48 protein-coding genes and 2 pseudogenes are annotated in these 47,210 nt (G+C 64.2%); 34 read left to right on the forward strand and 16 right to left on the reverse strand.

Annotated features, from left to right (window positions below):
* Positions 1-891 (reverse strand): mannose-1-phosphate guanylyltransferase (locus tag GSQ79_RS29610; protein ID WP_246725351.1); only part of this gene is annotated, 891 nt, incomplete at its 3' end.
* A 187-nt stretch (positions 892-1,078) separates the two neighbouring features.
* Positions 1,079-2,659: a peptide chain release factor 3 gene (locus tag GSQ79_RS15050; RefSeq protein ID WP_158809512.1), complete on the reverse strand. Its 1,581-nt coding sequence runs from the start codon at positions 2,657-2,659 to the stop codon at positions 1,079-1,081.
* Between the two features lie 136 nt (positions 2,660-2,795).
* Here GSQ79_RS15050 and GSQ79_RS15055 point away from each other — a divergent pair, with 136 nt between their 5' ends.
* Entirely contained in the window at positions 2,796-3,371 is a 576-nt protein-coding gene (locus tag GSQ79_RS15055; protein WP_158809513.1) for a hypothetical protein, read from the forward strand.
* Here the strand turns inward: GSQ79_RS15055 and GSQ79_RS15060 are convergent.
* Entirely contained in the window at positions 3,368-4,285 is a 918-nt protein-coding gene (locus GSQ79_RS15060) for a LysR family transcriptional regulator (RefSeq protein WP_158809514.1), read from the reverse strand. The genes GSQ79_RS15055 and GSQ79_RS15060 overlap by 4 nt on opposite strands.
* A 168-nt stretch (positions 4,286-4,453) precedes the next feature.
* Between GSQ79_RS15060 and GSQ79_RS15065 the strand changes: the two genes are divergently transcribed.
* The gene (locus GSQ79_RS15065; protein ID WP_158809515.1) at positions 4,454-5,194 is read left to right on the forward strand and encodes an SDR family NAD(P)-dependent oxidoreductase; all 741 of its coding nucleotides are present in this window, start codon (positions 4,454-4,456) and stop codon (positions 5,192-5,194) included.
* Positions 5,195-5,516: 322 nt separating this feature from the next.
* Positions 5,517-6,146, forward strand: coding sequence for a transglutaminase-like cysteine peptidase (locus tag GSQ79_RS15070; RefSeq protein WP_246725352.1), 630 nt, complete (start codon positions 5,517-5,519; stop codon positions 6,144-6,146).
* 155 nt (positions 6,147-6,301) lie between these two features.
* Here the strand turns inward: GSQ79_RS15070 and GSQ79_RS15075 are convergent, their stop codons facing one another.
* The gene (locus GSQ79_RS15075; RefSeq protein ID WP_158809516.1) at positions 6,302-7,246 is read right to left on the reverse strand and encodes a zinc-binding alcohol dehydrogenase family protein; all 945 of its coding nucleotides are present in this window, start codon (positions 7,244-7,246) and stop codon (positions 6,302-6,304) included.
* 62 nt (positions 7,247-7,308) lie between these two features.
* Between GSQ79_RS15075 and GSQ79_RS15080 the strand changes: the two genes are divergently transcribed.
* Together GSQ79_RS15080 and GSQ79_RS15085 are read left to right on the forward strand one after the other, a co-directional pair.
* Positions 7,309-7,797 carry a MarR family winged helix-turn-helix transcriptional regulator gene (locus tag GSQ79_RS15080; RefSeq protein WP_158809517.1) on the forward strand — a complete coding sequence of 163 codons (489 nt, stop codon included), beginning with the start codon at positions 7,309-7,311 and terminating at the stop codon, positions 7,795-7,797.
* Between the two features lie 7 nt (positions 7,798-7,804).
* Positions 7,805-8,578: an alpha/beta fold hydrolase gene (locus tag GSQ79_RS15085; RefSeq protein ID WP_158809518.1), complete on the forward strand. Its 774-nt coding sequence runs from the start codon at positions 7,805-7,807 to the stop codon at positions 8,576-8,578.
* Between the two features lie 39 nt (positions 8,579-8,617).
* Here GSQ79_RS15085 and GSQ79_RS15090 read toward each other — a convergent pair whose 3' ends face one another.
* From GSQ79_RS15090 to GSQ79_RS15100, 3 genes are all read right to left on the reverse strand, one after another.
* On the reverse strand, positions 8,618-11,725 hold the full coding sequence (locus GSQ79_RS15090) for an efflux RND transporter permease subunit (RefSeq protein WP_158809519.1): 3,108 nt from the start codon (positions 11,723-11,725) through the stop codon (positions 8,618-8,620).
* 8 nt (positions 11,726-11,733) lie between these two features.
* Positions 11,734-12,891 carry an efflux RND transporter periplasmic adaptor subunit gene (locus GSQ79_RS15095; protein WP_158809520.1) on the reverse strand — a complete coding sequence of 386 codons (1,158 nt, stop codon included), beginning with the start codon at positions 12,889-12,891 and terminating at the stop codon, positions 11,734-11,736.
* A gap of 178 nt (positions 12,892-13,069) precedes the next feature.
* Entirely contained in the window at positions 13,070-13,261 is a 192-nt protein-coding gene (locus GSQ79_RS15100) for a CsbD family protein (RefSeq protein WP_158809521.1), read from the reverse strand.
* 192 nt (positions 13,262-13,453) lie between these two features.
* Here GSQ79_RS15100 and GSQ79_RS15105 point away from each other — a divergent pair, with 192 nt between their 5' ends.
* Positions 13,454-14,257, forward strand: coding sequence for an ABC transporter permease (locus tag GSQ79_RS15105; protein WP_158809522.1), 804 nt, complete (start codon positions 13,454-13,456; stop codon positions 14,255-14,257).
* A complete protein-coding gene (locus tag GSQ79_RS15110; protein ID WP_158809523.1) occupies positions 14,247-14,999 on the forward strand; it encodes an ABC transporter ATP-binding protein in 753 nt (250 codons plus the stop codon). Before GSQ79_RS15105 ends, GSQ79_RS15110 begins: the two co-directional genes overlap by 11 nt.
* Here GSQ79_RS15110 and GSQ79_RS15115 read toward each other — a convergent pair.
* Together GSQ79_RS15115 and GSQ79_RS15120 are read right to left on the reverse strand one after the other, a co-directional pair.
* The gene (locus GSQ79_RS15115) at positions 14,996-16,159 is read right to left on the reverse strand and encodes an LptF/LptG family permease (RefSeq protein WP_158809524.1); all 1,164 of its coding nucleotides are present in this window, start codon (positions 16,157-16,159) and stop codon (positions 14,996-14,998) included. The genes GSQ79_RS15110 and GSQ79_RS15115 overlap by 4 nt on opposite strands.
* Before the next feature lie 71 nt (positions 16,160-16,230).
* Positions 16,231-17,130 carry a hypothetical protein gene (locus tag GSQ79_RS15120; protein ID WP_246725353.1) on the reverse strand — a complete coding sequence of 300 codons (900 nt, stop codon included), beginning with the start codon at positions 17,128-17,130 and terminating at the stop codon, positions 16,231-16,233.
* 343 nt (positions 17,131-17,473) lie between these two features.
* Here GSQ79_RS15120 and GSQ79_RS15125 point away from each other — a divergent pair, with 343 nt between their 5' ends.
* From GSQ79_RS15125 to ahcY, 3 genes are all read left to right on the forward strand, one after another.
* Positions 17,474-18,688: a glycosyltransferase family 2 protein gene (locus tag GSQ79_RS15125; protein WP_158809525.1), complete on the forward strand. Its 1,215-nt coding sequence runs from the start codon at positions 17,474-17,476 to the stop codon at positions 18,686-18,688.
* Between the two features lie 114 nt (positions 18,689-18,802).
* Positions 18,803-19,894 carry a glycosyltransferase family 2 protein gene (locus GSQ79_RS15130; protein ID WP_158809526.1) on the forward strand — a complete coding sequence of 364 codons (1,092 nt, stop codon included), beginning with the start codon at positions 18,803-18,805 and terminating at the stop codon, positions 19,892-19,894.
* A 77-nt stretch (positions 19,895-19,971) separates the two neighbouring features.
* Complete coding sequence (gene ahcY, locus GSQ79_RS15135; RefSeq protein WP_158809527.1) at positions 19,972-21,378, forward strand: adenosylhomocysteinase; 1,407 nt, start codon at positions 19,972-19,974, stop codon at positions 21,376-21,378.
* A gap of 58 nt (positions 21,379-21,436) precedes the next feature.
* Here the strand turns inward: ahcY and GSQ79_RS15140 are convergent, their stop codons facing one another.
* Positions 21,437-21,880 (reverse strand): hypothetical protein, encoded by a 444-nt coding sequence (locus GSQ79_RS15140; protein ID WP_210253096.1) that lies wholly within the window; start codon positions 21,878-21,880, stop codon positions 21,437-21,439.
* 124 nt (positions 21,881-22,004) lie between these two features.
* On the opposite strand from GSQ79_RS15140, the pseudogene GSQ79_RS29615 reads away from it, so the two are divergent.
* Positions 22,005-22,203 (forward strand): annotated as a pseudogene (locus tag GSQ79_RS29615) (LysR family transcriptional regulator); the annotation flags it as partial.
* A 16-nt stretch (positions 22,204-22,219) separates the two neighbouring features.
* On the opposite strand, the gene GSQ79_RS15150 reads toward GSQ79_RS29615, so the two are convergent.
* Positions 22,220-23,200, reverse strand: a complete 981-nt coding sequence (locus tag GSQ79_RS15150; protein ID WP_158809528.1) for a GlxA family transcriptional regulator — start codon at positions 23,198-23,200, stop codon at positions 22,220-22,222.
* A gap of 113 nt (positions 23,201-23,313) precedes the next feature.
* On the opposite strand from GSQ79_RS15150, the gene GSQ79_RS15155 reads away from it, so the two are divergent.
* From GSQ79_RS15155 to GSQ79_RS15180, 6 genes are all read left to right on the forward strand, one after another.
* Positions 23,314-24,111: an SDR family oxidoreductase gene (locus GSQ79_RS15155; RefSeq protein WP_158809529.1), complete on the forward strand. Its 798-nt coding sequence runs from the start codon at positions 23,314-23,316 to the stop codon at positions 24,109-24,111.
* Between the two features lie 203 nt (positions 24,112-24,314).
* A complete protein-coding gene (locus tag GSQ79_RS15160; RefSeq protein WP_158809530.1) occupies positions 24,315-24,476 on the forward strand; it encodes a hypothetical protein in 162 nt (53 codons plus the stop codon).
* A 298-nt stretch (positions 24,477-24,774) separates the two neighbouring features.
* The gene (locus GSQ79_RS15165) at positions 24,775-25,233 is read left to right on the forward strand and encodes a tautomerase family protein (RefSeq protein ID WP_158809531.1); all 459 of its coding nucleotides are present in this window, start codon (positions 24,775-24,777) and stop codon (positions 25,231-25,233) included.
* 495 nt (positions 25,234-25,728) lie between these two features.
* Positions 25,729-28,158, forward strand: a complete 2,430-nt coding sequence (locus GSQ79_RS15170) for a PAS domain-containing sensor histidine kinase (protein WP_246725354.1) — start codon at positions 25,729-25,731, stop codon at positions 28,156-28,158.
* Positions 28,159-28,242: 84 nt separating this feature from the next.
* Complete coding sequence (tsaE, locus tag GSQ79_RS15175) at positions 28,243-29,814, forward strand: tRNA (adenosine(37)-N6)-threonylcarbamoyltransferase complex ATPase subunit type 1 TsaE (protein WP_158809533.1); 1,572 nt, start codon at positions 28,243-28,245, stop codon at positions 29,812-29,814.
* A 56-nt stretch (positions 29,815-29,870) separates the two neighbouring features.
* Positions 29,871-30,584, forward strand: a complete 714-nt coding sequence (locus GSQ79_RS15180) for a nucleotidyltransferase family protein (protein WP_246725365.1) — start codon at positions 29,871-29,873, stop codon at positions 30,582-30,584.
* 115 nt (positions 30,585-30,699) lie between these two features.
* Here the strand turns inward: GSQ79_RS15180 and GSQ79_RS15185 are convergent, their stop codons facing one another.
* Positions 30,700-31,236 (reverse strand): DUF3280 domain-containing protein, encoded by a 537-nt coding sequence (locus tag GSQ79_RS15185; protein ID WP_246725355.1) that lies wholly within the window; start codon positions 31,234-31,236, stop codon positions 30,700-30,702.
* A 300-nt stretch (positions 31,237-31,536) separates the two neighbouring features.
* On the opposite strand from GSQ79_RS15185, the gene GSQ79_RS15190 reads away from it, so the two are divergent.
* The 6 genes from GSQ79_RS15190 to GSQ79_RS15215 are packed head-to-tail and all read left to right on the forward strand — an operon-like array spanning position 31,537 to position 36,480.
* On the forward strand, positions 31,537-32,796 hold the full coding sequence (locus GSQ79_RS15190; protein ID WP_246725356.1) for an ABC transporter substrate-binding protein: 1,260 nt from the start codon (positions 31,537-31,539) through the stop codon (positions 32,794-32,796).
* Positions 32,797-32,828: 32 nt separating this feature from the next.
* Positions 32,829-33,806, forward strand: a complete 978-nt coding sequence (locus GSQ79_RS15195; protein ID WP_158809535.1) for a PQQ-dependent catabolism-associated beta-propeller protein — start codon at positions 32,829-32,831, stop codon at positions 33,804-33,806.
* A 7-nt stretch (positions 33,807-33,813) separates the two neighbouring features.
* Entirely contained in the window at positions 33,814-34,581 is a 768-nt protein-coding gene (locus GSQ79_RS15200; protein ID WP_158809536.1) for an ABC transporter ATP-binding protein, read from the forward strand.
* Positions 34,578-35,414, forward strand: a complete 837-nt coding sequence (locus GSQ79_RS15205) for an ABC transporter permease (RefSeq protein WP_158809537.1) — start codon at positions 34,578-34,580, stop codon at positions 35,412-35,414. The genes GSQ79_RS15200 and GSQ79_RS15205 overlap by 4 nt, the downstream gene beginning before the upstream one ends.
* A 17-nt stretch (positions 35,415-35,431) precedes the next feature.
* Complete coding sequence (locus GSQ79_RS15210; RefSeq protein ID WP_158809538.1) at positions 35,432-36,127, forward strand: hypothetical protein; 696 nt, start codon at positions 35,432-35,434, stop codon at positions 36,125-36,127.
* Positions 36,128-36,141: 14 nt separating this feature from the next.
* On the forward strand, positions 36,142-36,480 hold the full coding sequence (locus GSQ79_RS15215) for a hypothetical protein (protein ID WP_246725357.1): 339 nt from the start codon (positions 36,142-36,144) through the stop codon (positions 36,478-36,480).
* 173 nt (positions 36,481-36,653) lie between these two features.
* Here GSQ79_RS15215 and GSQ79_RS15220 read toward each other — a convergent pair whose 3' ends face one another.
* On the reverse strand, positions 36,654-37,055 hold the full coding sequence (locus tag GSQ79_RS15220; RefSeq protein ID WP_158809539.1) for an EF-hand domain-containing protein: 402 nt from the start codon (positions 37,053-37,055) through the stop codon (positions 36,654-36,656).
* 198 nt (positions 37,056-37,253) lie between these two features.
* Here GSQ79_RS15220 and GSQ79_RS15225 point away from each other — a divergent pair, with 198 nt between their 5' ends.
* From GSQ79_RS15225 to GSQ79_RS15280, 11 genes and pseudogenes are all read left to right on the forward strand, one after another.
* Positions 37,254-37,493: a hypothetical protein gene (locus GSQ79_RS15225; RefSeq protein ID WP_158809540.1), complete on the forward strand. Its 240-nt coding sequence runs from the start codon at positions 37,254-37,256 to the stop codon at positions 37,491-37,493.
* A 144-nt stretch (positions 37,494-37,637) separates the two neighbouring features.
* Entirely contained in the window at positions 37,638-37,844 is a 207-nt protein-coding gene (locus GSQ79_RS15230; RefSeq protein WP_158809541.1) for a hypothetical protein, read from the forward strand.
* A 30-nt stretch (positions 37,845-37,874) separates the two neighbouring features.
* The gene (locus GSQ79_RS15235; RefSeq protein WP_158809542.1) at positions 37,875-39,470 is read left to right on the forward strand and encodes a HAMP domain-containing sensor histidine kinase; all 1,596 of its coding nucleotides are present in this window, start codon (positions 37,875-37,877) and stop codon (positions 39,468-39,470) included.
* On the forward strand, positions 39,470-40,165 hold the full coding sequence (locus GSQ79_RS15240) for a response regulator transcription factor (RefSeq protein ID WP_158809543.1): 696 nt from the start codon (positions 39,470-39,472) through the stop codon (positions 40,163-40,165). Before GSQ79_RS15235 ends, GSQ79_RS15240 begins: the two co-directional genes overlap by 1 nt.
* 159 nt (positions 40,166-40,324) lie before the next feature.
* A complete protein-coding gene (gene pqqA / locus GSQ79_RS15245) occupies positions 40,325-40,414 on the forward strand; it encodes a pyrroloquinoline quinone precursor peptide PqqA (RefSeq protein ID WP_158809544.1) in 90 nt (29 codons plus the stop codon).
* Positions 40,415-40,789: 375 nt separating this feature from the next.
* On the forward strand, positions 40,790-40,879 hold the full coding sequence (pqqA, locus tag GSQ79_RS15250) for a pyrroloquinoline quinone precursor peptide PqqA (RefSeq protein ID WP_158809544.1): 90 nt from the start codon (positions 40,790-40,792) through the stop codon (positions 40,877-40,879).
* Positions 40,880-40,912: 33 nt separating this feature from the next.
* On the forward strand, positions 40,913-41,812 hold the full coding sequence (gene pqqB, locus GSQ79_RS15255) for a pyrroloquinoline quinone biosynthesis protein PqqB (RefSeq protein WP_158809545.1): 900 nt from the start codon (positions 40,913-40,915) through the stop codon (positions 41,810-41,812).
* Positions 41,773-42,833, forward strand: a pseudogene (pqqC, locus tag GSQ79_RS15260) (pyrroloquinoline-quinone synthase PqqC). The gene pqqB and the pseudogene pqqC overlap by 40 nt, the downstream one beginning before the upstream one ends.
* Positions 42,830-43,966, forward strand: a complete 1,137-nt coding sequence (pqqE, locus tag GSQ79_RS15270) for a pyrroloquinoline quinone biosynthesis protein PqqE (protein ID WP_158809548.1) — start codon at positions 42,830-42,832, stop codon at positions 43,964-43,966. The pseudogene pqqC and the gene pqqE overlap by 4 nt, the downstream one beginning before the upstream one ends.
* On the forward strand, positions 43,963-44,637 hold the full coding sequence (locus GSQ79_RS15275; protein WP_158809549.1) for a hypothetical protein: 675 nt from the start codon (positions 43,963-43,965) through the stop codon (positions 44,635-44,637). Before pqqE ends, GSQ79_RS15275 begins: the two co-directional genes overlap by 4 nt.
* A complete protein-coding gene (locus GSQ79_RS15280; RefSeq protein WP_158809550.1) occupies positions 44,634-44,990 on the forward strand; it encodes a hypothetical protein in 357 nt (118 codons plus the stop codon). Before GSQ79_RS15275 ends, GSQ79_RS15280 begins: the two co-directional genes overlap by 4 nt.
* A 303-nt stretch (positions 44,991-45,293) precedes the next feature.
* On the opposite strand, the gene GSQ79_RS15285 is transcribed toward GSQ79_RS15280, so the two are convergent.
* The 3 genes from GSQ79_RS15285 to GSQ79_RS15295 all read right to left on the reverse strand — a co-directional run.
* Positions 45,294-46,118, reverse strand: a complete 825-nt coding sequence (locus GSQ79_RS15285) for a substrate-binding domain-containing protein (RefSeq protein ID WP_246725358.1) — start codon at positions 46,116-46,118, stop codon at positions 45,294-45,296.
* Position 46,119: 1 nt separating this feature from the next.
* The gene (locus tag GSQ79_RS15290) at positions 46,120-46,542 is read right to left on the reverse strand and encodes a c-type cytochrome, methanol metabolism-related (RefSeq protein ID WP_246725366.1); all 423 of its coding nucleotides are present in this window, start codon (positions 46,540-46,542) and stop codon (positions 46,120-46,122) included.
* Positions 46,543-46,848: 306 nt separating this feature from the next.
* Positions 46,849-47,210 (reverse strand): PQQ-binding-like beta-propeller repeat protein (locus tag GSQ79_RS15295; protein WP_158809602.1); only part of this gene is annotated, 362 nt, incomplete at its 5' end.

Below are 47,210 nucleotides of genomic sequence, written 5' to 3' on the forward strand. Positions count from 1 at the left end.
CACGACGCCGTGGCCGCGTACCGCGTTGCCCTGCGGGTCGCGATCGGAGAGCTCCCAGACCGCCGCCCAGTTGCCGACGTCCGACCAGCCGATGTCGGCCGGCACGACGGCGGCGCGTGTGGTCTTCTCCATCACGGCATAGTCGATCGATTTTTTTGTGGCGCGCGCAAAGCTTTCGGGGTCGAGGAGCGTGAAATCGAGGTCGATGCGCGAGGCGGCGACGGCGCCGGCCGCGGCCTCGATCATCTCGGGCTCGAATTGCCGCAGCTCCTCCTGCATGACGTCGGCGCGGAAGAAGAAGTTGCCGCCGTTCCACAGATAGCCCTCGGCGACATAGCGCTCGGCCGTCGCCGCATCCGGTTTTTCGACGAAGCGGTCGACGGCGAACACCGCGTGGTCGCCGGAAAGGGCGCGGCCCGGCTTGATGTAGCCGTAGCCGGTCGCGGCATGATTGGGCTTGATGCCGAGCGTCACGATGTGCCCTTCGGCCGCCGCAAGGGCCGCCTCGCGGCAGCGCGCGACGAAGCCGGCTGGATCCTGGATGACGTGGTCGGCGGCGAGCACGGCGACGATCGTGTCCGGCGCGATCCGCGCCGCGATCTCGGCGGCGACGGCAATCGCCGGGCCGGAGTCGCGCCCCTGCGGCTCCAGCACGATCTTCGCGCTGCGACCCATTTCGAGCAGCTGCTCGCCGATGAGAAAGCGGTAGGCGTGGTTGGAGATGACCACCGGGGTCTCGAAAAGCGGATCGCCCAGAACGTCGATCGCCATCTGGAAGGTGGATTTGGTGCCGACCAGCGGGATGAACTGTTTTGGCAGGCTCTCGCGGGACTCCGGCCACACCCGGGTTCCGGAACCACCGCACATGATCACGGGGAGAATTTTCATCAACGGTCTCTCGCTAGGCGCGGCATCGATATCGATCGAGCCGCCTCTTGGTCATTCAGACAGCGCTACGTCCGCAAGGGTTGCCAAGTCGCAAACGCGGTCCGACTTTGCAACCGCATGATGAACAGGCTGCGAGCGAAGACGCCTACCATTCTTCTAAAGCCGCTTCGACTAGACGCTTAACATCCGCTCACACCGTGTCCTTCTGATAGTCCTTGATGTCGGCGAAAGCGATGTCCGGCCACTTGTCCGCTTCGTACTTTAGATCCCAGGCGGAGGGCGCCATGAACACCGGGGCGCCGTCGTGGTCTTCCGCCATGGACGAGCCGTGGGCGCGGGCAAACTTGTCGAGATCCGCCGGCGACTTCGCCGTCATCCAGCGGCACAGCGTGAAACGGCTCGTCTCGAACGAGGCGTCCAGCCCGTATTCCGCCTCGAGCCGGTCGGCGAGCACGTCGAGTTGCAGCGCTCCGACGACGCCGACCATCGCGCCCGACCCGTCCGCCGGCACGAAGAGCTGGACGACGCCCTCCTCCGCCATCTGGCTCAGCGCCTCGCGCAGCTTCTTCTGCTTCATCGAATCGCCGATCTTCACACGGCGCAAAATTTCAGGCGCAAAGCTCGGCACGCCGCGAAAAATCAGGTCCTCGCCTTCGGTGAGCGTGTCGCCGATGCGCAGCGTGCCGTGGTTGGGGATGCCCACCACGTCGCCGGCATAGGCCTCTTCCGCGAGCTGGCGGTCCTGGGCGAAAAAGAACTGCGGCGAATTCAGCGCGATGTTTTTCCCCGTACGCACCAGTTTGGCCTTCATGCCGCGCGTCAGCTTGCCGGAACAGATCCGCATGAAGGCGATGCGATCGCGGTGGTTGCGATCCATGTTCGCCTGAATCTTGAAGACGAAGCCGGTCATCTTGGCCTCGTGCGCGTCGACGTTGCGAGACGCGGCCTGTAGGCCCTTCGGCGGGGGGGCGAAGTCCGCCAGCGCGTCGATGAGGTCGCGAATGCCGAAATTGCGCAGCGCCGAGCCGAAGAACACTGGCGTGAGGTGGCCTTCGAGAAAAGCCTCGCGGTCGAATTTCTTCAACCCGTCCCGTGCGAGTTCGAGCGACTCGACGGTGTCGGGATAGTCGATCGGGTTCATCAGCCCCTTGATGTAGGGGTCGTGCGGCCCGGAAACCTTGACCGGCTCGGCGTCGGCATCGAGGCGGCGGACGAGATCGCGCTGCAGGTCGTAGGTGCCGACGAAGCTGCGGCCGCGGCCGAGCGGCCAGGTCACCGGGGCGACGTCGAGCGCCAGCGTCTTTTCGATCTCGTCCAGAAGATCGAAAGGATCGCGGGTCTCGCGGTCGAGCTTGTTGATGAAGGTGACGATCGGAATGTCGCGCAGACGGCACACCTCGAACAGCTTGCGCGTCCGCGCCTCGATGCCGCGGGCGGCGTCGAGCACCATGATCGCCGAGTCGACGGCGGTCAGCGTCCGATAGGTGTCCTCGGAAAAGTCCTCGTGGCCCGGCGTGTCGAGCAGGTTGTAGACGCAGCGGCCGTATTCGAAGGTCATCACCGAGGTGACGACGGAGATGCCGCGCTCCTTCTCGATGCTCATCCAGTCGGAGCGGGTCTGCCGGCGGTTGGCCTTGGCGCGCACCTCGCCGGCGAGCTGGATGGCGCCGCCGAACAGCAGCAGCTTTTCGGTCAGCGTCGTCTTGCCCGCGTCGGGATGGGAGATGATGGCGAAGGTGCGCCTGCGCGCGACCGGATCTTGTACGTCCATGATGGGCGTGTGGTGGCGTGGTGGGGGCACGAAGTCAATGTAATAGGCTTTCGCCCCAGCGCCCAGCGGTCTAACAACCGCCATGCTTGGCGGCGCAAACAGCGCGAGGCCATCCCGGCACGGCAAGGAAGCCACCATGACATCGAACCTGAAACTGGCGGCGGCCCTGTGCCTGCTCTTCCTGGTGGTTGCCGGCAGCGCTCTTGTCTATCGCAACACCCGGCCGCCGTCGGCGACATCAGCCGATCCCGCGACGGTGCTCAGCGCCACCAAGGCCGAAGACGAAGGGACCGAGCCGGTCGCCCTGCCGGCCACGCCGGTGCTGAAGAACGCCGCGGCCGATCCCGGGCTGCTGGACGTCGCCTTCGGCTACAAGGTCGGCAGCACCGCCTACGCCTACCACCTGGCGCTCGCCTTCGCGCCGGACGCCGACAAAGGCTCGATGACCCTTGCGACGCCGCAAAGCCAGCCCGTGGACGCGGTCACGTTTCCCGTCGAGCGCCACTTCAGCGAGAGCCGCAAGGCCTACTTGATCGCGGTCTCCCGCGACCTCGGCACGATGACGCCGGCCGTCCCGAGCCTCTGCGTCCGCGCCGTCGTTGGGCCGAGCAAGACGGGCTTCGACCTCACCGACGCCTCGCTCTGCGTCATGCAGCGCGATCAGGATGGAAGGTGTCATCCGACAACCTTGGCCTGCGGGCTGATCCGCTAAAGCGCGTAAAGCGCGCTTTTCTGCGCGACCCGCGCCGCGAGGTCGTCGGCCTTGGCCAGGAACGCTTTCAGCAACGGCGACGTGTTCGCCTTGTTGTAGCCGAGCACCAGATCGATCGTCGGGATCTCGTCCACCAGGCGGCGGCCGACGACCGAGGCCGGCAAGGCATGCCGCGCGTAGAGCGGCAGCAAAGCGATGCCGCCGGTCGTCGCAACGAGCGACGTCGCCATCGACAGCGTGTCGACCTCGTGGGCCGGGGTCAGCAGAATCGCCGCGCGCGCGAGGCAGGCATCGATGGTCGCGCGCAGAATCGGCGAGGTCGCGGCCGGGACGCTGATAAAGATCTCGCCTTCAAAGTCCCTCGGGTGGATCGCGTCGCGCGCCGCAAGGCGATGCGCTGCAGGCAGCACCACGATCAAAGGCTCCTTGGTCAACAGTTTGAAAGCCAAGCCCGGCGCCTGCGCTTCCCGCCTGAGAAACGCGACATCGACCTTCCCGCGCAGCAGCAGGGCCGCCAGTTCCGGCGAGGATTGGCTGGCCAGTGTGATATCGATATTGGGCAGCGCGTCGCGCAAGATATTGAGCGACTCCGGCAGCCAGTCCATCTCGTGGCCGGTGAGAAAGCCAAGGACGAAGGATGCCTTGGTCGGGTGAACCGCGCGCCGCGCCGCCTCGCCGGCAGCCTCCACCTGCAACAATGCCATCCGCGCATGATCGAGAAAGATGCGGCCGGCCTCGGTGAGTTCGATGCCGCGCGCCGAACGCGTGAGAAGTTGCACTCCGACCTCCGTCTCGAGATCGCGGATCTGTCGGCTGAGGGAGGGCTGCGCCGTGTGCAGTCGGCGCTCCGCGGCAAGCGTCAGGCTGCCCTCCTCCGCCACGGCGACGAAATAGCGGAGATGTCGAAGTTCCATGCGGCCACCCATGCTTCTTAAGTATGGCGCGTACGCTACAAAGTCTTTCTCCCGCATGCCAGCGTCCGCCATATGAGCAGCGGTGCCGGGCCGGCGCATCGGGCGGAAACCGAAAGCGGCCGGGGCCATCTTGCCCGGTCATCGCCCTCCTTCATAAGGACAGTCCTCATGACCGCTCCCGTCGTTCTGATCACAGGCGCCCTCACCGGCATCGGGCGGGCCGCCGCCTTTGCGTTTGCCCGTGATGGCTACAAAGTCGTCGTTTCCGGACGGCGCGACGATGCGGGCACCGCGCTTGCCGGCGAATTGCAGGCGCTCGGCGCGGAAGCCGAATTCATTCGCAGCGACGTGCGCCACGACGACGACGTGCGCGATCTCGTCGATCGCACCGTGTCGCGCTTCGGTCGCCTTGATGTCGCGGTCAACAATGCTGGAACGGAAGGCACGCCGGGGCCGATTACCGCACAGACCGCCGAGAGCTATGCCGCGACATTCGAAACCAATGTGCTCGGTACGATCCTGAGTATGAAGCATGAACTGCGGGTGATGCAGGCGCAGGGCAGCGGCGCGATCGTCAACATCTCGTCGACCTATGGGCACCGAGGCGCCGGCGGCGCCTCGGTCTATGCCGCGAGCAAACACGCGGTCGAGGGCCTCACCAAATCCGTAGCGATGGAAGTCGCGGCTTCGGGCGTGCGGGTCAACGCCGTCGCGCCCGGCCCGGTCGCGACCGGCATGCTCGATCGGTTTACGGGCGGCGATACCGGCAAAATGGCTGCGGGCCTGCCGTTGAAGCGTCTCGGCACGCCGGATGAGATCGCCGCCGCGATCCTGTTTGCGGCGTCGCCGGCCGCGTCGTTCATGACCGGCGATATTCTGAGTGTCGATGGCGGCAAAGCAGCCGGCTGAAGACCGAGGACTCCCCTGCGGCGATATGGAAAATACTTTCTTAGCAAACCGATTCAATTTGGCCGTTTCGCGCCAAACGGTGCTTTACCCTGACTCGCAATCTCCGAAAGGTTTGCGGCGCGACCGTGGCGCCGTTAACCAGCTCTCTCGTGCCGCCGCAGCGCACAAGAAACGCGTTTCGTCTCGGGAAACGGGGCCTGCGGCGCGGTTTTTCCAGGCCGGAAACAGTTAAAGCAAAACCCTCGAATTCGAAGGAATTCCTTCCGCCAACGCTTAAAGAGGACGGGCACGGTGATCCCATCAAACGGTGGGGTTTTCAGTCGTGCGTACCCAAGTCGCCAAGTTCTTTCTCGTGTCCATCGCCCTGCTCGGCGCTTTCGCCAGCGGCGTTTCCGGGGCGCAAGCCCGCGAAATCACGGCAACCTATGCCGCCGTCGGCGACGTCACCCGGACGCCCTACGGCTGGGTCGATTTCTGCGGCCGCCGCCCGAACGAATGCCGGGTGCCGATCTTGGAAGCCGTCGATCTCGACCTGACGGCGAAGACCTTCAAGATCCTCGACCGCGTCAACCGCTCGGTCAACGCGATGATCGAGCCCGTCAGCAACATGGATCACTGGGGCACGATGCTCGACCACTGGGATTACCCGGTCGACGGCAAGGGCGACTGCAAGATCTACGCACTGGAGAAGCGCCGCGAGCTGCTGGCGCTGGGTTTCCCCCGCCAGGCTCTCCTGATGACCATCGTCCGCGACCTCGAGGGCGCCGGCCATACCATCCTCACCGTCAAGACCGACAAGGGCGAGATCATCCTCGACAACATGGTCGACGAGATCCGCGGCTGGGAAGAGACCGGCTACAAGTTCGTCAAGCGCCAGGCACAGACCGACCCCAACGTCTGGGTCTCCGTCGGCCCGGTCAGCGCCCCGATGACGACGGCCGGCGTGAAGTAACCGCGATATATCCTCCGCTCGCAGAGGGGGAGGGGGACCGTGCGCCAGCATGGTGGAAGGGGGCTTCGGCCCTCTTTTTTTATGTTCTGCGGGTTGAAGCGCCCCTCCACCGCCTTCGGCGGCCCCCTCCACCGCGCTTCGCGCAGGGGAGGATTTCAAATTGTGAACACCGTGCGCCGTCTGCTGTCGTCCAATGGCCAAGCGGCTTCGACGGTCGAAAGCGGCACGGGCTTGGTCGCGATCGCGAATCCGCCCGGCACCGCCGCCTGGAGCACCGCGCCCGCGGCATGGATCAGGCGATCGAGCGGAATGCTTCCGATGCCGCTGCCCATGAGAGTGATCGCCGACGACCGCAGCACCGAGCTCGGCAGGCCGATGTTCGCGCCGCTCGACGCGCCGACCTGGACGAAGCGGATCGGCACGGCGTCGCGGCCGACCTTGGTCGCAGCCGTCAGCAGGCGCTCCGCGCTGTTGCCCCAGAGATAGTCGATCACGACGTCCACGCCGCTCGCGAATTGTTTCGCGAAGGCCGCGTCCATCGTCGCCCCGTCGTCGAGCGGAATGACGACGTCGGCCCCTAGCGCCGCGACGGCGCGCAAAGCCTCCGGGTTGCGTCCGGTCGCGATGATTGTCTTGGCGCCGAGATAGCGGGCGATCTGTACCGCGAGGCGACCGGCCGTGCCCGTCGCGCCGTTGACCAGCACGGTTTCGCCGGCCACCAGCTTGGCACGCTCCGTGTAGGCGGCCCAGGACGACATGCCGGGATTGGCGATGGCCGCAGCGGTGACATCGTCGAGTCCGTCGGGCAGCGCCACGCATTGGCTCGGCCGTACCACGGCCACCTCCGCCATGCTGCCGAACGGCGTTTTGGGCAGCGCGAAATAGACGCGGCTGCCGTCCTCGAGCCGCCCGACCCCGTCGATTCCGACGACGAAGGGAAATTGGTCGCCGGAGCTGTAGTGCGCGCCCGAGGCCCGGGCCTTGACGATGGGGCTGATGGCCGCGGCCGTGACAACGATCCGCGCGCCATCGGCGTCAGGCTCGGCAAAGTCTCGATAGACCGGGCTCTGCCCGGCCCCCAACACGACAGCCGCTTTCATCACTGGTCTCCTTTACATCGCACAGATACATGCATAATGCACACATAAAGGAGCGCGCAGCCGTGTCAACTAATAATGTGCAAAATACACATATCAGCGCGCAACTACGGCAGCTGCATGCCGCCGTGCTGGACATCGTCGCCGTCTTCAACAAACCGCAGCGCGACGAGCTGTTGATCAAGGAGGCCGGCATTCCGCTCGACCGAGCGCTGTTTCCCCTACTGGTCGGGGTCGAGCGCTTCGGCCCGATCGGCGTCGTCGACATGGCCGATCGGGTCGGGCGCGACTACACGACGGTGAGCCGCCAGGTCGCCAAGCTCGAGACCCTTGGCCTCGTTGATCGACAGGCCAGCGTTGCCGACCGCCGGGTGCGCGAGGCGGTGATCACGCCGAAGGGCAAGGCGATGACCGACAAGGTCGATGCCGCACGCGATCGGATCGGCCAGACGATCTTCAAGAGTTGGGACCAACCCGACATCGACGCGTTGGTGCGGCTGATGCGTAAATTCGCCGACGCGGTGAAGGACGAGCCGCCGGCATCGGAGGTTTGAAAAGGTGATGGACAAAACCATTCATATCGCGCGCTGGGGCACGTCGGGGCCGGATGTCGTCCTGGTGCACGGCGGCGTCCAGGGCAGCACGACCGCCGGCGAAAAGAACTTTTCCGCGCAGAAGCCGCTCGCCGACCATGGCTGGCGGCTGATCGTGCCGGACCGGCCCGGCCACGGGCAGAGCCCCGATCCAGGCCGGCCCGACGATTACGCAGCCGACAGCGTCTGGTTGGCCGAATTGCTCGGTGACGGGGCACATCTCGTCGGCCATTCCTTCGGCGGCGCCGTGGCGCTTGCCGCCGCCGCGAAGCGCCCCGGCGCGGTGCGCTCGCTGACGCTGATCGAACCGGCGATGCATGCGCTGGCTGTCGGCAACCCCAAGGTGAACCGCTTCCTGCTCAGCCTGCTGCTGGCGCGGTTGTTCTCTTTCTCCGCGGCGGCGCGCGCCAAACGATTTCTGACGCTACTGGGCATTCCGCCGGCGGTGCGCGGCACCGCCGACCCTGCGGAGATGACGCGGATGGGCAAGGCGCTCACGCGCGGCCGTTTGCCGTCAAAGCAGGTGCTGCAGGACCAATTGGCGCTGGTGAAGCGCGAGGCGATCCCGCTGCTTGTCGTCAGCGGCGGGTGGAGCCCGGCGTTCGAGGCGACCTGCGACCGGGTGGCCGCGGCGGGTGGCGGCAGGCGCGCGGTGATCCTGGCGGGCCATCATTTTCCGCAGCTGGTGGTGCCAGCGTTCAATGATCTGCTGGAGGGGTTTTTGCGACAGAGCAAGCGCTGACGGCGGAGATCCTCCCCTCGAAGCGGGGGAGAATACCCCTTACTCCGCGGCGCGGGCCGTCGCGAAAGTGGGTTCGTGTTCGACCGCTCTGCCCCGCCCATGATCCCTTGCGACAAGTGTGTAGATCGCCGGCGTCACGAACAGCGTGAACAGCGTCCCCACCGCCATGCCGAAGGCGATGACGATGCCGATGCCGATGGCGAAGCGGCTGCGGGCGCCCGCGCCTTCGGCCACCATCAGTGGCACCATCGCCACCACCATCGCCGCGGTGGTCATCAGGATCGGGCGCAGGCGGACCCCGGCGGCGTGTTCGATCGCGCGGCGGCGGTCCATGCCCTCTTCCTGCAGGCGGTTGGCGAATTCCACCATCAGAATGCCGTGCTTGGAGATCAGCCCGATGAGGGTCACCAGCCCGATTTGCGAGTAGATGTTCATGCTGGCCATGCCGAGCACGCCGAGAAGATTGAGCGGCAGCAGAGCGCCGAACATCGAAGTCGGCAGCGCGATCAGGATGATGAAGGGATCGCGAAAGCTCTCGAACTGTGCGGCGAGAACGAGATAGATCACGATCAGCGCGAAGACGAAGGTCAGGACAAGCGTGTTGCCCTCCTGGATATATTGCCGGCTCTCGCCCTGGTAATCGATGGTGAAGCCTTCGGGCATCACCTTCTTCGCCTCGACATTCAGAAAATCGAGGGCTTCGCCGAGCGTGCGGCCGGGAAAGGGCACGCCCTGCAAGGTCGCGGAGTTCAGCTGCTGGAAGGTCGGCAGGCTGTTGGGCTGCGTGCTTTCCGACACCGAGGCGATCGTCGCCAGCGGCACCAGATCGCCGCCGGCCGTTCGCATCTGGTAGCGCGTCAACCAATCCGATGTCAGCCGGAATTCGCGTGGCACCTGCGGGATCACCTCGTAGCTGCGGCCGTAGAGATTGAAGCGGTTGACGTAGTTGCCGCCGAGCAGCGTCGCCAGCGTCGAGCCGACATCCTGCATCGAGATGCCGAGCCGGTTGGCCTTGTCGGCATCGACCTTGAACTCGATCTGTGGGGTGTCAAACTTCAGGTCGCTGTCGGTGAAGATGAACAGCCCGCTTTTTCGCGCGGCGTCCTGGATTTTGGCCATGACGTCGACGATGTCTTTGTAGTCGCCGATGCTGCGCACCACGAACTGCAGCGGCGGGCCGCCGGTCGAGCCCGGCAGCGCCGGCGGCGAGAAGCCGATGACCTGGGCCCCGGTGATCTGGCCGAACTTCGGCGCCAAGGCCTGCAGCACCTGCTTCTGGCTGCGCGTGCGATCGCCCCAGTTTTTCAAAATGATGCCGCCGAAACCGGACTGCACGCCCTGGAACCCGTTGATCGCGAAGAGATGGTCGAACTCCGGCATGTCGGCGACGAAGTCGTGCAGCTTCTTCGTCGACTGCTCGATATAGTCGAGGTTGCCGTATTGCGGCGCCTTGATCAGCGCGAAGATGACGCCCTGGTCCTCCTCCGGCGCCAGTTCCTTCGGCGTCGTCATGAACATGATGGCGGTGAGGCCGAGAACGCCGGCCAGCACCAGCAGCGTGAGCGCGCGGAAATTCAGCGATCGCACGAGACGGCGCTCGTAGCTGCGACGCAGCCAGTCGAAACGACGATCGAGGAACGCGGTAAAGCCCCCCGCCCCTTCCGGCGGCGGCGGCTTCAACAGTTTGGCGCACATCATCGGCGTCAGTGTCAGCGCGACGACGCCCGACACCACGACCGAGCCGGCCAGGGTGAAGGCGAACTCGCGGAACAGCGCGCCGGTAAGACCAGAGACGAAGCCGATCGGCGCATAGACCGCGGCGAGCGTGATCGTCATCGAGATGACAGGGCCGGTAATCTCGCGCGCGCCCTTGATCGCCGCGTCGTGCGGCGTCATCCCCTCTTCCATGTGACGGTAGATGTTCTCCACCACCACGATGGCGTCGTCGACCACCAACCCGATGGCGAGCACCAGGGCCAGCAGCGTCAGCAGGTTGATGGAATAGCCGAGCATCAGCAGCATGATCATCACGCCGACCAGCGACAGCGGGATGGTGACGATGGGAATGATCGTCGAGCGGAAATTGCCGAGGAACAGGAAGATCACGATGACGACGATCAACGCCGCCTCGGCCAGCGTCTTCTCGACCTCGAGGATCGAGGCCCGGATGAACTTTGTCGCGTCATAGGCGATCGAGGCGGTCAATCCCGCCGGCAGATCGCTCTGCAGCGCCGGGAACGCCGCGCGCACCGCGGTGATGACCTCCAGCGGATTGGCGGTCGGCGTCGAATTGATGCCGATGAACACCGCCTTCTCGCCGTCGAACACCGACGAAGAGTCGACGGACTCCGGCCCGAGCTCGGTCGTCGCGATATCGGCGATGCGGATCAGCGCGTCGCCGTGATTGGCGACGACCAGTTGGCCGAAGGCGCGAGCGGAATCCAGCGAGGTCAGCGCGTTGATGCTGGTCTGGGTGAAATCGCTCTTCACCTGGCCGGCGGCGGACGTGAAATTGTTGACGGCGAGCGCGTTGCGAACGTCGGCGGCTGTGACGCCGCGCGCGGCCATCCGGTTGGGGTCGAGCCAGACGCGCATCGCAAAAGTCTGGCCGCCGAGAATGTCGGCGCTGGCGACACCGTCGATGGTCTGCAGCCGCGGCTGCACCACGCGATTGAGATAGTCGGTGATCTGCGAGGGCGTCAGCACCGTCGAGTTGAACGACAGATACATCAGCGCGGTGGAATCGCCGGTCTTCTTGATGACGATCGGGTCCTGCGACTCGCGCGGCAGCTGGAACTTGACCTGGTTGATCTTCGACAGCACGTCGGCGACGGCGCGATCGGCATTGGCGTTGAGCCGCAGATTGAGGGTGATCGTCGAGACGTTCTGCTGCGAATTCGACACCAACGTGTCGATGCCTTCCGCGCTCGCCACCGCCTGCGCTATCGGGGTGGTGATGAAGCCCTTGATCAGATCGGCGTTGGCGCCGGGATAGGTGGTGGTGACGGTGATCGAGGTCGAGGACAGCTCGGGATATTGCCGGATCTGCAGCTTGGAGAAGGCCTGGAGCCCGACGAACAGGATGAGCAGGCTGACGACGCTTGCGAGTACCGGCCGACGGATGAAGAGGTCGGTGAACGAGGTCATCGCCGCCCCTATTCTTTCTGCCGGATCGCGGGCGGATGCAGCATGGCCTTCGGGTCGATCACCACAGACGCACCGTTCTGCAGCTTGATCTGCCCCTCGGCGACGACGATCTCACCAGGCTTCACGCCCTCGAGGATGGCGACCTTGTCCTCGCGCTTCTCGCCGGTGCGTACGAAGCGGCGCGCGACCTGAAAAATCTTGGGATCGGATGCCGTTGCCGCCTGCGCGCCGTCGGTGGCAACCGGCTTTGGCGTCGCGACGAAGACGCTGTCGCCATAGAGCGAATAGGTCACAGCCGTACGCGGCACGATCACCACGTCGCGGGCCGCGCCGGCGACGACGTTGACGTTGGCGAACATGCCTGGCAGCAGGCGGCGATCGGCGTTCTTGAATTCGGCACGGACCATGACGCTGCGACTCTCGGCAGCGATGCGAGCGTCGATGATGTTCACTTTTCCGCTAAAACTGGCGTCGGGATAAGCGTCCACTTTCACGACGACCGGCTGGTCTTCTTTCAACAGCCCGAGCGACTGTTCGGGAATCGGAAAGTCGACGTAGATCGGGTCGAGCTGCTGCAGGGTGATCAGGCCGGTTCCCGGCGAAACGTACTGACCGACGTCGACCTTGCGGATACCGAGCCGTCCGGCGAAGGGCGCGATCAACGTTTTTTGCGCGATCGTCATCCGCATCTTTTCGACCAGCGCAGCGGCCGAGTCGCGGGCTGCCAGCGCGGAGTCGACATTGGCCTTGGCCGTGTTGCCACCGATCGTCAGCGTCTGCTGCCGCGCCAGCGCCAGATCGGCGTTCTTCAACGTCGCCATATTATTCTTGAGGTCGGCCTGCTCGACGGTCGTGTCGATGTCGAACAGTGGCGCCCCTTGAGCGACGTCCTGACCGGAGCCGATATGAATCGCCGTGACGATGCCGGCGAGCTGCGAGGAGACATCGATACCCTGGAACGCGCGGGCGGTGCCGATCGCCGTCAGGCCCGGCGCCCAGCGTTCGGTGGAGGCCGTCGCGACCGCAACCGTGCTCGGCGGCGGCGCGGCCTTGGCGATGAAGCCCTTGATCATCTCCGGCTTCATCACGAACTGGAAATAAGCGAACGCCCCGGAAAATCCGGTGAGCAGGACGAAGACGAAGACCAGGACGAGCGCGCGTTTCATGGGCGTGAGCTTCGCTACGACCCGCGAGGGCCTGAGGGACTGTATCCGTACCGGTTAGTCCTTATACCTCGTTAACCCTTGGCTTCAATGCGTCTGCCACCCTTCGTTAAGGGGAAAGGCCACGAAAAAAGCCCGCCGGAGCTCCGACGGGCTTTCCCTAAAACGTAAAAAAAAGCGCTTAGCGCTTGACGGCGTCCGCCACGTTGCGGCCGGCGTCCTTGACGTCGCCGACGGACTGGCGCGCTGCGCCTTCGACCTTATCGGCTTTGCCTTCAGCCTGAAGCTTTTCGTTGCCGGTGATGCTGCCGACCGTATCCTTGATCGAGCCTTCGACCTTCTGAGCGGTACCCTTGATGTGTTCTTTATCCATCTGACGCTCCTTTTCAGCATTTATCTTGCGAAAAGAACGACCGCGGCCGCATTCAGTTCCAAGGCCTGCGAAGCTCCGCTCAAGCTTGAGCTTAGAAGCCCACGCAAGCCGCCTCGCGTTGACGGTTGCCGACCGACCTGTTTTATCTCCGCCGCCCGCACCTGTCCGCGGGCACAGGATCTTCGCATCGCAATGACTTTGACAATGCCTCTAGAGCGGGCGTGGCACTTCCGGGACCTCATCCGTGCCGTGGTCCGGCGCGAGCTTGCCGCACGTTTTCGCGGATCGATTCTCGGGTGGCTTTGGGCGGTGTTCGGGCCGCTGGTCATGCTCAGCGCCTACACCGTCATCTTCTCCAATGCCGTCGGCGTTCCGAAGTCGGCGCAGGGCGGCGGGGTCAAGACCTATGCGCTGTCGATCTTCACCGGCCTGATCGTCTTCAACCTGTTCAGCGAGATCATGTATCGCTCGCCGGGGCTGTTGCAGGAGCATGTGAACTTCATCAAGAAGTCGATCTTCCCGAGCGAGACCCTGGCCTGGACGGCGACGATTCGCGCGCTGGTCTATGCCGCGATCAGCTTCGGCGTTCTCCTGATCTTCGAGCTTTTCGTCACCGCCGCCCTGCCCCCGACCGTGCTGCTGCTGCCGCTCGTCATCGTGCCGATGGTGCTCTTCCTGCTTGGCGTATCCTGGTTCCTGATGGCGCTCGGCTCGTTCACCCGCGACGTCGCCCACCTGATGATCTCGATCGTCCCGGTGCTGATGTTCGCCACGCCGATCTTCTATTCCATCACCGATGTGCCGCCGCAATTGCGCCTCTATGTGCACTTCAACCTCATCGGCAACTACGTCGAGATGATCCGTGATCTTCTCCTTTACGGCCGTTTGCCGAACCTTCTCCTCTATGCAGGAACCGTCCTTGTCTCCCTCGTCATCTTCCGCTTTGGCTATCGATTCTTCATGCGATACAAGTCCATCTTCGTCGATGTCATCTGAGGCCATCATCAAGTGCGAAGGCGTCGGTAAGGCCTTCCAGCTCTACATGCATCGTAACGACCAATTGAAGCAGACGCTGTTCTGGCGCTGGGGGCCATTCTACAAGGAGCACTGGGTGCTCCGCGACGTCAGCTTCACCGTCGACAAAGGCGAGTGCGTCGGCATCATCGGACGCAACGGCGCCGGCAAGACCACTTTGCTGCAGATCCTCTGCGGCATCACCACCCAGACTCATGGCATTGCCCAGCTGAACGGCCGGATCGCGCCGATCCTGGCGCTCGGCGCCGGTTTCGACACCGAGCTGAGCGGACGCGAGAACGCCCTGATCGGCGGCGCCATTCTCGGGCTGAAGCGCAACGAAGTTCTTAAGCGCATGCCCTCGATCGAGGCCTTCGCCGACATCGGCGACTTCTTCCATCAGCCGCTCAAAATGTATTCGAGCGGCATGGCGGCGCGCCTCGCCTTCTCCGTCTGCGCCCATGCCGATGCCGACATTCTCATCGTCGACGAGGCGCTGTCGGTCGGCGACGCCGAGTTCGGCGCGAAATGCGACGCCTACATCAAGGACTTCGCCAAACGCGGCACGATCCTTGTCGTGTCGCACGATCTGATGACACTCGAAGCTTTGTGCGACCGCCTCGTGTGGATCGACAAGGGCGTCGTCAAGGCGATCGGCACGCCGAGCGAGATCATCCCGGAATACCGGCTGTTCATGGGGCACACCGACCCGGCCGAGTTCTAGACCGGCGTCTGACCGGCCGCGCGAAGATCGAGCGGCTGCCCGTCCGGGACGGCCGGCCCCGAGCGAATCGCATTCTGCCTTTGCAGCATGATCAGCGCGGCGACGAACTCGGCGAGGATCGCCAGAGCCACCACCCAGACCAGCCTTGGATCCTTGCGGACCAGCGTCTCCGCCGCGATGAGGATGGCGATATGCGCCGCCGGCACCGCCAGGACGGTCATCGTCGTCGCCGACGAGCCGCGTCCGGTGGCGCTCGACACCGTCAGCACCAGCGCGATGCCGAACAGCGAATGCACCAAAGCGAGCAGCGGAATGCCGGTCCGCTTGGCCGCCTCGCTGGTCCACTCCGCCAGCCGCTGCGGGTCATGGGCATCCGCGTCGCGCTCGCGAAAAAACTCGGCGCCGGGCACCTCGAAGACGCCGCGCCAGCTGCGCTTCGGCAGGCCGCCGGTGCCCTGCATGTCGATCGGCATGACATATTCTTCAAAATTGGCGCCGCGCATGTTCACGCTGCCCTGGGCCCGGGTCTGGATCGAGCCGTTGCTCATCACCATGACGACACCGGTGGCGTTGCGGCGAAACTCCGTCGAGGCGGCGGTGATCACGCGCTCCTCCTGCTTCTCCGTATCGAAGGCATGGATGAATACGCCGAGCGCCACGTCGGGCGACTGCCAGCGCTGAAAGTACAGCGTGCGGGTGCCGTTATCGAACGTGTAGAAGGTCGCCGGCTCGAGCATCCGATGGTTCAGCGAATTGCGGATGACGTAAATGACGTCGTGCATCTGCCCGACGTAGGAGGGGGCGATATAGGACGAGATGGCATAGCCGATGACGACGGCGCCAAGCGACACGACCACCGGGGGGATGCAGATCGACCAGACCGAGAGGCGCAGCGAATAGAGCACCGCGATCATGCCCTCGGACGACATGCGGATGAATTCCAGCATGATCGCCACGCCGACGGCGATCGGCAGCGCGATGTAGAGCACCGTCGGCATGGTGCCGAGCAGCGCCGGCCACAGCAGTCCGCCCCGCACCGCGGTCGGCGGCAGGTAATGGAAGATCGACGTCATCACCACGGGAATGCACAGGCTCAGCTCGATGAGCAGGGCCGAAAGCGCGATCCGCTTCGCGAGATAGGCGTAGAGAAGCTTAGGCATGCGCGGGCGCGATCCTGTCCATAGCCTGCTTATCGGCTAAAAATGGCGCTGTGGAAAGGCGTCCGCCCGTCTCAGGCGCGCTGCCGCTCGGCGGCCTTCATCTTGTCCGCCGCAGCCGTCGCGTAGCGAAGCCAGGCTGCGTCGAAAACCCGCTTCTTCGGCAGGACCACCGCGCCGGCCCAATGGGCGAAGTAGATCGCGTCACCCTGAAAGTCCAAGGGCGCTCCTTCGGCATCGAAGGTCACGCCTTCCGCCTTGTAGAAGCTTTCGCCGGACGCGCCGGGAATCAACTCGTTGAGCGAGACGATTTTGAGGCCCTTCCGGTGCGTCACGAAGTTCGTGAGCGGCTGCGCGAACAGCATGCCGCGCTGCCGCACGGCGTGGAAGATCGCCTCGTCGCGCTCGATGATCTCGTAAAAGTCGTTGAGCGACAGCATCTCCTTCGACGTCGCGAAGAACCCGTCGTTGAACAGCATCACGTCCTTGAGGAAGGGATGCGCATCGCGCTTCTTGTTGTAGACGTAATCGGTGGTCGGCGCGGCGACGACGAACTCCGTCTTGCCTTTCTCGAGGCGGCCGAACAGCGGCGCGAAATCACGAAGCAGAATGATGTCGACATCGACGTAGATCACTTCGTCGAGCGGCAGCGCCAGCGACAGGAACTTGCGCAGGCGGCGGCGATGCTTGGGATAAAGTGGATAAAGACGCTTAGCGAGTGCGTCCAAAGCCGCATTGTCCGGTTCGACGAAATGTGCGCCATAGAGCTCGCAGGCCTTGCGCGTCATGTCGCAGTTGTCGTCGTAGGGGATGAGATAGAGCGGCGTTGCCCGATTGGTTGCCGACCAGCTCTCGAGGAACGGCAGGACCCAGTCGAAGACCTTGTCGTTGGCGATGGTCGCAATGCCGAGAGCCTTCGACCGGCCCGAATTTTCCGTCAATTCGACCCTTTCGAGCGTCCGATCGTTTTCCATAAATCTCGCGTCTCTACTCTCATTCGGGCGGCATTTCGCGCAAGGCAGCGATGGCTCAAGCTTTCGTCACGGGCTGCCGCGGACTTCCTTGTCACAGGGCGGCATCTTGTGGCAAGAGCCTGCATGAGAACGTTAGGTGGCTGCCGCCTTGCATGCTTGAATATAAGCGCGGTCCGCCGTATCGAACTGATCGTAACGCTGCCTATTCCGCAGCCGCACGGAGTCGATGAGCGTAATAGAACTAAAAGCCAGTAGGAAGTCGCCTTGATCCAATCGATGGAAATCCGACAGTCCTTGCTGTGCGTCAATCATTTCGGTGTCGAACGCAGCATCGGGAGCAGTTGTGACGAAGACCGAAGCTGAATCCGTCGCAGAGCCTCCAGTTGTGGCAAACGCAGGACCTTTGCCGCTACTTCCCCTCGTCAGCGTCATCATTGTCAATTTTAATTATGGACGCTTCCTCGACCAGGCGATTGCATCGGTGTTCGCGCAGACCTATCCGCGCGTAGAGTGCATCGTTGTCGACAACTGCTCCACGGACGATTCCGACGCCGTCATCGTCCGGAACAAAGCCACGTACCCGCGCCTTAAAATTTTAAGAAGAGCATCCAATGACGGCCAGACAGCGGCTTCGTGCGACGGGCTAAGGCATACTGACGGCCCATATGTCGTGTTCCTCGATGCCGACGACTATCTGCTCCCACAATGTGTCGAGAGGCACATGCATGTCCACTTGTCGGCGCGCATTCACGTTGGCCTAACATGCGGAGACATGTTGCAGGTCGTCGACGACCAGGTCGTGACCAGCACCTACGCATCGATGTCTACCTACATCCAGACTGAACCAAAGGGTTGCCGTAACCTCATTCGCCCGACGTCTGCGGCTCTTGGGCCAATATGGGACTCTCTCGATCCTGCGCTTGCGGAGCGCATTCATTTCGTTCCGCGGACGCAACGCGATTGGGTCTGGTCGCCGACCTCTGGAAACTGCTTCCGCCGCGACGCACTTAATCTGTTTTGCGATCGAGACGATTTGGCAGCGCTACGATCACAAACGGACCTTTATCTTGCCGTTGGCATCAACACCGTCAGCGGAAGCATTCTGATTGACGAACCCCTGTTCGCTTATCGCATTCACGGAACGAATGTGTTTTCGAGTCGGCCGCAGTTGAGCGGGCTCCTCACTTTCGACCCGTCACAGACCTCTCGAAGCTCCCAGGTCGCCCGACATCTCCTCCTCGATCAATTCGTGGCGCAGGCGCAGCGATTTGTGCAAGAACCATGGCAAGCCGTCGACCTGCTGAAGGCCTTGCGGCGCTTGGATGTTCCAGATCATGAAACGGACGGACCACGCTGGGCGCGCCGGTCCTGTGTTGCGCGAGCGCTGGTTAGGCATTTTGCCAAAGCCGTAAAGACGTTCGGAGGAACCCAAACACGGCAGGCCATGCAAGACGTCGGCGTTCCCTGGCATATCATACTGGTTCTGCTCTGGAAGAATTGGCGAAACAAAGGCCGCTACGCGGACTCTCGGGCGATAGCGCCGAGCACGGCCCCTTGAACACACATGACGACGAAGGACGAGATGGTCGATCTAAATGACACGCAGGAGCGATCGGTTGTTGTGGCAACATCCCAACAGATGACGTTGGCGCCGCAAACCCGGTTGCCTTTGGTGACGGTTGTCATTGTCAATTACAATTACGGCCGCTTTCTTCAGGATGCCGTCGAGTCCGTCTTCGGCCAGACCTATTCCGATGTCGAGTGCATCGTCGTCGACAATGCGTCGACCGACGAGACGCCGGCGGTCCTTGCTGCCCTGCAGGCACGCCATCCTGACATGATCGTGCTCCGTCGCGCCGCCAACGACGGGCAGACGCCGGCGTCGCTGGACGGGCTCGCCGCCTCCACCGGCGAGTATGTCATCTTCCTCGACGCCGACGATTATCTCCTGCCGAAATGCGTGGAGACGCACGTCTACGTGCATCTCTCGATGCGGCCGCACATCGGCTTTACGTCGGGCGACATGCTGCAGGTCGCCGAGAACAAGGTCGTCGTGTCGACGGGCGAGGAGTCGAACCGCTATATCCGCGGCGGAAAGGGCTACAACCCGAGCCTCGTTCGCCCCTATACGGCGGAAGACGGATGGCCGTCCGCTGCGGTGAGTGCCGGCATCGCCGACAAGATCCACTATGTGCCGCCGCTGGCCATCCGCTGGGTCTGGTCGCCCACCTCCGGCCTCTGCTATCGCCGTGACGCTTTGCGCCTCTTCGCCGACAACCCGCGGCTGCAGACCCTGCGGACCGGCACGGACCTTTATTTTGCGTACGGCTGCGGCGGCCTGTCCGGCAGCGTCGTGATCGACGAACCGCTGTTCGCCTACCGCATCCATGGCGGCAACATTTTTACCGCCCATGCGCAGCTCGATCGGACGCTGAACTATACGGTGGGCGGCCATGGCGACAGCAATATCCTGGCGCAGCTCTACCTCATCGACCATCTGGTCGATCAGGTGGACCGGTTCACGCCGAACCCATGGCTGCGGGCCCATTTCCTCGCCTTGCTCTTCAAGGTCGACCACGCCGATCCCAATCCAAAGCTGCCCGCTTGGGCCCGACGATCGCGGGCCGCGCAGGCCATCGTGCGCGATTACGACGCCTTTGCCGAGGCGGTCGGCGCCTGGAGCGCGCGCTGGGCTCTGCTGTGGTTTTCCAAGTCGCCGCGGTCCGCACCGAGCCTCCTCGCCTCGCTTCGTCGATCGACATAAACAAATGCTTATATCTTTATTGCTATGAGGTCCGGGCTGGGATATAGAGCGGTCACCCACACACGGAGCCGTTTTACATGACCAATCCCGCCCATGATTATGTCGTCGCCGATATCAGCCTCGCCCCTTGGGGCCGCAAGGAACTGAACATCGCCGAGACCGAAATGCCGGGCCTCATGGCGACGCGCGCCGAATACGGCGCCTCGCAGCCGCTCAAGGGCGCCCGCATCGCCGGCTCGCTCCACATGACGATCCAGACCGGCGTCCTCATCGAGACGCTGAAGGCCCTCGGCGCCGATGTCCGCTGGGCTTCGTGCAACATCTATTCGACGCAGGATCACGCCGCCGCCGCGATCGCCGCCGCCGGCATCCCGGTGTTCGCCATCAAGGGCGAGAGCCTCGTCGACTACTGGGACTACACCCACAAGATCTTCGAATGGGCTGACGGCGGCACGCCGAACCTCATCCTCGACGACGGCGGCGACGCCACGATGCTGATCCACCTCGGCATGCGCGCCGAAGCCGGCGACACCGCCTTCCTCGACAAGGCCACCAACGAGGAAGAGGAAGTTCTCTTCGCCTCGATCAAGAAGCGCCTCGGCACCCACAAGGGCTGGTATGCGAAGAACGGCCACGCCATCAAGGGCGTCTCGGAAGAGACCACCACCGGCGTCCATCGCCTCTACCTGATGGCGAAGGAAGGCAAGCTTCTGTGGCCTGCCATCAACGTCAACGACTCCGTGACCAAGTCGAAGTTCGACAACCTCTACGGCTGCCGCGAGTCGCTGGTCGACGGCATCCGCCGCGGCACCGACGTCATGATGGCCGGCAAGGTCGCGATGATCGCCGGCTTCGGCGATGTCGGCAAGGGCTCGGCCGCCTCGATGCGCAACGCAGGCTGCCGCGTCCTCGTCTCCGAAGTCGACCCGATCTGCGCCCTGCAGGCGGCGATGGAAGGCTATGAGGTCGTCACCATGGAAGAGGCGGCGCCGCGCGCCGACATCTTCGTCACCGCGACCGGCAACGTCGACGTCATCACCGTCGAGCACATGCGCGCGATGAAGGATCGCGCCATCGTCTGCAACATCGGCCATTTCGACTCGGAGATCCAGGTCGCCGGCCTGAAGAACCTGAAGTGGAACAACATCAAGCCGCAGGTCGACGAGATCGAGTTCGCCTCGGGCAAGCGCATCATCCTGCTGTCGGAAGGCCGTTTGGTGAACCTCGGCAACGCGACGGGGCACCCGTCCTTCGTGATGTCGGCGTCCTTTACCAACCAGACGCTGGCGCAGGTCGAGCTTTGGACCAAGCAGGGTCACTACGAGAAGAAGGTCTACACCCTGCCGAAAGAGCTCGACGAGAAGGTCGCCGCGCTGCATCTCGACAAGGTCGGCGCCAAGCTGACCAAGCTCACAAGCGAGCAGTCCGCCTACCTGAACATCCCGACGCAGGGCCCGTTCAAGAGCGAACAGTACCGCTACTAAGACGAGTGTGGCGGGGTGGCAACACCCCGTTTCACCGCCTGACACCGACATTTTTGCGTCACGAAGCGTCACGCGTCACGCCTTGTCTGCTCCAGAAGCGAAACGCGCGGTCCTGAAGCGCGCGCACAAAAACCAGGGCTTCCGGTCCAGACCACGCGCCGCCATACCCCTCGCGGAACGGCGGTCCCGCCGTCCACCAGCCCTGACCCGGCAGTCCGTCCACCTCGCGAACAACGAGCACGGCCAGTTCCGGCTCGCCCGCGGCCACGCCGGCCGCATCGATGGCATCGAGCGTACGACAGACCGCGCGCATCTTGGGCCGGGTGAAACGATGCCCGAGCCGATCCAGCAGATCCGAATAGCTCAGCGGTTCGCCACGCCGTGCCGCCGCGATCAGCAGCGCGCGCACCCGCGTCACATCGCCGATGGCGCCGGCGTCGCCGGGCTCAGGCAGCTCGTTCGAGGGGCCGCTGCGCGGCAGGAGATGCGGGGTCTTGCGCATGGGCTGAGTTTACGCCCGCGGTCGAGGCGGGCGCAAACCATGGTATCGAGCAGCAGCCGGAGGAGGAATGTGCGATCGATCCTCTTCCGGCGCGGTATGGCCGGAAACGGCTCCACAGGCCGCGATCATAAAAGACTGGCTGAGCAATGAAGCGCGGGAGCTCGATGATCTCGCGGCTTGCGCGACGATCGCTAGGACGCGCAGCTTCACGCGCGCGGCGGCGGAATTCGGCTTGTCTCCGTCGGCCCTGAGCTTACACCGTCAGGGCATTGGCGATGGCCCGGGGAGTGCGTTTGCTGGCGCGCACGACGTGCAGCACCGCTTACGACGGCAGCGAGGCTACGTCGCAATCGCCGCCGCGTCGGCCGCGTCGGGAATATCGATCGATCCAAGCCGCGCGTTGCGCCGGAGAACCTGTGGCGGTTGCCCGAAGGCACGAAGAAACGCTCGTCGCATGTGGTCGCGGTCGCTGAAGCCGGTCTGGCGCGCCACCACGTCGATCGGGTGGCGGCTCTGTTCCATCAGATTGCGCGCCCCCTCGACGCGAAGGTTCTCGATCGCCTTGGCGGGAGACTGGCCCGTCTCCGCGTGAAACGCCCGGCTGAACTGACGGGGGCTGAGATGCGCGGCCTCCGCAAGATCGGGTACGGCAAGCGGCTTGTGCAGGTTGTCGCGCGCATAGGCGAGCGCCGCCTGGATGCGATCCGATTTCGGCGACAGCTCGAGCAAGGTGGAGAACTGCGACTGGCCGCCGCCGCGACGGTGATAGATCACGAGCTTGCGCGCCACGGCCTTTGCCAGGTCGGCACCGAGGTCGTTCTCGATCAATGCCAAGCCGAGATCGACACCGGCCGTCATGCCAGCAGACGTCCAAATCGGGCCATCGTTGATGAAGATACGGTCCTCGTCCATCTGCGCCTTTGGAAAGGCTCTCTGCAGGTCGCGCGCGTGCATCCAGTGGGTGGTAGCGCGCCGACCGTCGAGCAGCCCCGCCTCCGCCAGCACAAAGGCTCCCGTGCACACGGCAGCGATCCGCCGGTACCGCTTGGGCGCTTCGCGCATGAATGCAATCAGGCCCGGGGTGGACGGCGCGATGACAGTCGCGCCGCCAACCACGAGCGTGTCGAACGGCTTGTCCGAAAAGCTTTCGGTCTCGAGCATCAAGCCGGCCGACGTTCTGATCAGGCCCCCATTTTCGGAGACATAGTGCAGCTCGTAAGGCTCGGGATCGACCATCGAATTGGCAACTTCGAAACCCGCAACGATGGCGAGCGCCATCAGCGAATAGCCGGGGTAAACGAGAAATGCGATGTCGCGCATGGCGTCCGTTCGGATGTCTTAAATATACGTATATATGACATTTGAGACTTCGGGCTGCAACCGTATTTTCCGTCCACGGGCTCAATCAAGAGCCTTCCAGACGGAGCAACACGATGAGCACCACGGCCCCCAAGGGCGTCGCCCTGATCACCGGCGCATCCACCGGCATCGGCGCGGTTTACGCCGATCGGCTCGCCAAGCGCGGCTACGACCTCATCCTGGTGGCGCGCAACGAGCAGCGCCTGAACGCCGCCGCCGACCGCCTGCGCAGGGAAACCGGTGTGCAGGTCACCCCGCTGATCGCGGATCTCAATGAGAAGGCCGGCCTGGCCAAGGTCGAAGCGGTGATCCGCAACGACCCGAGCATCACCATGCTCGTCAACAACGCCGGTGTCGGCTCGGTCGCGTCGATCCTGCAGGCCGACGTCGACACGATGGAGGCGATGATCAATCTGAACGTCACCGCCCTCACCCGCCTGACCTATGCCGCCGCGCCCGCTTTCGTCTCGCGCGGCGCCGGCACGATCATCAACATCTCCTCGGTCGTTGGCATCGCCGTCGAGAACCTCAATGGCGTCTATAGCGCGTCGAAATCCTACGTCCTGAGCTTCGGTCATTCGCTGCAGAAGGACCTGGCGGACACGGGCGTGCGCATCCAGACGGTCCTTCCCGGCGCCACGGCCACCGAGTTCTGGGACGTCGCCGGCTATGCGCCGCAGAAGACCTCCGACATCACGATGTCGGCGGAGAACATGGTCGATGCGGCGCTGGTCGGCCTCGACATCGGCGAGTTGGTGACGATCCCAGGCCTGCATGAAGCCGAGGTGTGGGCCGGCTGGGAGCTCGCGCGCCGCGAGATGTCCGCGAAGTTCCAGAATCCGAAACCCGCGCCACGCTACCACCTCGCGTGAGAGGCGGCCAAGGCGCCGCTTAAGCGACGGCGAACGTCTTCCCGAAAACGGGCTGCCCGCAGTCGCTCGTGTCCTAAATCGCCTTTTATATGACATTTGAGACGATCGCTCACGGCATTACATTTATTTAGGCCCGATAGGGCCGTCGCCGACCAGCACCTTCAAGGTGCCCTTCGACCCAACCCAGCAGATAGGATCCGACCATGAAGCAAGATCGCATCGACCAAACGAACAGCGTCCAAGTGCAAGCCCAAGACCCGATCGGCGTCATCGCCGGTCAGGCCACGCGCGCCACGCTCGGCCACCCCAATCGCGACCTGGTGTCCGTGAGCAGCATCGAGATCGCCTGGGCCATCGCACACTGACGCCCCCAACACACCCGCTCCAAGCTCAACCCGAACGGAGCGGGCGTGCTCGCGGGTGCGACGTGGCGCAGCGATTTCGATCCGTTCGACGAGCCGATCAAGATCGGGCCGCACGGGATGATCCTGTGGCCGTTCGATCCGAAGACCTCCGGCCTGCCACGGTCATCAGGCGACGGGGCGGACATCGGCACGCCAGCGCACCCTGAGCCCAGGTCCACACGATGGGCGCGTCAAGATCGCCACCCTGTCCGGTTGCTTGACGGCACCGGCCTTCAGTCTCGTCCAATAGGAGTCCGCCATGCCAACCTACGTCTGCTGCGCTCCATCCAAAAGCCTGAGCGACGGCCAGAAAGACCAGATCGCATCGGCCATCGCCCGGCGCCACAGCGAGGCGACGGGCGCGCCATCCTTCTTCGTCCAAGTCGTGATCGAGGAAAGCGAAACGACGCGGCGCTATCTCGGCGGTGGGCCAAGCGGCGCGCACATATGGATTCGTGGCGACATCCGAGCGGGCCGTTCCGAGGCGGTACGCGGCGCACTCATGCTCGCCATCATGCGCGACGTCAGCGCCATCGCCGCCGTTCCCGAGACGTCCATCTGGGTCTACCTCTGCAACCTGGAGGCAACGGACATGGTCGAGTTCGGCCACGTGTTGCCAAAACCCGGCGAAGAGCAGGCCTGGTTTGAGGGCCTTCCCACAGCGCTGCAGACATATCTGAAAGGCCTTGGCGCGAAGCAGGATACGTTTCGGCTATGATGCCTCGGGATACGTGCGGCCAAGCCGCCGCGGCCCCGGCGAGGCTAGAATAACCGCGGCGGTTGTCCGCGCGTCAGTTCGGGGCGTGCCTCAACCTCTGCCGTTCCTCGCGCGTTTCAAGATGCCAACGTCTCCTTGTCGCCGTCGCCGCGTGAAAGCGATCGCTGAACACCGTCGCTTTGTCTACTTTAGCGGTGCCATATTCGAATCGTTTACGTCCGGGATGGCCGCAGTGCCGCCTGTCGGCGTCGCCCCGCCGGCCCCAAAACCTCGCGGCCAAAACGCAACACCCCCGCGCCGATTGGCGAGATGGTTAAAAGCTGCGGATGAACACCGTGCACTCGATTCTCAAACACCCAATGCCTCGCTAAGGTGACGCGATTCGTTTTGCCCTATGGTTGGGCAAGGCCTGGGGGAGAATGGATGCGGCAGCGGCTGCGCGGTGCCGGATGCACGCAAAAGAGGACACGAGCGGTCGCTCTCGGCGTCGTAACTGTGACGGTTTTTCCACGTGCGGCCTTTGCCGCCGTCGACCAGACGTCGCTTCTCGGCGATCTGCGCGACAGCCACGACGTGTTCGGCCTGTCGATCTTCATCGGCCTCGTCCTCTTCGCCACCATCACCGCCCTGCTGCACCTCGCCGGGCGCCGGCGCTGGATGCAGCGCGAATCCGCACTGTCCGCCGACCTCAACGACCTTCGCGCCAAGCTTGACCGGGCGGAAACCTTTCTCGCCGCCGAGCCACAGATCATCATCGCCTGGGGTCTTCAAAGCAACGAGCCGGAAATCGAGGGCGACCTGACGCTGGTCAGCGACGTGCCGGTGGCGCGCCGGGTGCTGGGCTTCGGCTCCTGGCTGCCGCCGGAAAAGGCGCAAAAGCTCGACAATTGCGTCGCCAACCTGCGGGAGCGCGGCGAGGCGTTTCGCCTTGCCGCGGTGAGCCTGGGCGGCCGCTATCTCGAGATCGAGGGCCGCGCCGTCACCGGCCGCGCGGTGATGCGCATCCGCGACGTCTCCGGCGACCGGCTCGAAGCCACCCGCCTGCGCGAACGGCAGACCCGCACCGTCGCCGAACTCGAATCCCTCAAGGCGATGCTCGATGCCGTCCCCTGCCCCGCCTGGTCCCGCGAAGCCTCGGGCAAGCTGACCTGGGTGAACACGGCCTATGTCCGGGCCGTCGAGGCCAAGGACGCCCGTGACGCGCTGATGCGCGGGACGGAGCTGCTGGAGACGTCTGCGCGCGATGCCGCGGCTGCCAAGCGCGACAAAGGCGAGGTGTTCCGCATTCAGTCCGCGGCCGTTGTCGCCGGCTATCGCCGCAGCCTCGAAATCGTCGAAGTGCCGTCCGAGGGCATCGCGACCGGGCTTGCTATCGACGTGTCGGAGCTGGAGGCCGTACGGGTCGATCTGCAGCAGCAGATGACCGCTCATGCCCGCACGCTCGATCAGCTATCCACCGCCGTGGCGATCTTCGACCGGCGTAAGCAGCTCGTCTTCCACAACTCCGCCTATCGCCAGCTGTGGTCGCTCGACCTTCCCTTTCTCGACCAGCACCCCAGCGAATCCGAGATCCTCGACCGGCTCCGCGCCAAGCGGATGTTGCCGGAACAGGCGGATTTCCGCGCCTGGAAGGAGACGCATCTCTCCGGCTACCAGTCGCCGGATACGGCAGAGCAGGTCTGGTACCTGCCCGACGGGCGGACGCTACGCGCCGTCGTCAACCCCAACCCGCAGAGCGGCGTCACCTATCTCTTCGACGACGTCACCGAACATTTCCATCTCGAATCGAAGTTCAACGCCCAGACCAGAGTCCAGGGCGAGACGCTCGACACGCTGAAAGAGGGTGTTGCCGTATTCAGCACCGACGGGCGCCTCAAACTGTCCAATGCCGCCTTCGCCCGACTGTGGCGCCTCGACGCGGCCACCCTCGACGACAAGCCGCACATCGACCAGGTCGCCAAACTCTGCGCCGAACTCTGCCCCGACGACGAGGCGTGGAGCGTGCTCCGCCTCGCCGTGGCCGGCCTGCACGACCAGCGCACCGGCATCGAACGCCGGCTCACCTGCCGCGACGGCTCGATCATCGACTGCAGCGTGGCGCCGCTGCCGGACGGGGCGACGCTGCTGACCTTCACCGACACCACCGCCAGCGTGAACGTCGAACGCGCGCTGACCGAGCGCAACCAGGCGCTGCTCGACACGGAAAAGCTGCGCAACGACTTCGTCCACCACGTCTCCTACGAGTTGCGCTCCCCGCTCACCAACATCATCGGCTTCATTCAGCTGCTGGGCGACGGCTCCATCGGCTCGCTCAACCCGAAGCAGACGGAATATGTCGGCTACGTCATGAAGTCCTCGGCGGCGCTGCTCGCCATCATCAACGACATTCTCGACCTCGCCACGATCGATACCGGCGCCACCGAACTGACGCTGAAGCCGATCGATATCCTGGCGACCATCAAGGCGGCCGTCGAAGGCGTGCAGGACCGCCTGGCGGAATCCTCGCTGACGCTGCAGATCGTCGCCGACGAGGAGATCGGGGCCTTCACCGCCGACGCCAAGCGGGTGCGCCAGGTGCTGTTCAATCTTCTGTCGAACGCCATCGGCTTTTCCGCACCCGGCCAGACCGTCACGCTGCAGGCGGCGCGCCGCGGCGACGACGTGGTCTTCCGCATCAGCGACCAGGGCCGCGGCATTCCGCACGACGTCATCGCCCATGTCTTCGACCGCTTCCACTCCAACACCATCGGCTCGCGCCATCGCGGCGTCGGCCTCGGCCTGTCGATCGTGAAGAGTTTCGTCGAACTGCACGGCGGCAACGTGCTGATCACCTCGGCGCCGGGCGAAGGCACCACCGTGACCTGCGTGTTTCCCGCCCGCGATCACGGCGCCGACGACGCCCCGGCCATCGCCGCCCGCCAGTAACCTCCGTCATACTTAAGCTCTAAGGGCGGTTTCTTAACGAGAACCGGTTTTCACTAACCATGAAAACACTTTACAGAGACAGTGATGACCGCCGAACCAAGCCGCGCCCCTCTGCCGACTGCCGCCTGGTACATCGACCTCGCCGATGAGACCGCGACGGTGTCGCTGGCCGCAGACGTCGCCGCGCTGGTGCGCCCGGGCGATCTCGTCACCCTCTCCGGCGACCTCGGCGCCGGCAAGACGACCTTCGCGCGCGCCCTGATCCGCACCTTGACCAACGAGCCCGAGCTCGAAGTGCCGAGCCCGACCTACACGCTGATCCAGGTCTACGAGAGCGCCGTCGCCGACGCACCGCGTTACCCCATCGTCCACGCCGACCTGTTCCGCATCAAGGAAGCCTCCGAGCTTGCCGAACTCGGCTGGGACGAGGCGGCCGACGGCGCGCTGGTGCTGGTGGAGTGGCCGGAACGCGCCGGCGAAGGCCTCGCCGGCGACCGGCTGGACGTCGCCTTCCACATCGACGCCGAGCGCGGCGCCGAATTCCGCACCGCGGCGGTGACCGGCGTCGGCGCCTTTGCCGCCCGGCTGGCGCACCAGAAGGCGCTTCGCGAGATCTTGGAGAGTGCAGGCCTCCAGGGCACGGACCGCGCTTTCATGCTGGGCGATGCCTCGACGCGCGCCTATGAGCGGCTCACCAAGCCCGACGGCACGACCGCGATCCTAATGATTTCTCCGCCGCGCCCGGACGGCCCGCCGATCCGCTTCGGCAAATCCTATAGCGCCATCGCCCACCTCGCCGAGGACATCCGCCCCTTCGTCGCCATCGACCTCGCGCTGCGCGACCTCGGCTTTTCCGCGCCCGCCATCCTGGCGCATGACGCCATGACCGGCTTCGCCGTCATCGAGGACTTTGGGCCGGGTCTGGTTGTCGATGCCGACGGTCCGATCATCGAGCGCTACGCCGAAGCCATCGGCGCGCTGGCCGCGCTCCATGCGGTGCCGCGCCCGGCGCAGGTGCCCGACGGCGTCGGTGGCGACTACGAGATCCCGCCCTACGACATGGAGGCGCTGACCATCGAGGCCGAGCTTCTACTCGACTGGTACGCGCCGCATATCGCCAAGGCCAATCCGGCCTCCGGCGTCAAATCGGACTTTTCGGACGTCTGGCGCGGGCTGTTCGCCGATATCGTCGCGGCGCCGGCAACCTGGACGCTGCGCGACTACCATTCGCCGAACCTGATCTGGCTGCCCGACCGCGAGGGCATCGCCCGCGTCGGCCTCATCGATTTCCAGGACTGCGTGATGGGCCATCCCGCCTATGACGTCGCCTCGCTGCTGCAGGATGCCCGCGTCACCGTCCCCGGCGACCTCGAACTGAAGCTGCTCGGCCTCTACGCCAAGCTGCGCCGCGCGCATGATCCGGCCTTCGACATGGCGGATTTCGCTCGGGCCTACGCGGTTCTCGCGGCGCAGCGGGCGACCAAAATCCTCGGCATTTTCGCCCGCCTCGACAAGCGCGACGGCAAGCCGCAATACCTCGGTCATCTTCCGCGCATACAGGCCTATCTCAAGAAGAACCTGGCGCATCCGGTTCTGGCGGAGCTGAAGCTTTGGTACGAGACCAACCTGCCGAGCCTTCTGGCGCCGGCGCCATGACCGTCGGCCTCACCGTGCCGGAGGGCGAGGCTGCCGGAAGCGTGCCTCACAAGACGATGCCGCAGACCTGCATGGTCTTCGCCGCCGGGCTCGGCACCCGCATGCGTCCGCTCAGCGACACCCTGCCGAAGCCGCTGATCACCGTCGGCGGCAAGCCGATGCTGGACCATATGCTGGACCGCTTCGCCGACGTCGGTGTGCGCGACGCGATCGTCAACGTGCATTACCGCGCCGACCAGATCGAGGCGCATCTCACCGGCCGGCAGCGCCCGCATATCATCATCTCCGACGAACGCGACGTCCTGCTCGACCAGGCCGGCGGCATCCGCAAGGCGCTGCCGTTGCTCGGCGACGCGCCTTTCTTCATCTGCAACACCGACGCGTTCTGGCTGGAAGGCCCGCGCTCCAATATCGAGGCCCTGGTGTCGCGCTGGGACCCGGCGATCATGGACATTCTTCTGCTGGTCGCCGCGACGACCTCGAGCATCGGCGTCGACTGGCCCGGCGATTTTCTAATGCATGCCGACGGCCGCCTGCAAAAACGTGCCGAGCGCGAGGTGGCGCCCTTCGTCTACACCGGCGTCGGCATTTTGAAGCCTTCGCTGTTCACCGATGCGCCGCCCGGCCCGCTACGCCTCGCGCCCTATTTCTTCGAGGCCGCCGCCCAAAACCGCCTGTTCGGGCAGCGGCTCGACGGGCAATGGCTGCACGTCGGCACCCCCGAAGCCATCGCCCAGGCCGAGCATACGATCGAGCGCTCGGTGTATTAGCATCCCGTCATTCCGGGACGCGCCAAAGGCGCGGACCCGGAACCGGTGTTCTTTCATCGCCTTGGCTGAAGCACACCGGTTCCGGGTTCGGCTATGCTGCCCCGGAATGACGCTCCTACGGCTTCTCCACCATCGCCTTGAGCGCCGCCTCGTCCTGCGGCAGCGGCGGATCGAGCAAGCGGTCCTTGATCAGAAACTTGATGCCGTGCGCCCACATGTCGTCGGTGTCGCCGCGGATATCGACGGCGCCGGCGCGCAGCACTTTGCCCGTCTTTACGTCACGGATCGAACCGGAAAAGCCCAGAATCACCGTCGAGATCTTTTGCATCGCGGTGGTCACCTCGATATCGGCGCCGAGCGCCTTGGCGATGTCGAGATCACAATCGTGGCAATTGCGCAGCGGCAGGTTTTTGGCGATCTCCGCCGCCTGCGGCGTCGGATCGACGATCGTGATCTGGCCGGACGCGATCAGCAGCTTGCGCAGATCGTCGCTGGCCTTCTTCACGCGCGCCGCCTCGACGCTCTGCGGCCCGGTGCCCGCGTCGACGAGTTCGAGATCGAACACCACGGCCTTGAGCGGCGCGGCTTGCGCGGCGACGGGGGCCAGAGCGAGAAGCATGGCGGAGAAACGAAGCGTCTTCGAAATGCGCAAGAGATCACCATTTGCTTTGAAAGGTCGCGGCGCTGGCCCAGCGTCGCACGCCGGGCAGACCGCGCCAACGCGGTAGATAAAGCGCCGCGGCGGCAAAGCCAGACAGCCTTTTGGCGGGATTGCCGGTGCCCGGCCTCTTAGAATGTCCTTATGGCTCCGCGCTTGCTGCCCCTGGTGCCCCCTGATAGCGTCCCGGCCAACACAGCGCCGTTCGGCGGGCTCACGGACAACCGCAGCGCCTGGACGAAACGGCCAGCGATCAACGCATCGCACCAGGGTCGAATGAGGAAGTTCCAAGGAATGCGTTTGGTGTCGGGCACGCGGGTATTGGCGCTGGTTTGCGCTTCTGCATGGATCATCCTGCCGGCGACCGCCGACCGTGCCGCCGCGCAACCTGCATCTCCGCCGGCACCAAGCGCGTCACCTGCCGCGCCCGCGCAGGACATCCACATCGGCTACCTCGCGAACCGCCGCCCGGCGCCCCCGATCTACGATTACGAAGACGATCCCGCCGACGTCGGCATCGCCGGCGCGCGCATCGCGATGAAGGACAACGCCACCACCGGCCGGCTGGTCGGCCAGACCTACGCGCTCGACGAAAGCATCCTCGACAAGGGGCAATCGCCGGTCGACGCCGCCAAGGCGCTCGTCGACAAGGGCGCCGGCCTCATCGTCGCCGATCTTCCCGCGGACGAGCTGCTCGCAGTGTCGGATGCGCTGAAAGGCCGCGACGCCACGATTCTCAACATCGGCGCCGAGGACGATCGCCTGCGCAATGCGGATTGCCGCGCCAATATCGACCATTTCGCGCCGTCGCGGCAGATGCTGACCGACGCGCTGGCGCAGTTTTTGAGCGCCCAGCGCTGGCGCAACGTGTTCATGGTGGTCGGGCTCGACCCCGCCGACACGCTCTATGCCGAGGCGATGCGCCGCTCGGTAAAAAAGTTCGGCCTCAAACTGACCGGCGACAAGCCCTGGACCTTCGGGCCTCTGGCCCGGCAACGCGCCGATGGCCCGATCCGCGCCGACGCCTTCATCTTCACCCGCGGCGTCGATGCCGACATGATCGTCGTCGCCGACGAGGCCGGCAACTTCGGCGACTTCGTCCAGTACCATACCGCCGAGCCGAAGCTGATCGGCGGCACGCAGGGCCTGACGCCCGCAACCTGGTCACGCGTGCTCGATGCCTGGGGCTCCGCACAGTTGCAGAACCGCTTCGTGCGCACCAACAAGCGCCCGATGCGGCCGCTCGACTACCAGGCCTGGACCGCCATCCGCGCCATCGGCGAAGCCGCGACGCGCGCCCATTCGGCGAGCGCGAAAGAGATCGGCGCTTACATGCTGCGCCAGGATTTCGAGATCGCGGCGTTCAAGGGCGTCCCCGTCAGCCTGCGGACCTGGGACCGCCAGCTTCGCCAGCCGATCCTGCTGGTGCAACCCAAGATGCTGGTCTCGCTGTCGCCGCAGACGGGGTTTCTCCATCCCATCACGCCGCTCGACTCGCTCGGCTCCGACGAACCGGAAAGCGGCTGCAAAATTCGTTCTGGAGGCAATCCGTGAGATTTTTCGTGTCGCGCCGGCTGGCTGATCGAATGTCACGACACGCATCCGCGTGCGCCCTCGGTGCCATGCTCGCCGGCGTCGCAGGCGCACCTGCCTCCGCCTACACGGCCTACGTCACCAACGAGAAGGACAACACCGTCAGCGTCATCGACACGGTGACGCAAAAAGTCGTGAAGACGGTGCCCGTCGGGCGCCGCCCGCGTGGCATTGTCGTCAGCAAAGACGGCAAGGAAGTCTATGTCTGCACCAGCGACGACGACCGCATCGAAGTGCTCGACGCCAAGACCTTGGAGTCGCTGCGCACTCTGCCTTCCGGACCGGACCCCGAAACCTTCGCGCTGAGCAACGACGGCAAACTGCTGTTCGTGTCGAACGAAGACGACAACATGGTCACCGTGATCGATATCGCGAAGAACGCGTCGATCGCGGAAGTCCCCGTCGGTGTCGAGCCGGAAGGCGAAGCCATCAGCCCGGACGGCACGGTTTTGGTCAACACGTCCGAGACGACCAACATGGCGACCTTCATCGACACCGCGACCTGGAAGGTCGTCGCCAACGTGCTGGTGGAATCGCGCCCGCGTATCGCGGTGTTCTCCGCCGACGGCAAGTTTCTGTGGGTCAGCTCCGAGGTCGGCGGCAAGGTGAACGTGATCGATGTCGCGACGCATCAGATCGTGAAGAAGATTTCGTTTGCCATCCCTGCGATCAACGCGGACGCGATCCAGCCCGTCGGCATCCGCCTCACCGCAGATGGCACAAAAGCCTTCGTCGCGTTGGGACCGGCCAACCGCGTCGCCGTCGTCGACACCAAGACCTATGAGGTCCAAAAGTATCTACTGGTTGGACAGCGCGTCTGGCAGATGGCGTTCACGCCCGACCAGAAGCAGCTCTACACGACCAACGGCGTGACCAACGACGTATCCGTGATCGACGTCGACTCGCTGAAGGTGATCAAGTCGATCACCGTCGGGGCATACCCCTGGGGTGTGTCGATCGCGCCGAACTGATTTTTGGATGACAGCCGCACCGATGATTCACGACAGCCCCGCCCTCGAGATCACCCAGGTGTCGCACCGGTTCGGCGCGCGCAAGGCGCTCGACGACGTGACGCTGCGGGTCGGGCGCGGGCAGTTTACCGCCCTGCTCGGGCCGAACGGCGCCGGCAAGACAACGCTGTTTTCCATTATCACCCGGCTCTATTCGAACCGTAGCGGTCACGTCCGCATTTTCGGCCGCGACCTGCAGCGCGAGCCCTCCGCCGCGCTCGCCGAAATGGGCGTGGTGTTCCAGACCCGCACGCTCGATCTCGACCTCACCGTGCGCCAGAACCTCGGCTATCACGCCTCGCTGCACGGCATGGCCGGCCGCGTTGCCCGTGCCCGCATCGAGCATCTGCTGGCCCGCGTCGGCCTCAGCGACCGCGCCAAGGACAAGGTGCGCACGCTGTCCGGCGGCCAGTCGCGCCGCATCGAAATCGCGCGCTCGCTGATCCACGCGCCGCGCCTGCTGCTGCTCGACGAGGCCACCGTCGGCCTCGATCTCGCGTCGCGCGCCGACATCGTGCGCATCGTCCGCGACCTCGTGCGCGAGGACGGCCTGTCGGTTCTGTGGGCGACGCACATCTTCGACGAGGTCGAGCCGGCCGACAGTGTCTACGTGCTGCACAGCGGCAAGATCATCGCGCAGGGCCGTTCCGACGAGATCTCCGCCAAGGCCGACGGCGCCTCGCTCGCCGAGGCCTTTCGCGCGCTCACCGAAAACAGCCCGGAGATCGCGCGATGAGCGACGTCACCCTGCATCGCACGATCGGGATCGGCGGCTATGGCGTCTGTCTCGCCGGCATCATCAAGCGCGAGCTTTTGAAATTCCTGAACCAGAAGGAGCGGTTTCTCTCCGCACTGGTGCGGCCGCTGATCTGGCTGTTCATCTTCGCCGCCGGCTTCCGCAACACGCTCGGCGTCTCGATCATTCCCCCTTACGAAACCTACGTGCTCTACGAGGCCTATGTCACGCCGGGGCTGGCGGTGATGATCCAGCTGTTCGCCGGCATGCAGAGTTCGCTGTCGATGGTCTACGATCGCGAGGTCGGCTCGATGCGGGTGCTGCTCACGAGCCCGTTCCCGCGCTGGTCGCTGCTGCTCGCCAAACTCTTCGCCGGCGTCATTGTCTCGGTGGTGCAGGTCTATGTGTTCCTGTTCATCGCAAGCTTTTGGGACATCGACATCCCGCCGCTCGGCTATGTCGTGGCGTTGCCGGCCTTCGTGCTCTCGGGCCTGATGCTCGGCTCGATCGGCCTGCTGATGTCGTCGCAGATCAAGCAGCTCGAAAACTTCGCCAGCGTGATGAATTTTGCGATCTTCCCGATGTTCTTCGCCTCCTCCGCGCTCTACCCGCTGTGGCGGATGCGCGAGGCGAGCGAGACGCTGTATTGGATCTGTCTGTTCAATCCGTTCACTCATACGGTTGAGCTCGTGCGGTTCGCGCTCTATCTGCAGTTCGAACCCACCTCGTTTGTCGTCGTCGTTGCCGTCACGCTCGTGACCTTCGCGCTGTCGGCCTTAGCCTACGATCCCGGCCGCGGCATGTTGGGGCGCCGCGGCGGCCCGGGAGAATAAGGGTATTGGAGACCAAAATGCGCCTGATGCTTTTGCTGACCGCCGCCGTCATGACCGCAGGATCTGCCATCGCGCAGGAACCGCCACGGGCACCCGGCGCATCCGACGCCGGCACCACGTCGACGCCGAGCGACACTGCCGGCACCACGACGACCTATGCGCCAGCCCCGAGTGCCGCGGACGTGCCGTGGCCCTGCGCGCAACGCAAAGTGGGTTCGATCAGCGCCGGCACGATCTGGTCGGGGCCGGATCTCGCGCAAGGCGCCGACTGGGACCAGGACATGAAGCTGGCCGCACTGGCGCAAAAGCTTGCGTCGCGGCGCACCGATCTCACCGAGGCGGAGCAGGCGATCGCCGATTTCGCCAAGGACGCCGGTGCCGACAAGGACAAGCAGCTGACGAAACTGTTCGTCGGCGTCCTCGATATTATCAATGACGATCGTAATAAGATTTTGCACGGCATCACGCGCTATGCCGCGGGCCAGCAGCGGCTGGCGGAGCGGCTGCGCGAGGAATCGGACGCGATCAGCAGCGGCCAGGATGCGCCGAACCTCACGTTCAACGCCAACACGTCCGGCAAGGCGAAAGAGTTCGAGTGGGACCAGCGCATTTTCAGCGAGAGGCGCCAGGCGCTCTCCTACGTCTGCGAAACGCCAACCTTGCTGGAGCGCCGCGCCTTCGACATCGCCCGCCGCATCCAGGCCCAGCTCTAACGGAGATCTTTGTCATGCGCCTTGCATTGTCGCTTACGCTTTTTCTATTTGCGGTCGGTTCGGCCGAAGCGGCAAAAGCCACCCGCTTCTGGAATCTCACCGCCAACACGATTACGAAGTTTGAATTGGCGCCGGCCGGCACCCAGAATTTCGGCGCGGACCAGGCGAAGAACGACAAGGACGGCGCGGTCGATCACGATGAGCGGCTGAAGATCATCGGCGTCACCAGCGGCGCCTACGACGTCCGCCTCGCGGACTCGAAGGGCCGCACCTGCGTGGTGAAGAACGTCGCGGTGAAGGAAGGCGACGTGTTTTCGATCGAGGAAAACCAGCTGACGGATTGCGGGAAATAAGCGGGGCGGCCCACAATGTCATCCTGGCCGAAGCGAAGCGGAGAGGCGGGATCCATGAACACCGGGTCGACGACGTGAACACTGAGATGCAGCTTACCCTGCATTGCCGGTTTCATGGATCCCGGGTTCGCGCTGCGCGCGGCCCAGGATGACATCGTGGTACGATGCGACTGCTAATGCAGCAGCGTGATCAGCTTCTTGCCCGCGGGCTTGGCCAATTCCTTGGCATCGAGCGTATCGTCGCCGTCGTTGGCTTCCTTGAACAGCTTTTCGACGTAGCCCAAAAATTCGGGCTCATCCAACGTCTTGTCGGCATCGGTGTTGGCGGATTTGAAGCCGGTCTTCGACAGGCGACCTTTCAATTCCTTGAAGTCGAGGGTGCCGTCCTTATCGGTCTCGAGCGCCTTGAAACGCTCGGACGCATAGGCCTTCACCTCGTCGAGCGTGACGGTCCCGTCGCTGTCCTTGTCGACGGCTTTGAGGAATGACGAGGGCGTGGTCTTCGCGTTGGCAAGGCCGACCGCGCCAAACAGCGAAAGCGCTGCAAAACCGGCGATAAGGATCCGTTTCGACATTCAAATCTCCCCTTTTATAAACAAGGCGCGTCATCTTTATGTGCAGCGCAGCAAAGATATACCGCAGTGGCGATAACTGTGGCAAGTGACACGACTTTTACAGCTAAGCGTCCGGCGTTTGTACGATTTCTTGCTAAACTCGCTTGTCGTGCCAAATGATTGTTCTAAATTCTATCACAGAGTTTCGAGGCCCGCCGCATGAACGCCTTCCAAGCCATCATCCTCATTTGCCTCGCGACGACGTCGAAACAGGACTGTTCGGAAAACACCGCGGTCGATGTGATGTCCACGCGCGTCGCCAACGAACTCGGCTGTACCTCCGGCTGGCAGGAGATCATCGCGCGCGGCGCGTTGAAGGAGCGCATGGCGTCGCAGGAAGGCCAGTCTTCGGAAACTTACATCAAGACGCTCTGCAAGCGTGTCAAAGCCGAGCCCTGAGCGGCGCATTTACACCGCGGCCATCGCGCCCCATTCTCGTCACGCCTCTGCTGCGACGCCATCGCGCCTTCGGCGGCCTCGCGATCTCGCGTAGGCAGACGCCGACGCGTCGAACATCGACGCTTTGATACGGAAGGATCCGCTATGTTCGTGATATTGTCGGTGTGCCTGCTGGCATCGCCCGCGACTTGCAAGGAAGAGCGCGTTCAGCAATCCGTCGACCAGCAGACGCCGATCGGCTGTCTTGTCGAAGGCCAGAACACCGTCGCTCAATGGGGAATCGCACATCCGCAATGGCACATCGACAAATGGAAATGCGTGTCCGCAGACCGGCTGCCCAGCCGCTCGTGATCCGCGGCACGTCGGCCCGTTTTTGAGCTGATGCGCTCCATCGGTTTTCGCCTCGGCGTCCTCGTCTTCGGCTGCTTCCTCATCGCCTTCGCGGCAGCCGGCGGCGTGATCTACGCGCTGCACATCACCGACAAGACGATCGACCGCGCGCTCGATGCGCAGCGTCGCCTGGACCTGCTGACGGAGATTTCCGGGCGCATCAGCTCCTACGGCCTGACGGCGATCGCCGCCGCCAATGATCCCCGGCTGCGCGACACGCAGATGAAGGAGGCGGAGACCGCGGTCTACGACTCGATCAAGGCGTTCAAGCCGGAGATCGCCAGCGCGATGCAGCATGCCGACATGCCGTCCGCCGTCAACGAGATGGCGACGCGGGTCAAACCGCTGGAACAGGTGCGCGGCGGCTTTCGCGTGATGGTGCGGCAGATCACCGATGCCTTCGGTCAGGACGATCCGCAGACACGCGGTGACCGCATTCGCGGTGCCTTCAACGGCTTTGCCACGATGACCGGGCCGTATCTGTTCTTTCTCATGCAGGCCGACCGCCGCGGCGTCGATGCGGCGCGCGAGGACGCGCGGTCCGTCTCCACGGCGATCAGCCGCGCAGCGCTGATCCTCGTCGTCGCGGCCTTCGTCATTGCGGTCGTAATGTATCGTCTGATCTCGCGGCCGATCCTCGCGGCGGTGGCGGAGATCCGCGACGCCGCGGTGGCGATCGGCCAGGGCGAGCGCAACGTCAGGCTCCCGGTCCGCAACCGCGACGAACTCGGGCTTCTCGCCGTGGTGTTCAACCGCACGACGGCGCGGCTGCGGCGGCGCGAGACGCGCGTCGCGATCGATCGCTTGGCGCTGGAAACGACGATCGCCACCCGCACCGCGGACCTGCGCGCCGCCAACGACCGGCTCGCCGAGATCGACCAGAGCCGCCGGCGCTTCTTTACCGACGTCAGCCACGAGCTTCGGACACCGCTGACGGTGATCCTCGGCGAAAGCGAGATTGCGCTTGCCGCGAAGCCGCAGGATGGGGCCGACCCGGTGACAACGCTTGCGGCGCACGCCACCGCCTTCGCGATCATCCGCCGCCGGGCGCAGCGTCTGCACCGGCGCGTCGAGGACCTGCTTCGCGTCGCCCGCTCGGAGAGCGGCACGATCGAGCTGCGCTTCGCCGACACCTCGCTCCGGGCGGTCTGCTGCACCGCGATCGAGGCCTTCGAAGGATCGACGCGGCGCAAGGATGTCGCCATCGTCCTCGAACCGTCGGACACCGATGTCACCGTCACCGGCGATGCCGAATGGCTGCGTCAGGTCGTGGAAGGCCTAATCGACAATGCCCTGCGCCACGCCAAGGGCGCCAGCCTCATCGCGCTCGCCTGCGGCGTGGATGCCGACGGTGCCATCCTCAGCGTTCGCGACGATGGTCCCGGCTTCGGGGTCGAGGATCCGCAGACGCTGCTCGCCCGCTTCGCCCGCCGTGCCTCCAGCGAATTCGTGTCGGGTCACGGCATCGGCCTGGCGCTGGCCCGATGGGTGGTGGACAAGCACCGGGGACATGTCACACTCCGCGCCGCCGCGCCCCCTCTCAACGGAGCCGAAATCTTGATCCATCTGCCGCTCGGGGACGTCTGATGGTCGCGGTCGCCATCCTCGTCGTGGAAGACGATCCGGACATTGGAGCGCTGCTCGATCGCGGCCTCGGCGCGGCCGGCTTTTCCGTAAGCTGGGTCGATACCGCGGATGGCGCTCTGCAGCATATGAGCACGGCGCACCCCAACGCCGTTCTTCTCGACGTGATGCTGCCGGACGGCTCGGGCAACGACCTCTGCCGCTCGTTCCGCCAGAAGGGATTTGCCGGGCCGATCCTCTTCCTCAGTGCCAAGGACGAGGTCGCCGATCGCGTCGACGGGCTGGCGGCGGGCGGCGATGATTATATCGTCAAGCCCTTTGTCTTCGACGAACTCGTGGCGCGGCTGCGGGCGCAGCTGATGCGTCGCGCCGCGATGGGCGAAGCCGCCAAGCTGCCGGAAGCGGGCGGGATGGTCCTCGACATGGTTACCCGGCAGGCCCGCTACGCCGATGTCACGGCCAAGCTGACGCAGCGCGAGTGCGAGCTGCTGAGCCTGTTCATGGAGAGTCCGAACAAGCCGATCGCCCGGGGCGACATTTTCGACCGGCTGTGGCTCGACCAAGGGGGAGCCTCGCTCAACGTGGTCGATGTCTATATCGGCTATCTCCGCGGAAAGCTCGGCGATATCACCAAGGTAGGCGGTCCTTCCATCGGCACGGTGCGCGGGCGCGGCTTCATGCTCGAATATTCGTCATAAAAAAGTGACCCTCCCGTTCCCGCCGGATACTTGCCAAACCAAGCAAACAGCGTCATATGCTCTAAACCTGCTCCAAAGGCGGGGCTAACAAGTCTTAGGGTTTTCTTATTTAAGTTCTAAGAAGAGCATAAGAAGATCCGGACCATCGAGGAGATTGCTATGAACTGGGTTGCTCCGATCGTCGAAGAAATCTGCGTTGGCATGGAAGTCACGAGCTACGAGTCGGCTGATCTGCCGGTCGAGTTCTGATAATCCATTGAGCTTGATGGGGTCGCCTTGGGCGGCCCCATCCTCGCTTGAGGCGGTGGCATTCCCCTGGGAATAGCCGCCGTTTTTTTTGGCCAAAACGTAGCGCCGCTCTCGCGCGATAGTGATCGGCGCGCCGGTATCCTTTCGCAGCGCAGCACGTTTGCTGCAAAGCAGCGAAGATGGCCGCGACTATTTATCAACTATTGATCGCGAAAATCTTGCCGGATTTTCCCGATGGATACTTGCTAATCGCCGTTTTCGCGGTCATATGATCTTGGCCAGCTCGTTACAAAGACTGGTCTTCCTTAGAGAATTCTTAGAACTCCGGTTTCGAGAATAGCTTGCGGGAAAGAAATCATCATCGAGGAGATCGCTATGAACTGGGTTGCCCCTATCGTCGAAGAAATCTGCGTCGGCATGGAAGTCACGAGCTACGAGTCGGCCGACCTTCCGGTCGAGTTCTGATAAAAGCAGTCGCATGAGCTGGGGTTTTTCGCTGTGAAGGCAATCATCCTCGGCTCGGCTGCTGGCGGCGGCGTTCCCCAGTGGAACTGCCGTTGCTCTATCTGCCAACTGGCGCGCGCGGGCGATCCGCGCGTCCTCCCGCGGACCCAGTCGAGCCTGGCGATCTCCGAGGATGGCGAGAGCTGGTTGCTGGTGAACGCTTCGCCCGACATCCGCCAGCAGCTGTCCGCGACGCCGGAGTTGCATCCTCAGTATAGTGCCCGGCATTCCCCGATTGCCGCCGTGCTTCTGACCAACGGCGACGTCGACCACGTCGCGGGTCTGTTGACCCTCCGCGAGAGCACGCCGTTCCGGCTCTATGCCACGACGAGTGTCCGACAGGCGGTTGATGCGAATAGGATTTTTGGCGTCTGCGCCCCGGCGCTCGTGCCGCGCCTCTCGGTGACAATGGGCGACATGTTCCAACCGGTTCCCGGGCTCGACGTCGAGATGTTCGCCGTCCCCGGAAAAGTGGCCTTGTGGCTCGAAGACGACAGCATGAAGATCGGCGAGGCGACGGAAAACACCGTGGGCCTGCAGATCTCGGCAGGCGGAAAGCGGCTTCTGTACATTCCCGGCTGCGCGGCGGTCACCGAGGCCCTGCAAGCGCGGATTTCCGGCGCGGATGTGGTGCTGTTCGACGGCACCATGTGGACCGATACCGAAATGGTCGAGGCCGGGCTCGGCAGCAAGACGGCGCGCCGTATGGGGCACATCCCCCTGTCGGGCGAAGACGGTTCCATCGAACGATTGCGCGACGTGCCCGTTGCCCGCCGCGTCTTCGTCCATATCAACAACACCAACCCCATCCTCGTCGACGGTTCGGCCGAGAGGATGGCGGCCGAGGCTTCCGGATGGGAGGTCGGCTACGACGGCATGAGGATCACGCTGTGAACACTGTTTTGTCCCCCGACGAGCTGGAAAAGCAGCTGCGCGCCATCGGCGCCGCGCGCTACCACAACCACCATCCTTTTCATAAGCTGCTGCACAGCGGCGACCTCAACATCGACCAGGTACGGGCCTGGGCACTCAACCGCTATTGCTACCAGGCAATGATCCCGATCAAGGACGCGACCTTGATGGCCCGCATGCACGACGCCGAACTGCGCCGTGTCTGGCGCCAGCGCATCATCGACCACGATGGCGAGCGCGAGGGCGACGGCGGCATCGAGCGCTGGCTGGTGCTGACCGACGGCCTCGGCTTCTCCCGCCCCTACGTCCAGTCCATGCAAGCGGCCCTGCCGGCCACCCGCTTTGCCGTGGAAGCCTACGTCCATTTCGTCGGTGAGAAACCGTTGCTCGAAGCCATCGCCTCGTCGCTGACGGAAATGTTCGCGCCCGGCATCATTTCCGAGCGCGTCTCCGGCATGCTCGCGCACTACGATTTCATCTCGGAGAAAACTCTCGCCTATTTCGGCAAACGGCTGACTCAGGCGCCGCGCGATGCGGATTTTGCCCTGGCCTACGTCAAGGAACATGCCCGCACCGCCCGCGAGCAGGCCGCCGTGCTCGATGCGCTCCGCTTCAAGTGTGATGTCCTGTGGGCGCAGCTCGATGCGCTCTATCACGCCTATGTCGGGCCCGGCCCCGTCGCGCCCGGCGCGTGGCAGCCTGGCCAGGAGATCGCTGCAACAGCATGAGCGAACTGACGAGCTTCAGCGTTCCAAAACTGCCGCGCGGCGTGCGGCTGCATTTCGACAAGGTGCGGAACGCCTATGTGCTTCTGGCGCCGGAACGCGCCTTCAACGTCGACGATCGCGCCGTGACCGTGTTGAAACTCGTCGACGGGGTGCATACCATCAGGGCGATCGCCGCGACGCTGGCCGCGCAGTTCACCGCGGACCCTGCCGTGATCGAGCGCGACATCACCGCGATGCTCGCCGATCTCATTGGAAAAAGGGTGGTGGAGGCATGACGACGTCCCGCATTTCCGTTCCCAACCCCATCGGCATTCTGCTCGAACTGACGCATCGCTGCCCGTTGCATTGCCCCTATTGTTCCAACCCGCTCGAGCTCGACAAGCGCTCCAAGGAGATGGACACGGCAACCGTGCTCCGCGTGCTCGACGAAGCCGCCGAGCTCGGCATTCTGCATGTCCATCTCTCCGGCGGCGAGCCGACGGCACGGCGCGACATCGTCGAGATCACGGCGAAATGCGCGAGCACGGGGCTTTACAGCAACCTCATCACGTCAGGCGTCGGGCTCGCGCTCGGGGTTCTCCCGGCGCTGGCCGATGCCGGTCTCGACCACGTCCAGCTCTCGCTCCAGGGCGCCACGGCGCCGCAGGCCGACAAGGTTGCTGGCCTCAAGGGCTCCCACGACACCAAGATGAAGTTTGCCGCCGAGGTGGCGCGGCTTGGCCTGGCGCTGACGGTCAATGCCGTGATCCATCGCGGCAATATCGACGAGGTCGAAGCGTTCATCGACAAGGCGATCGAGCTCGGTGCCCGGCGACTCGAGATCGCCCACACCCAATATTACGGCTGGGCCTATAAGAACCGCGCGGCGCTGATGCCGGCGCGGCCCGACGTCGACCGCTCGATCCAGATCGTCGAAGCCGCGCGCAAGCGGCTTTCCGGCAAGCTCGTCATCGACCTCGTGGTGCCCGACTATTACGCGCTGCGGCCCAAGGCCTGCGCCGGCGGCTGGGGTCGCAAGCTGATGAACGTCTCGCCGGCCGGCAAGGTGCTGCCCTGCCATGCTGCGGAGTCGATCCCCGGCCTCGAATTCTGGTACGTCCAGGACCATTCGCTGGGCGACATCTGGCACCGCTCGCCGGCGTTCAACGCCTATCGCGGCACCGACTGGATGCCGGAGCCGTGCCAGAGCTGCGAGCGCAAGGAAATCGACTGGGGCGGCTGCCGCTGTCAGGCGCTCGCCCTGCTCGGCGACGCCAAGCTCACCGACCCGGCCTGCGGCAAGTCGCCGTTCCACGCCAGGATCGAAGCGCTGGCGACATCGGAGGCTGCGGTGATCGCGCCGCCGGATTATATTTATCGCGGCCCCGGACAGGCGGTCGTTCGTGAAGTCGAGGACATCATCCCGTGAAGTTTGTTGCCGCCGTTTTTCTGTCCACGCTTGTCGTCGCCCCTTTCGTTCCGCAGCAGCTTCGCGCCGAAACAGCCGCCAAGCGCGACACCGCCTCGCTGCTGTTCGACAATCCGGATTGGGCGATCGCGCCGGCCGGCAGCAAGATCACCTATGATTATTCGCGCAAGACTGCGCCCGAGTTCGGCGTGAGCTTCGACGATACGATCGGCGTGTCGCTCGAGCCCGGCGACAACGCAGCGAGCCGCAAGGTCGAGGTGCGGATGTTTTCCGGCGGCCGCCAGCTGCCGGCAGGCCCGTTCGACAGCATGAGCACCAATCCCGTTCTGCTGCTCGTGTTCGAAAGCCACCTGCAGGCCCTGGCCAAAATCTTCCAGGCCAACCCGCGTTACATCAAGAATGCCATCCGCAAGGCGTGGCGTGAATCCCCGACGATCGAGGACGTCCAGCTGACCGTTGCGGGCAAAACCGTCCCCGGCACCCGGATCACCATCCGCCCCTTCCTCAACGATCCCGAGAAGGATCGCATGAAGGGTCTCGACGGCATGACCTATGCCGTCGATATCGCCGACAGCACGCCCGGCGAGATCGTCGCCATCGATATCCATGCGCCCGACGGGGCGCCGCCGTTCAGCGAAACCCTGCACTATCAAGCCGAGAAGACCCCATGAAATCGATCGTTCTCGCCGCTGCGTTTGTTTTGAGCGCCTCGTCCATCGCCGGCGCAGCCGACGATGCTGGGCTCGTCAACGACTATCCGACCGCGGCGCGCGCCGACTATGTGCTGGGCTGTATGGCCACCAACAATCAGACCCGCCAGGCGCTGGACAACTGCTCCTGCTCGGTCGACGTCATCGCGTCGATCCTGCCCTATGATAAATACGTCGAGGCCGAAACGGTTCTGTCGGTGCGCCAGGGGGTCGGCGCGCAATCCCGCGCCTTCAACGCCACCAAGTCGTTCGACGACATGGTCGCCAACCTGCGCCGCGCGCAGGCCGAAGCGGAGATCCGCTGTTTTCATTAAGGGGGGCGTGAGCCAGAAATTTGCTCGTCATTCCGGGGCGGCGTAGCCGACCCGGAACCGGTGTGCATTTGCCTTACAGCGCTTTCCGCTTTGGTGGAATCACCAAAGCGATTAGAAATCGCTCGCTTCTCAAAAAGTTAGAGCATTTTCTCAATCACAAAAGTCTGCAACTTTTGTGGAAACCGCTCTAGCGCATCTCGCTCGATAGATCGAAGCGTCGGTTCCGGGTTCACGCCTTCGGCGCGCCCCGGAATGACGCCGTTTGGGACGCTCAGCTAGCGGCGCTTCAGATCGCAGAAAACGTTACGGCGCCACGACCTTGCCCGCGCCGTCGAGCAGCGGCACGTTATACTCCGCCAAAACCTTGTTGAAGTCGCCCTGCCGCTTGCGGATGACGCCTTCCAGCTTGTGCTTCCAGTCGGGCTCGTCGTGGCGGATGCCGAAGGTGATGCGATAGCTGTAGTCCGGCTCATCGCCCTGCTTGAGCAAGGGCGTCATCACCAGATCCCCGCCGGCTTTCTTGACGTCGTAGCCGGCCAAAGGGCCCCAGACGACGGCGGCATCGATCGTCTTCGCCTTGAGATCGGCGAACATGTCCGCGAGCGGCGTCTCGAAGCGATGGTCGACGATCAAAGGATAGACCTTCGCGTCGCCCATCAACCCTTTGGCGAGCAACAGATCGACGGGCGGCGTCGCGGCGAACACCCCGATATGCCGGCCTTTAAGTTTTGGATCCGACAAGGTCGTGACATCGCCGACCGGGCTGCCCTTTGGCGTCACCAGAACATAGGTCGAGCGATAGTAGGGGTTGGTGTGCTGGACGATCTCGGCGCCCGCGGCGTAGCCGATGACGAGGTCGCAGAGATCGCTCTGCAGCGTGTTGCGGATGAAGCCCGGCCCCGACGGCGCCCAGAAATAACGCAGCGGCAATTTTAGCTCGTCGGCGACGATGGTGGCGATCTTATTTTCGAACCCGTCGCCCTTGCGATCGCTGAACGGCATGTTGGACGGGTCGCCGCACACGCGAAGCGCCGTGCGCGACACCATATCCGGCACCGTCTGGGCAAACACCGGGTTCGCGGCCGCAAGGGCGGCCGTGACCCCGAGTATCGCGGCTCTGACGATCACGTCAGAACCCAACGCAAGCCGTCTCCGCATCGGCATAGACCTTTGGCTTCGGCGTATGTTTTTCCGGCCGCGCCCGGTCGAGATCGCCGTTGCCGCGCGCGCGCAGGTACACGTAGATGTCGTTGATGTAGCACATCACGTTCTTGTTGTTGCCGAACGACGGCATCACGTTGTTCTGCGACGTCGTCACGTTCTGGCGCCCGGCGGCGACGGTGCCGAGAAAATCGGCGTAGCTCATATTCTGTAGCGAATCCTTCAACGCCGGCGCGTAGCTCGAGCCCATTCCGTCCGGACCATGGCAGACGTGGCATTCCGAATGGTAGCGGCGGTAGCCGGAGAAGCTGAACCAGTCGAGCGTGCCGTCATTGTTGATGTGGTCGGTGGGATTGCCGTCCTTGTCGACCCACATGCCGTTTTCGTCCATGCTGACGGCCTTGCCGTTCGGCTTGAAGTTCGGATCCGCGGGGGCCGGCGCAGCAGCGGCCTCGGCCGGTTTCGCCGCGGGGGCCTTATCGTCCGCGCGCACATTCGATGCGCCGACCATGAGCATTCCAACCAGAACCATACCCGTCACACCACGGGCCACCACACGCGATCTATCAACCACAGCGCTTCCTCTATGCATCGCTTCGAAGATGAGCGACGCTTTTCTTTGTTGGTCTTTTAACACACGAAAAAACCAGCGCGCTAGATGCGCGCTGGCTCCTAAGATGTTTGTTACTAAACGATCTTAGTTGGTCGGCAGCGTGAACACCGTCAACGACCCACCGAGCGCGGTGTAGTTGTTGAGGGCGGCGTAGCCACCGACGGCACCGAGACCGGCGTTCGGATCGGTCAGACCAGCGGCGAGACCGATACCGGCCCAACCACCGACGCCCGAGAGGACCGCAACGTATTGCTTGCCCTTGTGGCCGTAGGTCATGACGTTACCGATGATGCCCGACGGGGTCTTGAAGCGGAACAGCTCCTTACCCGTCTTGGAGTCGACGGCCTTCAGATAGCCTTCCAGCGTGCCGTAGAACACGACGTCGCCAGCGGTGGCGAGAGCACCCGACCAGACCGAGAACTGCTCCGGATCCGACCAGACGATCT

Origin of the sequence: Beijerinckia sp. L45 (assembly GCF_009765775.1) — a bacterium.
Taxonomy (GTDB): Bacteria; Pseudomonadota; Alphaproteobacteria; order Rhizobiales; family Beijerinckiaceae; genus RH-AL1.

Excerpts from the sequence above, each read along its gene's own strand:
- GSQ79_RS15160 (WP_158809530.1), top strand. The coding sequence starts at position 24,315 with ATGAAGCAAGATCGCATCGACCAAACGAACAGCGTCCAAGTGCAAGCC.
- GSQ79_RS15165 (WP_158809531.1), top strand. The coding sequence starts at position 24,775 with ATGCCAACCTACGTCTGCTGCGCTCCATCCAAAAGCCTGAGCGACGGC.
- GSQ79_RS15100 (WP_158809521.1), bottom strand. The coding sequence starts at position 13,261 with ATGGATAAAGAACACATCAAGGGTACCGCTCAGAAGGTCGAAGGCTCG.
- GSQ79_RS15225 (WP_158809540.1), top strand. The coding sequence starts at position 37,254 with ATGAACGCCTTCCAAGCCATCATCCTCATTTGCCTCGCGACGACGTCG.
- GSQ79_RS15115 (WP_158809524.1), bottom strand. The coding sequence starts at position 16,159 with ATGCCTAAGCTTCTCTACGCCTATCTCGCGAAGCGGATCGCGCTTTCG.
- GSQ79_RS15240 (WP_158809543.1), top strand. The coding sequence starts at position 39,470 with ATGGTCGCGGTCGCCATCCTCGTCGTGGAAGACGATCCGGACATTGGA.
- GSQ79_RS15060 (WP_158809514.1), bottom strand. The coding sequence starts at position 4,285 with ATGGAACTTCGACATCTCCGCTATTTCGTCGCCGTGGCGGAGGAGGGC.
- GSQ79_RS15230 (WP_158809541.1), top strand. The coding sequence starts at position 37,638 with ATGTTCGTGATATTGTCGGTGTGCCTGCTGGCATCGCCCGCGACTTGC.
- GSQ79_RS15105 (WP_158809522.1), top strand. The coding sequence starts at position 13,454 with ATGACTTTGACAATGCCTCTAGAGCGGGCGTGGCACTTCCGGGACCTC.
- GSQ79_RS15155 (WP_158809529.1), top strand. The coding sequence starts at position 23,314 with ATGAGCACCACGGCCCCCAAGGGCGTCGCCCTGATCACCGGCGCATCC.
- GSQ79_RS15205 (WP_158809537.1), top strand. The coding sequence starts at position 34,578 with ATGAGCGACGTCACCCTGCATCGCACGATCGGGATCGGCGGCTATGGC.
- GSQ79_RS15055 (WP_158809513.1), top strand. The coding sequence starts at position 2,796 with ATGACATCGAACCTGAAACTGGCGGCGGCCCTGTGCCTGCTCTTCCTG.
- GSQ79_RS15195 (WP_158809535.1), top strand. The coding sequence starts at position 32,829 with ATGTCACGACACGCATCCGCGTGCGCCCTCGGTGCCATGCTCGCCGGC.
- GSQ79_RS15075 (WP_158809516.1), bottom strand. The coding sequence starts at position 7,246 with ATGAAAGCGGCTGTCGTGTTGGGGGCCGGGCAGAGCCCGGTCTATCGA.
- pqqE (WP_158809548.1), top strand. The coding sequence starts at position 42,830 with ATGACGACGTCCCGCATTTCCGTTCCCAACCCCATCGGCATTCTGCTC.
- GSQ79_RS15150 (WP_158809528.1), bottom strand. The coding sequence starts at position 23,200 with ATGCGCGACATCGCATTTCTCGTTTACCCCGGCTATTCGCTGATGGCG.
- GSQ79_RS15220 (WP_158809539.1), bottom strand. The coding sequence starts at position 37,055 with ATGTCGAAACGGATCCTTATCGCCGGTTTTGCAGCGCTTTCGCTGTTT.
- GSQ79_RS15215 (WP_246725357.1), top strand. The coding sequence starts at position 36,142 with ATGCGCCTTGCATTGTCGCTTACGCTTTTTCTATTTGCGGTCGGTTCG.
- GSQ79_RS15090 (WP_158809519.1), bottom strand. The coding sequence starts at position 11,725 with ATGACCTCGTTCACCGACCTCTTCATCCGTCGGCCGGTACTCGCAAGC.
- pqqA (WP_158809544.1), top strand. The coding sequence starts at position 40,325 with ATGAACTGGGTTGCTCCGATCGTCGAAGAAATCTGCGTTGGCATGGAA.
- tsaE (WP_158809533.1), top strand. The coding sequence starts at position 28,243 with ATGACCGCCGAACCAAGCCGCGCCCCTCTGCCGACTGCCGCCTGGTAC.
- GSQ79_RS15050 (WP_158809512.1), bottom strand. The coding sequence starts at position 2,659 with ATGGACGTACAAGATCCGGTCGCGCGCAGGCGCACCTTCGCCATCATC.
- GSQ79_RS15140 (WP_210253096.1), bottom strand. The coding sequence starts at position 21,880 with ATGCGCAAGACCCCGCATCTCCTGCCGCGCAGCGGCCCCTCGAACGAG.
- GSQ79_RS15065 (WP_158809515.1), top strand. The coding sequence starts at position 4,454 with ATGACCGCTCCCGTCGTTCTGATCACAGGCGCCCTCACCGGCATCGGG.
- GSQ79_RS15235 (WP_158809542.1), top strand. The coding sequence starts at position 37,875 with ATGCGCTCCATCGGTTTTCGCCTCGGCGTCCTCGTCTTCGGCTGCTTC.
- GSQ79_RS15200 (WP_158809536.1), top strand. The coding sequence starts at position 33,814 with ATGACAGCCGCACCGATGATTCACGACAGCCCCGCCCTCGAGATCACC.
- GSQ79_RS15085 (WP_158809518.1), top strand. The coding sequence starts at position 7,805 with ATGGACAAAACCATTCATATCGCGCGCTGGGGCACGTCGGGGCCGGAT.
- pqqA (WP_158809544.1), top strand. The coding sequence starts at position 40,790 with ATGAACTGGGTTGCCCCTATCGTCGAAGAAATCTGCGTCGGCATGGAA.
- GSQ79_RS15280 (WP_158809550.1), top strand. The coding sequence starts at position 44,634 with ATGAAATCGATCGTTCTCGCCGCTGCGTTTGTTTTGAGCGCCTCGTCC.
- GSQ79_RS15190 (WP_246725356.1), top strand. The coding sequence starts at position 31,537 with ATGCGTTTGGTGTCGGGCACGCGGGTATTGGCGCTGGTTTGCGCTTCT.
- GSQ79_RS15180 (WP_246725365.1), top strand. The coding sequence starts at position 29,871 with ATGCCGCAGACCTGCATGGTCTTCGCCGCCGGGCTCGGCACCCGCATG.
- GSQ79_RS15120 (WP_246725353.1), bottom strand. The coding sequence starts at position 17,130 with ATGGAAAACGATCGGACGCTCGAAAGGGTCGAATTGACGGAAAATTCG.
- GSQ79_RS15110 (WP_158809523.1), top strand. The coding sequence starts at position 14,247 with ATGTCATCTGAGGCCATCATCAAGTGCGAAGGCGTCGGTAAGGCCTTC.
- ahcY (WP_158809527.1), top strand. The coding sequence starts at position 19,972 with ATGACCAATCCCGCCCATGATTATGTCGTCGCCGATATCAGCCTCGCC.
- GSQ79_RS15290 (WP_246725366.1), bottom strand. The coding sequence starts at position 46,542 with ATGGACGAAAACGGCATGTGGGTCGACAAGGACGGCAATCCCACCGAC.
- GSQ79_RS15210 (WP_158809538.1), top strand. The coding sequence starts at position 35,432 with ATGCGCCTGATGCTTTTGCTGACCGCCGCCGTCATGACCGCAGGATCT.
- GSQ79_RS15095 (WP_158809520.1), bottom strand. The coding sequence starts at position 12,891 with ATGAAACGCGCGCTCGTCCTGGTCTTCGTCTTCGTCCTGCTCACCGGA.